Consider the following 57,671-nt stretch of genomic DNA (forward strand, 5'->3'; position numbering starts at 1 on the left):
TTGAAAGTTTTAAGTATTAAAGAATCCGTAGTAAAGTCGTATAGGTATAAGTCGGAAGTACTGCCAGAATATATGACAAGCTGATCCTTAACTTTTTGAATGGATATGAAATCTCCATAAGTAGTGCTTGAATTTTCACTTCTGAAGGTCACTTGGAAATTTTTCGTGATTTCCAAAGCAGGAAGTGGGATGAGCTCACCTGTTTTTTGTTCCAAATTCATTTTGGCAATAAAAGCGCTAAAAAGCTCTGAAGGCTTGTTGGGTGTAGAAAAAGCCAGTTTCTTATCCGGGCTGATAGTGAGATTAAAATAAAGTGCATTCAAATCCTCGTCCAAGCCCTTGAATTCATCAGGCTGTATCTCCATAGCCTGAATTTTTTCTGCTTGCTCATTGTAGATTCCCTGAATTCCGTAGTGTGCCAACATGAATTCATTCTTTGGAAGGACGTCGAAGTAATTGATAAAATTGGGAGCCCGATTAGGCCCGTCTTTTTCAAAGTATATTCTGCGGACCAATTGGAGATTTTGAAGGTTTATTTCATGTACCTCAGGCTCTTGGTTTAAGGCAAAGTAGACCGATTGACCATCTTCACTTAGCCCAAACTGATAATACATCCCAGGATTAAAAATTTCCTCTCCTACATCGACTCTGACGGTGTCAATGGTTATACTAAGATTCTCGAGAAGATTTCCTTCTGTAGATGATTCTTGCTTGGCATTTTTACCACAAGAAATAAGAAGGAATAAGAACGCAGTAATGGTTAATCTATTCATGCATTAGAAGTTAAATTGAAATCTGACAAATCCGGCCTCATCTCCCATGGGCCAATAGCTGTAAAACTCTCCTTTGTAGAAATAGCCATTATAAGGAATTCTAGTTAGTTCGGGTAAAAATGCCTCACCGATTAAGTTTAAGTCCTGATCATAGGCAAATAGGTAACAGTCGGCTTTTCGCTCCCTTCCATCCGGAGAGACATAGTAATTTTTGGTAGCAAATCGGAAATAAAGTTTGCGGCTTTCATCCCAATAGAAATTTTCGAATGAGATTTGTTGGCGCATTTTATTGGCAATCTCCATCTGTTTTTCTCTGGAATCTACTTCATTGGGAAATGAACCGCTTTTTTGGTTTTCTACCAGTTGATGCTCAAAGGAGATCAATTCCATAGAACCCTTCTTGTAGTCATATTTATAGACTTGAGCAGTTGAGTTACAAGTAACCAGTAGTTGATGATTTATCAATTGTAATCCTACCCTATCGCCATAAAATGAGGCTCCGTTTCCCTGGCGGAAAATCACTTGAAAACCTGTGACTAAATCAAAGGCAGGTAGTTTCAAAACCTTTCCATTCTCATTAACCATATCAAATACCGCAAGGCCGAGAATGGGCTTTCCAAACTCTGCTGGTAAAGAGAAAAAGAAATTTTGCTCTGGGCTGGATTTCAAATAATTAGTAACCATAAAGGGATTTTCAGACTGAAAATCAATCATATTTTGAAAATCCTGTTCAAATGATTTTAATTTTTTGCCTTCCAGATCATAAATACTTGGAATCACCCCGTCATAAATCATCAGTTGATCCTCAGGAAGAGCCTGAAATGAGCTAACCCATCCTTTGATTCCTTCTGGGCCTTCCCGTTGGAAGGGATATCTATTGAGCAGCTTCATTTCCTTCAGGGATATTTCAAAGACCTCGAAGTCTGGCTCATAAAAAGCAAAGACCCGCTCGCCATCCATGCTTAGATCTTCGGAATAGATTCCATCGGGAGCAAACACCTCATCTCCTGAGTCTACGACCAAACTGTCAAATTGAAGGCTCAGGTTTTCAAGGACATTCTTGGATTCCTGCGTTGTTTTATCTTGGTCACAGGAAAAAAGGACCAGTGCCAAAATCAGGGGTAAAAAGCTTTTCATAACAAAAGTTTATACAGTAAAACTAAATTGATTTTTCTAAAAAGCTAGTGAAACGACTGTTAATTCGTTTCAATGAACAATAAAATTTGGCTTCAATTCAGGCACCAGATAGAAAAATTGAGAAGAGCAGCGAAGCAAACCCAGAGGAAATAGGGAATCATCAAACCTGATGCCCATGGCGATATTTTCTTAAACTGAAGAATGCAAATAAAGACCAATGCTCCCAAGGGTATGATGACCAACAAGCCTAAAGCCGGAGATTCCGCTCCAAAAAATGCTGGGGACCAAATCGCGTTTAAAGCAAGCTGAATAAAATAAAGGCTCAATAAAAATCTCTTTTGAGGGTGATTGCTTTTCCAGATCAAATAGCAAACCCAACCCATCATCAAATACAATGTCGTCCAGACGGGACCAAACAACCAAGGTGGAGGATTGAAGAAGGGCTTTTCAAGAGCTGCATACCAGCTATCCGCGCTACTGATGGTAAAATAGGCCCCAGTCAGTCCCGCGGCCTGTGGCAAAATGATGCTGATGATGAGTTTGAGCCAGTTGGGCATCCTTAAATGATTTCCAAAAGGGTTCGGAAGGCCAAAGCTTTCTCCTGATAACGTTCTTGTGTTTTGGCTCTCAAGGCAGGGGCATGCTTGGTTTCGTACTCCTGCATTTTGGCAAGGCTCTCAGTGAAGTATTGCACTGCATAGTTGGTACTGCCATCATCCGACTGCTGGATTAACCTTAATAATTTATGCTCAGTAAAAATACCAGTAGCCATAACTTCCGGAATATGGGTGTCTTTTAGCCATTGAATAAAGTCTTCTTCTATCTCTGGAGCAACATTGATGGTGACGTTGTATAGTATCATTTCGTAGTTTTGTAGGGATTTTCCTTTTTTTAATAACAAATTTGGAACATCAAAGTTAGGAATCCCAAACTTAAAACCTCAATTCTGCTCACCCAAGCGTCGCTCATGCATAAAGTAGTCACTGAAAACAGCTCCGGGACCAATATAAAAGTAATCATTGCCATAGCAGTAATCATCATTCTCCATGGGGTTGGCTTGGTGGGCCTCAGCTTGCCAGAATATAGAGATTGGTTTTTGAGTATGACACCGGCTCAGCTACTGACTTCTTTGGTGATCATTCTTCTATTTCACAGAGGTTGGTCTGATTCTTTTCCGATTTTTGCCGCCGCAGCATTTTGGATAGGATTCGGGGCAGAACTGATAGGAATTCACACGGGCTATTTATTTGGAGACTATGTATATGGTCCGACCTTGGGACCTAAGCTTTGGGAGGTTCCTATTATAATAGGTGTCAATTGGTTTATTTTAGCCTATCTCACCGGACTTGCCTTTCAAAAAATTCCCAATGATTATTATGCGGCATTTTTAGGAGCTACAGCGATGACTGCGATAGATTATATTCTGGAGCCGGTAGCAGTTGCTTTGGATTTTTGGTATTGGAAATTTGACATCATTCCTGTAGGCAATTATCTGGGATGGTTTTTTATAGCCTACATCATCCACCTGATCTTTAGAAAAGCAAAGTTCGAAAAGCAGAATCCTATTGCACTGGCTTTGCTTTTGACATTAATTTTATTCTTTACAGTGCTCAATTTCACCGTTGTGGAATGATTTATGACAGGAATCATAAAATATTATTGATGAAAGCTGAAACAAAAGGTCAAATTGCAGCTTATAACAAAACTGTCACTTAATAAGTTGTTTTCGTGATGATTAAAGCTATAGGATTTATCTTTCTGGGATTTATCGTAATGGAATTTTCCGGCTGGTTGATTCACAAGTATCTGATGCATGGTCCTCTATGGATGATTCACAAGACACATCATCGGCCATCCAAGTCTTTCTTTGAGTTGAATGATTTGTTTTCGTTACTCTTCGGAAGTATTGCAGTAGTATTGATTTTCCTGGGATTGGAAAATCTTGATTATCGGTTTTGGATGGGAATCGGAATCAGTTTGTACGGAGTACTCTATTTCTTTTTGCATGATGTTTTGGTTCATCGCAGGTTGAAATGGTTTGACCGACCCAAAAATGCTTTCCTAAAAGGAATCTTCAAGGCGCATCAAGCGCATCATAAAACCAATCAAAAGGAAGATGCTGTTTCCTTTGGATTGTTCGTAGTACCCAGAGAATATTTTAAACAGGAAGAAAAGTGAGCACTTATTCGATCAAAGATCTAGAGCAACTTTCAGGTATCAAAGCCCATACATTACGTATTTGGGAGCAGCGTTACAATTTGCTAAGCCCCAAAAGGACTGATACCAATATCCGTTATTATGATGATGCGGACCTGAAACTGATTTTGAATGTCGCTTTGTTGAATGACAATGGCTTCAAGATCAGTAAGATTGCATCTATGGAAGAGGGAGAGATTCGTACCGAAGTGATGAAACTGACGGAAAGATCTCTAACCCATGACGATCAAATTCATGCATTGACTATCTGTATGATAGAAATGGATGAGGAACGTTTCGATAAAATTCTTTCTTCCAATATCCTTAAACTGGGCTTTGAGCAAACCATGCTCAACATCATCTATCCATTCATGTCTAAGATTGGAGTGCTTTGGCAAACCGGAGCGATCAATCCGGCTCAGGAGCATTTCATTTCTAACCTGGTCAGACAGAAACTCATTGTAGCTATAGATGGTCAAGTGGTAAATGGTGGAGGAAAGAAATTTTTACTATTCCTACCAGAAGGCGAACTTCATGAAATTTCCTTGCTTTTCGCAGCTTATCTGATCAAAAGCATGGGACATAAGGTAATATACTTAGGACAAAGCACCCCTAATGATGATCTCCTTTCCGTTTATAAATTGCATAGACCTGATTACCTTTTAACTGTGATTACTACCTCACCGAGTTCGGAATATGCACAAGACTATGTGGATGCTTTGTCAGAGCGTTTTCTGGAAGCAAAAATCTTGATCACAGGGTATCAAGTGATCGGTCAGGATTTAAAATTCCCGGCCAATGTGCAGCAACTCAATTACATCAGGGACATCAAAGTTATGCTGGAAGAGCTCGCAGAAGTGACTCAAGAGAAATAGTCTAAAGAATTTAGCAATAAATTAAACAAAAGGCATTCTACCAAGAATGCCTTTTTTTGTCCATTTATATCCAAATTCGGCCATAAATCCCAATAAAGAGCGGTCAGGAAATAATTTGTTTAATCTAATTGAAAAAAAATTAAACAAAAGCTTTGTATTTTGTTTAAGTATTCCTAAGTTTGATTAAACAAAAACACAAAGCTACCATGACAACTCTAGAATTCAGTTACTCACTACACAAGCTTTCCAGCACACTGAAACCATTTGCACTGAAGTTAACCAGAGACATGGATGATGCAAATGATTTGTTACAAGACACCATGGTAAAGGCATTTACCAACAGAGATAAGTTTACAGAAGGTACCAACCTGAAAGCATGGTTGTATACCATTATGAAAAACACCTTCATCACCAACTATCAGCGAATGGTCAGAAGGGGCACATTCGTAGACACCACAGACAATCTTCATTACATCAATTCCAGCGATTCTCAAATTGAGAATGGCGTGTATGGAAACTTTGCGATGGAAGATATTTACACCGCAATTGACAAACTGGACGATGTATACAAGACTCCTTTTATGATGCACTACAGAGGATTCAAGTATCATGAAATTGCGGATAAGTTGCAGATTCCAATTGGAACTGTAAAGAATAGAATACATATTGCCAGAAAGCTGTTGAAAGATGATCTAGCAGTTTATAAGAATAAAAATTGATCCTATGAGTAAAAAGCATGTGGTGGTAATCGGTTCTGGCTTTGCAGGACTTTCAGTAGCCACCCATCTGGCAGGAGAGAGTTGTTCAGTTACCCTTTTAGAAAAAAACGAAACCCCAGGAGGTCGAGCGAGAAAGTTTGAGCACCAGGGGTTTGTTTTTGATATGGGTCCCAGTTGGTACTGGATGCCGGATGTATTTGAGGATTATTTTGCCCGATTTGGGAAAAAGCCATCCGACTATTATGATCTGATTCGTCTGGATCCTTCTTATGCTGTCATTTATGGAGAGCAAGAAGTTCTGGATATTCCTGCCAATATGGATGAATTCAAAGCCATGTTGGATAGAATCGAACCAGGTGCAGGCAAGCAGCTGGATTTATTTTTAGAGCAGGCAAAATACAAGTACGAGGTAGGCATTCACGATTTGGTCAAAAGGCCAAGCAGATCTCTATTGGAATTTGCCTCTCCGGGATTGCTCGTGGATATGGTGAAAATGGATATTTTCCAATCCATGTCTAAGCATGTTCGCAAGTTTTTCAAATCTGAGCAGATTATTCGTTTGATGGAATTTCCTGTTCTCTTTTTAGGAGAAACAGCTGAAAATATTCCTGCCCTTTATTCTCTAATGAACTATGCGGATATCGCTTTGGGTACTTGGTATCCTAAAAAGGGAATGCACGAGATTATCCGAGGGATGGTTTCCTTGGCTGAAGAAAAAGGAGTTGAAATCCGCTATGCATCCGAAGTAGAAGAAATTGAGGTGGAAAAAGGCTTGGCTAAACGAGTTCGTCTAATTTCTGGAGAAAAAATTGAAGCGGATATTGTGATTGCCGGTGCAGATTATCATCACGTGGATAAGCATTTGCTCAATCCTAATTACAGCAATTATTCTGAGGAATACTGGGACAAGCGGGTTATGGCTCCCTCCAGTTTGTTGTTTTACTTGGGAATTGATAAAAAACTGAAGAATCTGCGTCATCACAACCTGTTTTTTGATGAGCCACTGGGTCCTCACGCCGACGCGATTTACAAAAATCCAAGATGGCCAGAGAAGCCGCTTTTCTATGCTTCCGTCCCATCAATTACAGATTCCACAGTAGCTCCTGAGGGAAAAGAAAATATGTTTTTATTAATTCCTTTGGCTCCTGACCTCGAGGATTCTGAGGGAATGAGAGAAAAATATTACCACATCATCATGGACCGTCTAGAGAAAATCACGGGTCAGGATGTACGTTCGCATGTGATTTATAAAAGATCTTATGCCCATTCGGATTTCAAGTCGGACTATCATGCCTTCAAAGGGAATGCCTATGGCTTAGCTAATACGCTTTTGCAAACGGCTATTTTGAAACCTTCTTTGAAAAACAAAAAGGTTAAAAACCTGTATTATACGGGTCAGCTTACTGTACCTGGACCGGGTGTTCCACCATCCCTGATTTCGGGGCAGGTAGTGGCAAAAGAAGTGATCAAAGAAAACAATCTGTAAATAAATAGGTATATTATAGCAATGGATGCTAAAGCACTTTTTGACCAAACCACACTGGAATGTAGCCGACTGATCACTCAGCGATACAGTACAAGCTTCACGCTAGGGATCAAAACTTTGGACAAAAAGTTTCATCTTCCTATTTATGCCATCTATGGTTTTGTTCGGTATGCCGATGAAATTGTGGATACTTTTCATGATCAGGATAAGGCGGCTTTATTGGAGAGGTTTAAAAAAGACACCTATGAGGCCATTGATGCAAAAATCTCCCTCAATCCGGTTTTGCATGCATTTCAACTCATAGTTAATCAATATAAAATTGACCTGGACTTAATTGAGGCCTTCCTTCATAGCATGGAAATGGACCTGGATTTCAAAAAATATAATGATTCCAAATACAATGAATACATCTATGGCTCGGCAGAAGTTGTAGGCCTGATGTGTTTGAAAGTTTTCTGTGAGGGTAATCAGGAAATATATGACCGACTGAAAGAGCCAGCATGTAAGCTAGGAGCCGCTTTCCAAAAGGTCAATTTCCTTCGGGATATCAAAAGTGATTTTGAAGAAAGAGGCAGGGTTTATTTTCCGGGTGTAGATTACAAGCTTTTCAATCGAGATATAAAAACTCAGATAGAGGAAGATATTCAGAAAGATTTTAATGACTCTCTGATTGGAATCGAACAGTTACCGGATGGTGCAAAATTAGGGGTGAAAGTGGCGTATCTCTATTACCAAAAGTTATTCGATAAAATCAAAGGTTTGCCTGCCGAAACTATCACGCAGCAGAGAATCCGTATTCCTAATTCCAAGAAGATTTCTTTATTGGTTGGGACCTATTTTGGCACCAAACTGGGCATTAGTTAATGGAGCATTATTTGTATCTGGCGATCAATCTTTTTACCATTTCCTTTCCTTTGGTAAGATCTTTTGAGCCTAAAATCAGGTACGCTACTAAATGGTACGCCCTTTTCCCAGCGATATTCTTCACTGGAGCGTTCTTTCTGATTTGGGATCACTGGTTTACGGTAATGGGAGTATGGGAATTTAACCCCGATTATTTGGTAGGGATTTACTTCTTTCAATTGCCTTTGGAAGAGTGGCTGTTTTTCTTGACAGTTCCTTTTGCCTGTATATTTATCTATGAGGTACTGATTTATTTTTTCCCGAAGGATATTTTCCTTCCTTTTGGAAAGCCTTTTGTCTATATCATGGTCCCATTTTTATTAGGTTTTGCAGTTTGGCACTTGGACAAATGGTACACGTCGGTCAATTTTTTCGTAGGAGCAATCGCTTTATTGGTGCACTTTCTAGTATTTAATGATAAATATTTAGGTCGCTTCTTATTTGCCTATTTGGTTCATCTAATACCGTTTTTCCTGTGTAATGGAGTTCTGACAGGTGGGTTGACAGAAGAGCCGGTGGTGATTTATAACAATGCCGAAAATTTAGGTATCCGAATTTGGACAGTTCCAATTGAGGATAGTATTTACTCGATGACGCTCTTGTTGATGAATGTGAGTATATTCGAAAGTATCAGAAGCCGAAAAACAATTCATTCCCTGAAAAGTTTATAGGCTATGAATTCAGGCAGGTCAAAAATCTTAAGTCTTAAGACGGTAAATTTTCTGAAAAAAACAGCTTGAGGACTAGTAAAACATAATCCAATTCAGATGAAAAATCTCCATGTAGAAATTGACAATCATTCTGGCTTTTGCTTCGGAGTGGTCTATGCTATCGAAATGGCAGAGGAGATTTTGGACGAGCAAGGCTATCTTTACTGCTTGGGAGATATTGTCCATAATGACGAAGAGGTCAATAGGCTCACCAGAAAAGGGCTAAAAATCATAGATCATTCGGAACTACATCAATTAAAGGATGAAAAAGTCCTGATTCGTGCGCATGGTGAGCCGCCGTCCACTTACGAATTGTCCATCAAAAATAATTTGACGCTTATAGATGCATCCTGTCCGGTTGTATTGAAGTTGCAAAACAGGATTAAAAATTCTTTCGACAAAGAAGAGACTATTTATATCTATGGAAAGCATGGTCATGCTGAAGTGATTGGATTGCTAGGTCAGACCAATAATAAGGCGGTAGTCTTTCAGGATATTTCTGAATTGGATATTCCTAGCCTTCCGAAAAGCCTAACCCTTTATAGCCAGACTACCAAAAGCACGGATAAATTCTATGAGATCAATGAAATCTTAAGGCAAAATGGAATCACTGTCAATACCAATGACACTATTTGCCGTCAGGTTTCCAATAGGGATAAAGAGCTTCGTGACTTTGCTGATAAGTTCAACAAAATAGTTTTCGTCAGTGGCACCAAGTCTTCCAATGGTAAGGTGCTATATAACGTTTGTAAAGAGAAAAACCCCAATACATTTTTTGTATCTAATCCAGATCAAATTGAGGAGAGCTGGTTTGAGCCCAATGAAACGGTAGGAATTTGTGGAGCCACATCAACTCCAATGTGGCTGATGGAGCAAGTAAGAGAAAGAATTCTTACCTTTTGAGTAGAAAATAGGTCTAAAGTTTCATGCAATTAAATCAGTACTCAATCACCCAAAAGGTAGATCCCAAAGGTCTATTGATCGCTTGGAGCATTATTTTGCTTTGGGCAGTCTCTTTGGGATTTTGGATACAGCTTGATATATCCTGGACTAGTCCACTCACCTATTTGGGTGTATTGATCCAAATGCATCTTTACACCGGGCTATTTATCACCGCTCATGATGCCATGCATGGTGTGGTCTCTTCTCATAAGAAAATCAATCACGCCACAGGATGGATAGCGGCGATTCTCTTTTCCTACAATTTCTATTGGAAGCTTTTTCCCAAACACCATCAGCATCATCGCCATGTTGCAACAGACGAAGATCCTGATTACCATGCTTCCGGTAATTTCCTGATTTGGTATCTCTCATTCATCCGTCAATACGTAAGCATTTGGCAGATATTATTGATGGCCGTCAGTTTTAATATTCTTAAGCTATGGCTTCCTACCGAAAACCTGATCGTATTTTGGATGCTTCCTGCGATTTTGTCCACTTTGCAACTATTTTATTTCGGCACATACCTGCCTCATAGAGGGAATAGTGATAATCCTCATCACTCACGATCTCAGTCCAAAAATCATGTTTGGGCTTTTTTGAGCTGTTACTTCTTTGGCTATCATTATGAGCATCATGACTCTCCCGGGACTCCATGGTGGAGGCTTTGGAGAGAAAAAGAAAAACAAACAGCTTGAAAGTCTTGATTTAGGTCAAATTTTCGGGTATATCCGAAACTTTGTCTTCAGGAATTGATTTTTAAAGTATTCCCACCTGATTATGAAAAAGTATCTCTCGGCACTGATTTGTTTGCTGTTAACCCTGCCTGTTTTTTCTCAAGGAGTTTTAAAAGGTAAAATCATTAATCCCGTCAATAATCAGCCTGTGGCTTTTGCCAATGTTTTGATATTGAATACAGAATTGGGAGCCATCAGTGATGAGAATGGAAACTACCAAATCGGTAATATTCCTCCGGGTTTATATAATGTGAGAGCCAGTTTTGTAGGCTTTAAAACTGCCACCAAATATGAGGTTCAAATTACGCAGGCTAAACCGGTACAGCTGGATTTTGAATTGCTGGAAGATGCTTCCGAGCTGAATGAAGTAGTAGTAAGCTCGGAGTTTTCAAGGTCTGAAGAAACTCCGCTATCAGTTCGCAAGCTCAATTCCAATGAAATAGAGAGGTATCCTGGGGGCAACAGAGATATCAGCCGGGTTATCCAAGCTTTGCCGGGAGTGGCCAGTACACCAAGCTTTAGAAATGATATTTTGATTCGGGGTGGCGCACCCAACGAGAATAGGTTTTTCATTGACGAAATCGAAGTTCCCGTAATCAATCACTTTTCAACTCAGGGCTCTTCAGGAGGTCCGGTTGGAATTCTCAACGTCAACCTGATCAAGAATGTGGATTTGATAGCAGGAGGATTTCCTGCTAATAGAATGAATGCTTTAAGCTCTTTCTTTGAAGTTCAATTGAAAGAAGGAAGAAGAGACCAGATGTTTACTCAGGTGACTGTGGGAGCCTCCGAACTGACACTCTCCAATGAAGGACCTTTGGGAGAAAAAACCACCTATTTGCTATCGGCGAGAAGATCTTATTTGCAAGGTTTGTTTAGACTATTAGGCCTGCCATTTTTACCCACTTTTAATGACTTCCAAGTTAAGACTACCACCAAACTGAACGAGAAAACAGAGTTAACCTTTCTGGGTGTAGGAGCGATTGATAAATTCGTTCTCAATGAAGATATCCCTGAAAATGAAACGCAGGAGGAAAGAGAAAATCGATTGTATTTACTGGGCGTACTGCCGATTCAGGAGCAGTGGAACTATGCCACCGGATTGAAGTTAAAGCGTTTTCGGGAAAACGGATTCTGGACTTTTGTGTTGAGCAGGAATATGCTGAACAACCGTTCCTTTAAGTACGGCAATAATGATGCGAGCTCAGAGGCCAATCTTTTATTTGATTATTTAAGCCAGGAATCCGAAAATAAATTTCGGGCTGAAAACAGCATCTTTGGAACAGGGTATACCCTGAAGTATGGAGTGAATTATGAATACGCCCGTTATTTCATTGACAATTTTGATAGGGCAACTCTGGCAGGATCAGGGCAGGTGATAGACATTAATTCCACCTCCAATTTCAGTTCCTATGGTGCTTTTATTTCCGGAAGCAAGTATTTCAATGGGGAGCGTTTGCTGCTTACCGGTGGGCTAAGAATGGATGGTTCTGATTTTGGAAGTACTGCTATGAACCCTCTCAACCAAATCAGTCCACGCGTTTCTGTTTCTTACCAATTAAAGCCAAATTTATTTGCCACAGCAAATGCAGGCATTTATTATCAAAAACCTCCTTACACTGTTTTAGGCTTTCGAAACAATGAAGGCGTCTTGGTTAATCAAGAAAATGATGTGCAGTTCATTAGGAGCAGTCAATTGATTGTTGGGATTGAATTTTTAGTTCCTGACAAAAACAGACGCTTTACGGCTGAGGCATTTTATAAAAAGTATGATAATTATCCCTCCTCTATTCGAAATGGTATAGCCTTAGCCAATTTGGGAGCTGACTTTGGAGTAATCGGAAATGAACCTGTCAATTCAAATGCTGAAGGGAGAGCTTTTGGAATTGAGTTTTTGGCGCAGCAGCGGCTTTTCAAGGATTTTTATGGTATAGCTGCTTTGACATTAGTCAGAAGTGAATTTACCAATCCAAATACAGAAGGCTTTGTTCCATCCTCTTGGGATAATAGGTTTATTGTGAGCTTAACGGCAGGAAAGCGATTCAAGAATAATTGGGAGTTAGGCGCAAGATGGAGATTCTTGGGAGGCACTCCTTACACTCCTTTTGATGTACAGGAATCGGCCTTGATTTCCAATTGGGATGTGAGAAACTCAGGGATCTTGGACTATAGCCGAATTAATGGAGAACGATTGCCTGCATTTCATCAACTGGATTTGAGGCTGGATAAGAAGTACTTTTTCAAAAACTGGAATCTCAATTGGTACGTGGATATCCAAAATGCCTATAATTTTCAGGCTTTACAGGCTCCTATTTTGGTACCTGAGCGAGAGGGTTCAGGACAAATAGTGGTCAATCCCAATGACCCTAGCCGCTATCAACTTCGCTTAATAGAGAACACAGCAGGAAATGTATTACCCACTATTGGTATAATTGTGGAGTTTTAATTTAGTGCCTCCAACAATTTGACAATCCTCGTGGCTTTTTCTTCTTCTGAGTTTGCGCTATAGATAAAGCTGACCCACTTTTCCTTTTCTTCTGTAGGTATTAAATCGAAAAGTCTGAGTTTTCCAGGGTCATCACGCAGGCAATCCAAGAGTTCAGGGGGTGCACTGTCGGGTAAAGCTTGTCTGTAGAGTTTTAAATGAACAGAGTCGCCAGCTTCTTTTTTGATTTTTTTCCGAACTTGCTTGGCTAAGGGTAAAAAAAGTCTGCCATCTCCTATGGGCATCAGGTGTTTGTCTTTGAACTGATATTCATCTATGCTTCCGGAGACTTTTAGCATACCAAAGGGGTTTTTGGCAGAAATATTTTCCTTTGAGAAAGGGATATAGGTCCATCCTGCTTTTCCTGAGAAACGCTCCAAGTAGAAATCACCTTCCAGAATCAGTTCCATCTTCGTATCTGTTTAAACAGAAAAAAGGCAATAATCTCAGTCACTCGGCATAAAAAAAGCCAGGCGATGACCCAGCTTTAAGTTACGTAATAATTGGATTAATTTAATCTCCAACGAATATTTAATCCAAAGCCACCGGCATCAAATGTGGTGTTTTCTATCAAAATAAAATAGGGTCTCCAATCCAGGCCTACAATTAGAGGAAAATCGGGGAATTCATATTCTGCACCAATTTCACCTGCCGCTCCCAGTTTGAATGGATCGCCCAAAAATAAGGAGGGGCCAAATCCCAAATAGTAATTAAACTCTGAATCAGAGATAGGGCGATAGATTGGGTTCCAAAGCAAATCAATCCCTGCTCCTCCGCCTCCAAAGCTTAAGTCACCATGGACTCTACTAAACTCGCCCAAAGCAAAAACCGCATCTAATGCTACGTTATTCCCATTTACATTACCGAAACGCAGACCGACTTCCTGAGCTTGGCTTTCAAGAGCCGCAAAAAAGCCCAGAAAAAGAACGAGTGAACTGATTTTTAAAAACTTCATCATGATAGTATTTGGTTTAATTTTAGAATAGGCCAAAGCCAGCCCATGCAAGCACCAAAATTAGGCCAATATTTCCTGCTTTTGTCCTAAAATTAGGGACTGCTCTTAGTTTTTTTGCACTAATAAGGGTGCTAATTGAGTTTTGAAAGCAGGATCGGATATGTCTTGGAATTCTTTTGTCTCCCAATTCATGAGAATCAGTTTATATCCTTTGGAGGAACTGTCTGGCTCGGACTGCTCAAAAGTCAAGAGTTTCCCATCAGGACTCCAGGAGTGATAAACTTCCCGGTTTTGGGAGGTAAAAAGCTTCCAGCTCTCTCCCCCTTCCGGCCTAATCCCGAAAATTGAAGTGGTATTTCCTCTTGAACTGGCATAACTGATGAAATTTTCAGTGGGATGCCACTTTAGTGCTCCAGCTTTATAACCATATTTTTCAGCTGCAGGGTCGTTTGCGGGAAATTTGGTTAGTTGTTTTTCCCCACTACCATCTCTATTTATTAGAAAAACCTCAGGAAAAACTCCATTTTCTTGGACTTTTGGACTTTTTACATAAGCCACCTGTTTACCGTCGGGAGAAAAGACCGGGTCTTGGAATTTGAAGGTAGTATCATGCATGAATGGTGTATAATTTCCGGTTTTGAGATCAATCAGGTAGAGTTGATAGCGGTTTTCAGTTCTCCCTGATACGATCATGGTTTGGGTTACCGGGTCCAAATCCATCCAACTGTCCTCTAACCTGAGATTTGACAATTTTTGAATATTTTTTCCTTCACTATCCATTTGATAGAGAAAAAAGTGTCGATAAGCAGTGTCTCTATCACTGATAAAATAGATAGTAGGTCCATGGGCAAAATAGGTCCATGCTACATCAGGATGATTGATAATATTGGTGGAATGATGGGTAGAATCTTCGGGATCCATGATCCGTATTTCCCAATTATCTTCTACGACTGAGTCAGGTTCATAGGTATTAAAGGCGATTAGGTAGCCAGGTTCTGGGGTGGTGATCTCAGGGCCATTTTTGCAGGAAAACAGAAATAAGCCTAAAAAGGCAAGGTAAGGTGCTGATTTCATGATGCGTAGGGTTTATGGAATTTACCTAAAATTTCTACGCAATCACAATTTGATTCCCGATTCTAAGCACTTCCCGAACCAATAAGTCCATGTCTTCTATTCGAGTTCTCTGGTTTACATTGGCAACCCGCAAGGTGTATTTTCCATTGAGAATGGTACTGCTTGGCGAGGCAATGCCTTCCTCCTGAAGCCTCAGTAATATTTCCCGGTTTAGATCTTTCAATTGTTCTTCGGAAAGCTCTGGCTTAATCATTCGGAAACAGGTAATGCTCATGGAAACGGGTGCCATTAGCTGTAATTGAGGATTTTGATTGACCAAATCTGCTAAGTATTCTGCCTGACGATTATTTTGAGCTATCATGGCAGCATACTTTTCTTTGCCATGTTCTTTGAGAGACATCCAAATCTTCAGTGCTTTAAAGCCTCTAGAAAGTTCAAAACCATAATTATTGATTGAATCCAGGCCACCTGAAAGTCCTCTGGATTCTTGTAATAAATAATTGGGAGTAATAGCAAAAGCCTCTCGATGCTTCTTTGCATCCCGAATCAAAGTACAGCCTACTTCATAAGGCACATAGAGCCATTTATGCAAATCGAAAGCGACTGAGTCTGCCTTTTCGATAGCTTTAAGTCGGGGAGCATACACCGGGTCTAATTTTGCCAATGCCCCATACGCTCCATCCACGTGAAACCAGAGTCCATATTTTCTGGAAGTTTCCAAGAGTTCGTCTAAAGGGTCAATTGCTCCGGTATTGACAGTGCCTGAGGTAGCTACGATGGCAAAAGGTAAAAGCCCCGCTTTTTTATCTGAAATGATCTGCTGTTCTAATTCCGCAACATTCATCTCATACCGCTCATTTACAGATATTTTTCGAACTGAATCTGTTCCCAAACCAATAATTTCTGCTGCCTTTTGAATACATGAGTGTGTTTCTACCGAGCAATAAATGATTAATTGAGCTGAGGCTGCCTTGAGCCCTTTTTGTCTGATGTATTCAGAACCGAAGGAATTTCTTGCCACCGTGAGCGCGGTGATATTGGCCATCGATCCACCGCTTACAAGAATACCAGATGCCTCTTGTGGATAGTTCATCAATTCTTTACACCAGTTGACCACTTGCCTGTCCACATACATGGCAGAATGCTCTCCAATAGTAGTATTAGGATTCATTCCTGAGGCCAACAAATCAGCTAAAACTCCCATGGGTGTTCCTGTTCCCTGAATCCATGCAAAAAACCTAGGATGCACATTTCCTTTATTATAGGGAAATATAAACTCTTTGAATTCCTGATAAACTTCTTCCGGACTTTGGCCTTTTTCAGGAATTGGCTTTTCAAATTGGTCCTTGACCTCTTGGGGAATGGGCTTCCATATTTTTTGATCCCGAATTGATTCCCAATAATCAAATAGATCATCGATCATTTGATGGCCAAGCTGTCTCATTTCATCCCAGTTTTCCGGGTCTAAGGTCAGGTTTATATTTTCAGGCATTTGAGGGAAATATAAAAGGGGTAATTTTCATTTATTCTCAGAAATCGTAAAACTATATCAAGATTTCTGGAGGGCAAAGAACAAGGATTTCTCTTTCAGGAGTTGAATATCATGTTTGTTTGAAATTGCTTTTTCAGCTCCTTCGAATGCTATTTTAGAATAGTGAATTGTAAGATCCTTGGCTTCTTGATTTCCAATATTCCAAAGAGTAGAAAAAGACTTTTGAAGCCAGATCATCACTTCAATGGTTCCTGCTCCATCTCTGGCAATTGGACGAAAGGCATCCTCAAACATATCAGATAAGGAAAGAGGGGGAACTTCCACCCTTTCATAAATGACAGATGAGTCCTTCTCCTCTTCTTTTTCAGATAACCATTCGCAGAATAAGCGGGTGTGGCTTTTTATAATGGCGATTGCTGTGCCAGGATCATTGATACCTGGAGAAAGAGCCCGGCTTCCAATCTCGCTGAGTGCGATTAATCCAAAGCGCGGATCATCCAAGAAGGATCTGTCAGGGTTGATTTCAAAACATTTAATCAATTTTTCTGATTCAATCTCCTCTGTGTGCTTTTGGTGAAAATATGCCAGAGGTTGATCTGGAGTGCAGAAGGACCCAGGAAGGCAATTGATGATTACATCCACATCAAACTCCTTGGTAAACTCATCTACCTGATCCATGTGGATATGGGTAATATTCCCGATTATTTTGGGATAAACAGGCTTTCCGATAATCTTTCCATTAAAAGGGTTAGCACCCAAATAAGGCAGATGTTTTCTTTCTACTATAGATTCTTTGGTGGCTTTTTCTACCTTTTGAATGGTTTGTCCCATACGCCCTAATTTGGAAATACTATCCACCCATCTTAAAAATGTCAAAATTACAATAGCAAACACTATAAGAGTAAGCACAAATAATGTGAAGTGACCAGCCTTTCCGAAATAGTCATTTTTAAAAGCTACAGTGGCCACGATGCTGTAAATAAATGAACCGATATAGATGGAAAGCGCATTTTGTGAAACGTCATCAGAAACAATCAGAGGAAAAGATCTGGGTGTCGCACTACTACTTGCAGCTGAAAAAGCGGAAAGCATAGAACCTACTGCGAAAATCGCAATAACCAGCATGCTTGCAGACATGGTGTTCAGAAGGGTTTCTATTGACTCTTTCTCGATATCTGGAACGAGACCATCTAAAAAGCTATTGTCTGCAATATGAGCCAAAAAGGCAGACCCTATCGAAATGAAGCAAAAAAGTAAAGGCTTAAACCATAGTTTTTCCTTAAGTAAGCTGTAGTAATAACGAAGATTTTTTTTCATGAAGGGGATTAGATGAAAAGGCAAATTATTTAAAAGATATAATTTAAAGATTTTCAATCAGGTCTGGAGTAGGTTGCTAAAAAATTTGGTTATCAGCATCCAAATCAGTTGCCATATTTATTTACCCGACTGGCGAAAAGACCAGTACTTCGGCTATGCTTAAAAGAGGTGACCGAAGCCTCCGGATTCTGATCCTTAAAATAATCCTAAACAGTGTTTTGTACTTATTGGCGGAAAAGCAGATATTCTTATTTTTTAATCTGATTATCCGCAATCATGCCAGTTGCCTTATTTTCCTTGCTTGACTGTTGGATACTTCGACTTCGCTCAGCACGGGCGACCGATGACCGAAGACCCAGCCACGGCAGGCGAAGCTTCCGGATTCTGATCCTTTCAGCAGACAATAAACCATATTTTTGTCATTACTGGTAGGGAAGCGGATATCCATATTTTTTAATAAAATTGGCTAAGATTCAAGTTGAGAAATCAAAAAATAGAGGAATTGTTAAGAAAAATATCGGGAGGCTGTCTCACCTCCATCATATCATTATATGGAATCAACATCTTTAAATGACCAAAATTTAAGCTTACCAAATCAATTTTGATCTTTCCCTGCCTCCCAGAAACTACCTATCCGGAATAAAGATCAGAAAGACTAAATGAGACAGCCTTAAATATTTCAATAGGTCTGCTTAATAAATTGTAAACGTTTTCATTAGGTTCTTTTCAGACGCCTTTGGAACCTCGGATATGAGTACATAATTTCCGGGAGTCAGTTCGACTGTAAAATAACCTATGGTTAAGGGAGACATATCATTTACTCCTCCTAGAAAAACTACACCTTCTGGAGCAGGTTCAATTAGCCCTTTTGGATCCATCCAGTTCATCCATTTTTCCAAACTATCCAAGTTGGCATTTTCAGTCAGTTTCACAAGGTTAACATCATGACCAAGCACATTTTCATAAACATGTTGATCTTGAAAATAGACCCCGAAAGTTTGAGTGCCTGCAGTGACGGAATCATTTAAAACAATACCGCTTTTGCTTGAAATGTTGATAGGTATAAAACTTTCCGGAGGCATTATTCCTGAAGAATCCTGAGATACAACTAGAGGCTCTAACATTCCCATTGTTGTATGAAACTCGCCATTTTCCATTTTCACATAACATTCTATTAAATAATAGCCTGGATCTAATTTTAAGGTTGTTTGAGCTGTATTACCCGGCGAAACCAAACCTGATCCTCCTACAAATTCCACTGCTCCATACCATTCGGGCAGTTTTCCGAATTCTGTCAAAGCCTCATCCATTTTTCCTTCATTTAATAGGCTCATGCCATTTGCAAAGGGCGGTAGTACTTCACGTTTTGCATCTTCAATGTTCTTACCTTCAGGATACTTTTCTACTAAAAAGAAATGTGTTTGATTTGATTTATTGATGTAATGAAACTTGTTCCAGCCTTGAGGAATGGTGTCTGGAAGCTGAAAATCCATGTTTTCAGTAACTATTTCTACTACAGGATCCTCTTTAATTAATTCTGATTTTTCTTCTTTTCGATTATTACAAGAAAGCAGACTGATTAACAAAATAAGTGTAACTCCTATAGACAAGATTTTATCTGAATCATTGAATTGATTTTGCATGGTTATATTGGTTTGGTTAGGGATTTCAAAGTATAAAATGAAAGAATTACGTTTCATAAAAAGGACACTTTGTACCTGTAAACAAGCTGTTTATAATACAAAAAAATGAAGTGGGATACAAATGTAAACAGTCCCTTGGCTATCTCAGGCAGCTGATTAGATTTACTTTTAATTCTTTAGGTAGGCCCAAGAGGAACGTAGTTTTTACCCAGTTGTTAAAGGCAATTATGAAAATTATTGAAGCTTTTTTGTCCTTAAAAATTCCCAATAAGGATCAATTAAAATGTTGGTATAATTATGCTGGAGACTCTCAATCAATAGAAACTCCAAAGTATTTTCCTTGTTAACATTGCTTGAATTGAAATGAAATCTGCCGATTTTCTTTCCAAAATAGGGTCTCTCTGTGTAGGTGTAATTGGAGTTTAAGCCAGAAATAGAAAGAAAGGGATTTATAAGCGATTTTAATCCGGGTATATTGATAACATCAGGATTTATTGCAATTGGTTGATTGAAGCCAATCTTCTTCAAAAAAAGCGGATCGGAAGCTCCTACGGAAACTATGATTGACATGGGTTTTGGCGAAAGTGTTGGAGGAATAAACTCTGACAAATTACCTGCATGAATAGTGATAGCAGCGAATATATCAGAGCGTTCCGCAGCTAAGCGTGAAGCCATTTGAGCACCGTTTGAAAAACCTGTTGCATAAATACGTTTTTCATCCACTAGATACTCTGATTTCAAGGTTTCGATTAGCCCGTCAAAAAATAGCATATCATCTCTTAAGGTTTCCCCAACGCAAAGTGGTAATCCCCCTTTCTGTAGATCACTTTCTCCTAAGTCTCCAGCTGCCCATTTGGTGGTAGTTCTTTGAGTGCCCTCGTCAAAATGACAATAAGTTAAGGCAGTTGGATAAACAACTATAAACCCTTCTTGATCTGCTTTCGAGTTCCACAATCCATTATCATAGAATACCTGACCACTTTGGTTGGTTCCATGAATTACCAAAAGTAGAGCGAGCTTTTCTCTAGAGTTTATAGATGAAGGCACGTAGACGATATAATTCCTCTCCTGACCATCTTTTGTGATTAAGGACTTGTAATAAGTACCGGCAATATTTTCCTGAATAGTTGGAGCATTAGAACTCTCTCCTTGGCAAGCCACCAAAAAATAATAATGGCAAAATATAACCAAGAATATGAATAATTTCCTCATTGATGCTAATTCCGATTGAAGATAATTAGGGGCTTTAATTCATGTTAAAAAATCAGCGAATACATTTCTTCCAACTTACTTACCTGCAATACCTGAATTTTAAATTTTTTAAGATCTAGCCCTTTGACTGCATATTTTGAAACTACAATTTTCTTGAAGCCCAGCTTTTCAGCTTCTGCAATTCTGTTTTCTATTCTGGAAACTGCCCGGATTTCACCACCCAAACCCACTTCACCTGCAAAACAAATCTGCTCGGAAACGGGAGTGTCCTCATAACTTGAAATCAAACTGGCACAAACTGCTAAGTCCAATGCCGGATCATCCACTCTTAGGCCGCCTGCCACATTCAAAAAGACATCTTGCTGTCCAAGTCTCATTCCTCCCCGCTTTTCTAATACAGCCAGAAGCATATTCAGACGCTTGGCATCATGTCCTGTGCTGCTTCTTTGGGGTGTTCCGTATGTAGCTGGGCTAACCAAGGACTGGATTTCGATCAACAAAGGACGATTCCCCTCCATCATGGCGCCAATGGCTACTCCATTTAATACTTCCTCCCTTTGAGTAAGCAAAATCTCCGATGGATTAGCTACTGATCGAAGCCCCTCGGCTCGCATTTCATAGATGCCCAATTCATGTGTGGACCCAAATCGGTTTTTGGAAGTTCGGAGGATTCTATATGTGAGGTGTCTATCACCTTCAAATTGTAGGACTGTGTCGACCATATGCTCTAATACTTTGGGGCCGGCGATGGAACCATCCTTGGTGATATGTCCAATCAAAAAAACGGGCGTTCCGGTTTCTTTGGCAAATTTCATCAGCTCAGCTGTGCACTCCCTGACTTGGGAGACAGAGCCAGCAGCAGACTCTACGTACTGACTGTTGAGTGTCTGGATCGAATCTATCACCAAGAAGTCAGGCTTTAGAATCTCTACTTGTTGAAATATCTGTTGGGTATTCGTCTCGGATAGCACATAGCAGTCAGGGTTTTTTGCATCCATTCGGTCTGCCCGCATTTTGATTTGAGCCTCACTTTCCTCCCCGGATACGTAAAGAATGGTTTTATTCTTTAAGATTAATGCTATCTGCAGCATCAAGGTTGACTTTCCTATACCAGGCTCGCCCCCAATCAGTACCAAAGATCCAGGAACTATTCCTCCTCCTAAAACTCTATCCAATTCATTATCTCCGGTGATCCACCTAGGTTGCTCCTCGTATTTGACTTCGGTGATTTTTTTAGGGCTGCTAGCCTTTTTTGTTCCGTTGGAGGGAGTTTTCCAGGTTCCCTTTCCGCTTTCCTCCTTTTGAATAATTTCTTCTACATAGGTATTCCATTGCCCGCATGCAGGACATTTACCTAGCCATTTTGGGCTTTGCGCGCCACAATTCTGACAAAAAAAGGAAGTTTTTACTTTAGCCAATTTGGTTTGGGGTTTTGTACATCAGATCAAGCAATTCCAGCCACTTTTCTAATCTCTCGTCTCTATTTTCTCGCCTATCGCTTCTAATCTCTCATCAATGTGCTTCAAGCCAGTCTTTTCCTAATCCCACTTCCACTTCTACCGGGACGGCCAGTTTGATAGCGTTTGACATCAAGCCAGGAATATTTTCTTTCAATATATCAACTTCATCCTTATGAGCGTCAAAAACCAATTCATCGTGAACTTGCAGGATCATTTTGGACTTCAGGTTTTCTTTTTTCATCCAGTTATGCACATCGATCATAGCCACCTTAATCAAGTCGGCCGCTGAACCCTGAATAGGAGCATTGATGGCGTTTCGTTCAGCGAAACCTCGCATAGTTTGGTTTCGACTATTGATATCTCTCAAGTATCTTCTTCTACCTAAGATGGTCTCTACGTATTCGTCCTTTCGGGCTTTTTCTATGGCTCCATCCATGTATTCTTTCACTGCCGGGAACTCTTTGAAATAAGCGTCGATAATTTCTTTGGCCTCTCCTCTTGGTATCGAAAGGCGCTGCGAAAGACCAAATGCTGAAATTCCATAGATGATACCAAAGTTGGCCGTTTTGGCCTTTCTTCTCATGTCTGAAGTCACTTCTTCCAGTGGAACCTGGAATATTTTTGCGGCTGTGGTGGCATGAATATCCCTGCCATTTTTGAAGGCCTCTATCATAGACTCATCTCCGGAGAAAGCAGCCATGATTCTTAGCTCTATTTGAGAGTAATCCGCAGCAAGAATTACATGGTTTTCATCTCTGGCTACAAAGGCTTTTCTGATCTCTCTGCCTCTTTCGGTCCGAATTGGAATATTCTGCAAATTGGGATTGATGGACGACAAACGGCCTGTAGCTGCCACAAACTGATTATAGGTCGTGTGAATGCGTCCTGTCTTGGAGTTAATCATAGTGGGCAAAGCGTCCACGTACGTTGATTTTAGCTTAACCATTTGTCTATAATCCAAAATGGCCTGAGCAATCTCGTGCTCATCTGCCAATTTGCTCAATATCTCCTCTCCTGTGGCGTATTGACCTGTTTTGGTCTTTTTAGCCTTGGGGTCCAGTTTCAATTTTTCAAAAAGTACATCGCCTAATTGCTTTGGAGAAGCTAAATTGAACCTTACTCCCGCTAATTCATAGACTCTTTTTTCTATAGCAATACTTTCTTCCTCTAGGGCTTGAGAAAGTTCGGCTAGGCTGTCAGTGTCTATTTTGACCCCTTCAAACTCCATGTCTGTCAGCACATTGATCAGCGGGTTTTCCACTTCGTAGAAAAGTTTTTCTAATTCATTTTCTTTCAAAAGGGGATCAAACTTCTCTTTCAATCGAAGAGTAATATCAGCATCTTCTGCAGCATAGGAGGTGACTTCATCTTCGTCCACATCCCGCATATTGCCCTGATTTTTACCTTTTTTTCCGATCAGTTCAGTAATGGAAACAGGCTTATAGTTAAGGTATTGCTCAGCAAGCCAATCCATGCTGTGCTTTCCTTCCGGCTCAATGAGATAATGGGCTAGCATAGTGTCATAAAGCGCACCTTTCACTTCTATTCCATAGCTTTTCAAAACCAACAGATCATACTTGATATTCTGACCAACTTTAAGGATATCTTCATTTTCAAAGAACGGTTTTATCAGCTCCAAAATAGCCTGAGTTTCTTTTTGGTCAGCAGGGCACGGAATATAATAGGCCTCACCACTGAGGTAGGCAAAGGAAATTCCAACCAACTCTGCTTCCATTGCATTGAGTGCAGTAGTTTCCGTATCAAAGCACACAACTTTTTGCACCATCAAATACTCCATCAATTCTTCGATGGAATCTTTTCCTTTGATTTTGTGATAATGGTGAAGATTGCTGTGGATAGTATCTGGAACAACCGGGGCGGAGGTATTTACAGATTCTTCTTCAAACTCAATCTCCGAAGCTGGAGATGAACTTGGAGCTTCCCCAAAAAGACCAAGTTGTTCATTTTTCTGAATAACTGCTTTTTTTCCTTCGTCTTTAAAAATTCTATTGGAAAGTGTGCGGAATTCCAATTCAGTGAAAATGGCTCTAAGCTTTTCTTCATCAAAGCCATCGTAACGTAGATCCTCCTCATTAAATGCGATAGGCACATCTATTTTGATGGTGGCAAGCTCTTTGGAAAGTATACCTTGCTGCGCAAAGTTTTCCACATTTTCCTTTTGCTTTCCTTTCAGCTTTTCCGTGTTTTTGATCAGTTCTTCCACTGTTCCAAACTCCTTCAATAGCTTTGTTGCAGTCTTAGCGCCAATGCCTGGAATACCCGGAATATTATCCACAGCATCCCCCATCAGTCCCAGGATATCTCTAACCTGATCCACATGTTCAATATCCCATTTGGCACAAACTTCCTTAGGACCCATCACATCCACACCATTGCCCATGAAGGCGGGCTTGTATAAATATATATGGTCATCCACGATCTGTCCATAATCCTTATCTGGCGTCATCATGTAGACCGTAAATGATTCCCTTTCTGCTTTTTTGGCTAAGGTCCCGATGATATCATCAGCTTCAAATCCATCCATTTCCAAAACTGGAATCCTGAATGCTTTGACAATTTCTTTAACCCATGGAATAGATACAGTAATGTCTTCTGGTTGTTCTTGTCTATTTGCTTTGTAAGGCTCAAACTGCTTATGTCTAAAAGTAGGTGCAGAGGTATCAAAAGCTACTGCAATATGACTGGGCTTTTCCTTGGTCAATACTTCCATCAGCGTATTTGTAAAACCCAGCATGACACCGGTATTGAGGCCTTTGGAGTTGATTCTAGGATTTTTACTAAATGCAAAATGTGCCCGATAGATCAGAGCCATTGCATCCAGAAGAAATAATTTATGGGGTTGATTTTGAGACATGGTCTATTTTTTCGTAGAAAAAAGCTAAATTAATAAGCCAACCAAGGTACAAAAAATACCGCTGGGAGGAGTCAATCCATAGATGTAAACTTTCCTCTCTTGGATTGGTTTTCTGTCATTTTGTTTCACTTTAATTTCTAAGTAAGGTTTGCCTAAAAGAAAATTTGCTTCACTGTAGAAAAATAGCCTTTGACATTTTATATATCCTTTTCATTTAAATTACTAATCCTATGAAAAAAGCACTACTGATTCTCATGATGTTAGGCTTCTTCGGCTTCAATGCCGCCCATGCAAACCCTGGCGAAAAAACCAAAAAAGAAAAAACTGAGCTTAGCGCTGAAGACTCAGAAAAGATCGAACAATTACAAAATCGATTTAATGAAATCAAAGCGATGGATTTCTCTACACTTAGTAAGGATGAGGCCAAAGCTCTTAAAATTGAGCTGCAAGAAATCAAAGCAGAGGGAAGAAATAACGGCCTTTGGCTTTCTACCGGCGCGGTCATATTAATCCTGATCATTATCATTTTGGTGGATTAATATCCTAAAATCACCAATTATCCGTTTTATGATTGGTTCTAAAAATATTCTAAATCAGTTTAATTTATCTTTTACCAAAACTACAGTCAAATGAAAAAACTACTAATGATTTTTGCCCTGTTTCTTTCTGTATCCATGGTTTATGCTGAACCAGTAAATAAAGAGAAAGAAGTTACGGAGTTGAGTGAGGAGGAAAAAGCCAAATTGGAAGCCATGAAAACTAGATTTGAAGAAATCAAGGCCATGGATTTTTCTGATATGACTAAAGAAGAGAAAAAGGAAATTAGAGCAGAGTTAAAAGAAATGAAGGAGATAAGCAGAAGAGGAAATGGAGGGATATTCATTTCCACCGGTGCAATCATCATCATTTTATTGTTGATCATTATTCTATAATAAAAGGGGGGGTGAAAGCCCCTTTTTTACTTTTCTTCTTCTGTATTTAAATAAGCCCTTACTTGAAGGCCTCTAAGGAAAATAACAATCAAAGGAATTAACCAAAGGAGCTCATTGAAAATCAGGTGAAAACCACTTCGCTTATTCCAGCCTATATCCGGCAAAAACCCCAAAGAGAACCAGATTGCCAAAATAATTTTTCCAGCTATCCCCCCTATAATCAGGTAGACCCAACTTACCGGATAGAAGGCAGAAACAAAAATCACCAAGCCCACTATTAATCCAATACTTCCATACCAATTAGCGGGTAATGTGGAAGCCAAGTCCCCATTGATCGCCAGCCAGTTGATCAATTCTGGCCCAAACCATTTAAAAAATGCCGACCAGGCAATGGTATACATTCCTGCGAGCAATAATAGCCCTCTGAAATACATGGGAAATATGGGAAATGCTGGTTTTTGATCCATGAATGGTTTGATTTTAAAGCACTAATTAAACACCTTGGGGCCTTGCATGTTCATGCATAATACAAAACTAAGCTATGGAAATAAAAAACAGATTAAAATCAGGCTTCTTTATATGCCTCGGAGCGGCATCTTGCCTAGCACTTGGTTTTACCTTTGGGAAACTTTCTGGTGAAATCAATCCGGCTTCCATCGAAGGGGCTTCCAACTTGATTGGTATTTCCTTCAGTCCAGCTGAGAAGGATAGTATGGTGAATACGCTTAAAAATCAGCTGAATAATCTTGAAAATTCCAGAAAGGTCAGCCTGGACAATTCAGTTGCTCCTTCTTTGGTTTTCAACCCACTTCCCAAAGGATTTAAACCTTCTCTGGAGCAAAAAACTCTGAATTGGGGGCTTGCTAATTCAGTGGATCTTCCCAAATCAGATGTGGATATTGCTTTCACGCCCGTTCATGAATTGGCGGTGTTAATCAAGTCCGGAAAGCTGACAAGTGAGAGATTGACAAAGATTTATCTAGATAGGATTAAAACATACTCTGATACGCTTCAGTGTCTGATCACTCTGATGGAAGATTCTGCTTTGGAAAAAGCCCGGGCTATGGATGCGGAGTTGAAAGCAGGTAAATATAGAGGACCTCTACACGGAATTCCTTATGGTGTCAAAGATTTGCTGGCAGTAAAGGGAACCAAGACTACTTGGGGAGCCATGCCCTACAAAGATCAGGAAATAGATGAAACAGCTACTATCGTGACCAAATTGGACGATGCAGGAGCGGTTTTAGTAGGGAAGTTTACGTTAGGTGCTTTGGCTATGGGCGATGTGTGGTATGGAGGAGTTACCAAAAACCCATGGAATTTGAAGCAAGGATCTAGTGGCTCATCAGCCGGTTCTGCTTCTGCAGTGAGTGCCGGACTAGTTCCTTTTGCGATAGGAACGGAGACCCTTGGATCCATTGTTTCCCCATCTACTCGAAACGGAGTTACTGGTTTGAGGCCTACTTATGGACGGGTTAGCAAGCATGGTGCGATGGCTTTGAGCTGGTCCATGGATAAAATAGGCCCAATCTCCAGGTCGGCATTGGATAATGGGATAGTCTTAGCAGTCATCAATGGACAGGATGATAATGATGCAAGTTCCATTCAGGCAGCTTTCAACTATGATGCGAAAAAAGACCCAAAAAGCTTAAAAGTAGGCTATTTCAAGCCTTTCTTCGAAGGAGAAAGAGCTTCTGCCAATGATCAAAAAGTGTTAGAAACGCTCAAAAATATTGGAATAGAATTACATCCGCTCGAGTTAAATGTTTCGATACCTGCCGGTCCGATTGTGATGATGCTTATGGCTGAAGGTTCAGCCGCTTTTGATGAATTGACTCGCCTTGGTTGGGATGATCAGTTGGTAGCTCAACATAGAAATGCCTGGCCAAACTTGTTTCGAGCAGCTCGATTTATACCGGCTACAGACTATGTGAATCTAAGTCGTCAAAGAACTCTTTTGATTCAGGAAATGCATGAATTAATGAAAGGATATGATGTGATCGTGACTCCATCTTTTGCCGGATCACAGCTACAGATCACTAACCTGACAGGACATCCTGCCTTATGCATGCCAAATGGATTTAATGAGAGCGGTTCACCTACTTCCATTACTTTATTGGCAAATCTGTTTGAGGAAGAAAAGTTGGTGATGCTAGGAAGTCTCATTCAGAAAAATACTGACTGGCAAACTCAAAGACCTCCCTTATTTAATCAATAAGAAAAGAAAGGCTCGGAAAAAATCCGAGCCTTATTTTATCTAACTGCACCTTGAATTTTCATATTATTTGGACTGAGGAACCAAATTTTTTGTGTGCTTTCCAATTCGTAATGATCAATTTTATCAGTAAAAGCATTCATGTAAATGCCCCCATTGATATAAGAGGTGTAAAATATACTTTCTTTTGCACCTCTAAATCTTAACCAAACAGGTTTATCATCTACAATCCGAACCTGAATTTCTTTGATGGTTGTTTTTGCCTCAGGTTTAGCTTGATGGATTAAAATATCACCTTTGATCTCAGTGGTAAAGGCTGTGACTAAGGAAGGTTTGTTGATATCTGCCTCCAAGAAAGCGTCTAGCTCTTCTTTCCAATCTTCTTTTGAGAAAGTCAAATCAGACTTTTTTTCTTCCCCATTTATCCGGGTGATTTTAGAAACTTGGCTGCTGCTGTCCAGCTTTTCGATTTCCTGAAGTACAAAGCCTTTCAAATCATAATAAGGTAAAACCTCCATTTCTCCCACAGGTGCGATCCCAGGAGTATTTTCACAGGAAGTAAGCGAGGAAATCAGGAATGCAAGTACTACGAGTGTTCTAAATTTCATTCGTTTATCAAGATATCTCCGGTCATTTCTTTAGGAATATCCAGGCCGATTAGTTTCAAGATGGTTGGAGCTAGATCTCCCAATTTCCCATTTTTTACCTGGAAACTGTCTTGCTTGTCGATCAAAATAAAAGGGACAAGGTTGGTGGTATGAGCCGTATTTGGACTTCCGTCCTCGTTGATCATCATATCACTGTTTCCATGATCTGCGATCACCATGATGGAATAGTTATTTTCCAAAGCTGCATTGACTACACGCTCAGTGCATTGATCCACCGCTTCACAAGCCTTCATTGCTGCTTCAAAATCACCTGTGTGCCCTACCATATCTGCATTGGCAAAATTAAGGCAGATAAAGTCCGTACTTTTCTTCTTAAGTTCAGGGATTATTTTGGAAGCGATTTCAAAAGCGCTCATTTCAGGCTTGAGATCGTAAGTCGCAACTTTTGGAGAAGGACAGAGAATCCTGCTTTCTCCTGTAAATTCTTTTTCTCTGCCTCCTGAGAAGAAGAAGGTCACGTGAGGATATTTCTCAGTTTCAGCAATTCTGATTTGAGTTTTTCCTGCTGCTTCAAGGACTTGTCCAAGTGTGTTATTTAGGTTGTCCTTTTCAAAAAGTACTTTGACTCCCTGGAAGGTTTCATCGTAGTTTGTAAAAGTGATGTAATTGAGGCTCAATTTTTTCATATTGTAATCCTCAAAATCCTTTTGCGTCAGCACCTGCGTGATTTCCCTTCCCCTGTCGGTTCTAAAATTGAAACAGATCACCAGGTCTCCCTCAGTTATGGTCGCCAATGGTTTATTATCTGCGCCTACGTGGATAATTGGACGGATAAATTCATCCGTTACATTATTGTCATAGGATTTTTTGATGGCAGCTTGGATATCCTTGGACTTTTCTCCTTCGCCATGAACTAAGGCATCGTAAGCCAACTTAACGCGCTCCCAACGATTATCACGATCCATGGCATAGTATCTTCCTACCACAGAGGCGATTTTACCGGATGAATTTTTCAGGTGATCTTGAAGATCGGATAGATAATGAACACCTCCCTTTGGGTCGGTATCTCTACCGTCTGTGAATGCATGAATGAAAACATCCTCCATTCCATTTGCCTTAGCAGCATCGCAAAGACCCTTCAGGTGATCAATATGAGCATGCACTCCACCGTCAGAAACCAAACCGATAAAATGCGCTTTCTTCTTTTCAGCTTTTGCTTTGGCAAAGGCTTCTTTCAACACAGGGTGCTCCTTCAGCTCTTCGTTTTTCACGGCCTGGTTGATTTTCACCAAGTCTTGATAAACGATTCTACCAGCACCGATATTCATATGCCCTACTTCTGAATTTCCCATTTGTCCTTCCGGAAGACCTACAGCTAATCCTGAGGCCTCAAGGGTAGAATGTGGGTATTTGGTATATAAACTATCTACAAAAGGTGTTTTGGCTTTGTCGATGGCGGATACAGCGGGTTTAGTCGCAATTCCCCAGCCGTCCAAGATCATTAAAAGTACTTTCTTATCCATGTGGCAAATATAAAATATTCTAGGCATTCTTGACCCAAAGAATGATGGATTGACTTTTTTCCTGCTGAAAGAAATAATCTCAAAAATGCATTTTGAAAGAATGAATTTGGCGTAGTATTTGCCAAATCAGCAATGATGATGCTTAACCAACTCATACTATCACTTTTACTGTGGATAGCTGTACCAGATACTACCTATCCACCTGAGCACTCTATTGACCCGATTATAGTGGCGATCGATAGTGGGTCCAGTAGTGATTTGGCTAGATATTTTGACGCAAGTATTTCACTCAATATCAACGGTCAACAAGGTGATTTTTCGAAAAGTCAGGCCGAAATAGTGTTAAAAGATTTTTTCAAGAAAAACCCACCCTTAAAATTTTCCCTAGTTTTTAGATCAGAAAATAATCCCAGTTTGAGTTCTTATATAGGGGATTATCAAAGCGGAAAAGGCATTTATAAGGTTTTTATCAAAGTCAATCAGCAGGATACCCAAATCAAAGTGTATAGTCTGGGCTTTGTAAAAGTGTAAGCATTTTAAGAAAATTACCCGTACTGCTACTCATTATCCCTATTTTTGCAGCTGGAAATAGTTTATAGCTACTCCAAACATTTCATCCCAATAAATGCTTCAATCTCTGCCAGATTTTTGAAATCTGATCAGCTGATTTAAAATCTTGATACATGAGACCCGCTTACCTTACCGATCAGGCTATCCAATCATTTATCCAATCTGCTTTTGCAGAAGATATTGGACCGGGAGATTATTCATCTTTAGCTGCCATTCCTTCAGATAAAAAGGGTCAGGCAAAGCTTTTAATCAAGGGTGACGGAGTACTTGCTGGAATAGAAATGGCTGAGAAAATTTTTAAAAGCTACGATCCCAGTTTGGAAGTAACTCTTCTGAAAAAGGATGGGGATGAAGTGAATTATGGAGATATAGGATTGACAGTTTCAGGTCCTGCAGCATCTATTTTATCTTCGGAAAGACTGGTTCTCAACTGTATGCAGAGAATGAGCGGTATCGCTACATTGACTCATAGGTTGACTCAGAAGATTATCCATACCAAAGCTCGTCTGATGGATACCAGGAAAACCACACCTAATTTCCGATTGATGGAAAAATGGGCTGTTCATATCGGAGGAGGAGTAAATCATAGATTTGCGCTGTATGATATGGTGATGTTGAAAGACAACCATGTGGATTTTGCCGGAGGAATTCAGCAAGCCATTGAGCGAACCAAGGCCTATTTAGCCTCTCATAATCTGAATTTAAAAATTGAAGTTGAAACCCGAAACTTGCAAGAGGTGGAGGAAGTAGTGAGAGTTGGAGGAGTGGATTACATCATGCTGGACAATATGGATTATGCAACCATGAGAAAGGCAGTTGCAATTATTGACGGGAAATTTGAAACTGAAGCCTCTGGTGGAATTACAGAGGAGACCCTTGCAGAGGTGGCCGAGTGCGGTGTGGATTTTATTTCTATGGGGGCTTTAACGCACTCCGTGAAAAGTCTAGATATCAGTCTTAAAGCTTTTTAAGATTAGATATTTAAACAATTTAATTGTTTACAATAGAAAAAGAGTGCTTAAATTGCTTTTAAAGCCATTTTTTGAATCGAAAATAAAAGAGCATTCCAATCACCGCTATACCCATTCCACTCAAAACGTAAAAATACCCATAGCGCCATTGTAACTCGGGCATATACTCGAAGTTCATTCCATAAACTCCAGCCACAAAGCTCAAAGGGATAAAAATGGTGGATATAATGGTAAGCACCTTCATTACATTATTCATGCGGTTAGAAAGACTATTCATATAGAGGTCTAAAACGCCGGAAGACATATCCCGAAACACTTCCATGGTTTCAATTACCTGAATAGTATTTTCATATAAGTCGCGGATAAAAGGCCGTACTTCCGGAGAGATTTTATCCTCTGCATACTTATCGAAAGCTCCGATTACCTCTCTCAGCGGATATACTGACCTTCTTAGGTCCATCATCTCCCTGCGTTGAAGATACAAGGCATTCAAAGTTTCGGTCCCGGGTTCTATGATGGCCTGCGATTCTAAGCTTTCTATCCTTTCGCCTATATGTTCAAGGACAGTAAAATAATTGTCAACAACCGCATCTAATAAAGCATACAGTAGATAATCGGTTCCTCTTTGTCGGATGGTCCTTTTGGAGTCTTGGAGTCTCTCTCTTACAAACTGGAAGACGTCTCCCTCTTTTTCCTGAAAAGTGATCAGAATATTTTTAGCCATTAGAAAACTCACCTGTTCTTCAACTATGGGCTCCTCAGGGGAATTGCATTGAATCATTTTCAGCGTAGCAAAAATGTACTCCTCAAAAGCCTCCATTTTTGGCCTTTGGAAGGTGCTGAGAATATCCTCCAAAGTCAATTTGTGAATGCCAAAAATCTGTCCGATTTCTTCTAGAATTCCCACATCGTGAAGTCCAATGACATCTATCCAAAAAACTTTTTTTTGAAGCTTCAGATGATCCTTAAGCTGGGAGAGTTTGATTTTTTCTTCATAAATCTCCTGTTCATCGTAGGTAATTAAGTTGATGAAAACTTCCTCTTGTTTCTTATCACCTGTAAAAACCAGGGCCGCAGGAGGCAAACCAACTCTATGGGCAGGTCTTTTCCTTTTTTTACTCTTGAAGAGTTTTTGGAATTGCTTCATGGGAGACTTCTGCGCCATAAGTCTAGGAGGGCTTTGATTGAATAAATTCGAGATTTCTTTTCAGTCCGGCAAATTTTGTACGCTTTAAAGGAGATTTTTTAAAAACTTTTTGAAAAGTCTCTTCTGTCATCTCAATCCAATCTTTCTTTGAATAGTCTTTTATATCCGAATGGGGATCAAATTTTGGTTCTTGATGAGGCTTGGAAAAGCGATTCCAAGGGCATACATCCTGACAGATATCGCAGCCAAAAGCCCAATTTTCCATCTTTCCTTTGAATTCTGAAGGAATTGCCTCTTTCAATTCTATGGTCAAGTAGGAAATACAGCGGGAACCATCGACTACTCCCGGTTGCACGATGGCATCTGTTGGACATGCATCTATACAGGCCGTACAAGTTCCACAATAATCTTTTGCTAAAGGAAGATCAGGATCCACCTCTAAATCGATGATCAACTCTGCCAAAAAGAAAAAGCTCCCCATCTTCCGGTTAAGCAAAAGGCTGTTTTTTCCAATCCATCCCAATCCAGCTTTTTGAGCCCATTGTCGCTCCATGATCGGTGCTGAGTCAACAAAAACCCGCCCTTCAATTTCACCGATTTCCCGCCTAAGAATTTCCAAAAATGTTTTAAGCTTATCCTTAATCACAAAGTGATAATCCTCTCCATAAGCATATTTGGCCAGCTTGATGTCTTCTGGTTTTTCAGGAAGTTTATGCTCTGGATAGTAATTGTAAATCAAAGAAATGACCGTTTTTGCACCGGGAACCAATTTGGTTGGATCTAAACGCTTATCAAAATGATTGGCCAGATAGGCCATCTGTCCTTGATAGTTTCGATTCAGCCACTCTTCAAGTCTCGGGGCCTCCTCTTCTAAAAATTCCGCCTTAGCAATTCCACAGAATTCAAAGCCCAGATGTTTGGCGGTGGACTTGATGAATTGGGCGTATTTAAGTGAAGGGCTCATAGGAATTCGAAAGTACTTCAAATCAAATTAAAGACGAAATCGAGCATGTCGGGGCCGACACACACTTGCATGCCCCGAAGTATAGGGGAACCTGTGCGACCTGCCTGCCGCAGGCAGGGATTCCATATGGCCTTTAAAAAACAAATTATAAACCGATGAAATCGAGCACGACCCAATGTGACACCCAGAGAGACGCCCCGATGTATCGGGGAATCAATGCGAAGATTCCATCTGACCTTTAAAAAGAAAATTATAAACCGATGAAATTGAACACAATTTGAGAATTACACGTATATTGTATTTAAGCACGTGTATTTATGAAAACCAAACTCACTCTCACTGTAGAAAAAGAAATAATAGAAAAGGCCAAGCAAAAAGCTGCTGACAGAGGAATGTCATTGTCTCAAATGTTTGAGGAGATTTTTTCTAAAGAAGATCCGGAAATAGAACAAACGGAAGCACAAAAAGCGGCAAAATCACTTTTAAAAAAATTGGAGTCTATGAAACCTAGACCCAGCCCTGATAAATTTGACAAAGAGCTTCGAAGTCATTACTTGTTAAAAAAACATGGTTAAAATCTTTTTAGATACTAATGTAGTGATTGACTTGCTGGCAAAAAGGGAACCCTTTTATGAAGATTCTAAGCTTTTTCTAATGCTAGCACAAGGGTCATTGGCTCAGCTTTTTATCGCTGAGAGCAGTTTAGGAAACTTATATTACCTTGTTTTTGAGGTTTACAAAATTCCTCAAGCAAATGAACTTTTAGAACAATTTTTTTTAGTTTGTGAGGTAATTTCAGGAGGTAAGGGTGTGATTATTCAATCTTTGAATTCCGACTTTAAAGACAAGGAAGATGGGCTACAATATTATACTGCCTTAGCTCATCGTGTAGATTTTTTAATTACTAGAAATAAAAGGGATTTTATTGGCAACAGTCAAATACCTATCCTTACTCCACAGGAATTTTTTGCACCTTGACTAATCTCTTTTTCTTCTTAATTCCGGCTTGTCCTGATACCATTGTTCATCAAAGGTTTCTTCTATTGTAATTGGAGCCGTTAAAACAGACCAAACCATCCAAAGGACTAAAAAAGGCCCCGCCAAGAAAATTAGCCAGATTAATGGTAAAGCGATATTGAGTTGAATCAGCGTGACAAAAACAATCAAAATTCCGGTCACAACCCCGACTACAGTTTGATAATTTTTCATCTTTTTGGTGTTTTTATCTACTTATTCAAACTCCTATGCCTTTCACTTTGTTATCGAGACATGTATCTTAAGGTTGGCTCAATTCGAATTGGCAGCAAGTTTTGTTCTGCTTCTTGAGTCTAATCTTTAAAAACCTGATTATGAAAGGCTTCCGCTTTACTCAATATATACCTCCCCAAGATCCTGAGAAAAATACCTTTGAGAACCTTCTTAATATATTTCTTCAGTTGGTTACCATGACTGGCGGAGATGTGGCAGAGGCTCTTAGCTGGCTGACAAACTTGGATAAGCGTTACAACATGACTAATCCCAATTACGGAATTGGGGATTTTATTGAGGACCTTAAATCCAAAGGATATCTGACTGAAGAAAATCAAAAAGGGGAGTTTAAAATTACAGGGAAAGCAGAGCAAACGATTAGAAAGTCTGCCCTGGAGGAAATTTTTGGGAAGCTCAAAAGAGGTAAATCAGGACAACATAAAACCACTCATTCCGGTCAGGGAGAAGAGCGAGGCACCGACAGAAGAGCTTATGAGTTTGGAGATAACTTAGATCAAATTGCGCTTACCGACTCGCTACGTAATGCCCAGGCCAATCATGGATTTTCAGGTGACTACCTTTTGACCGAAGATGATTTGGAAGTTGTGGAGAATGAGTATAGATCTCAGACCTCTACAGTTTTGATGATCGATATTTCCCACTCCATGATTTTGTATGGGGAAGATCGGATCACGCCGGCTAAGAAAGTGGCAATGGCTTTGGCAGAATTGATAAAAACCCGCTACCCAAAAGACACGCTAGATATCATCGTCTTTGGAAACGATGCCTGGCAAATTGAAATTAAGGATCTGCCTTATCTTCAAGTGGGTCCTTATCATACTAATACAGTTGCGGGATTGGAGCTGGCTATGGATTTACTTCGCAGGAGAAAAAATCCCAACAAACAAATATTCATGATTACTGACGGTAAGCCAACCTGCTTGAAAGTTGGAATCAAATATTACAAAAACTCTTTTGGGATTGACAGTAAAATCTTGAGTGAAACGCTCAAACTAGCTGCTCAATGCAGAAAATTAAAAATCCCAGTAACCACCTTTATGATCGCATCAGACCCTTATCTGAAGGAGTTTGTTAAAGAATTTACTAAGGTTAACAATGGAAATGCTTACTACTCTTCTTTGAAGGGCTTGGGAGATTTGATTTTTGAGGATTATAGAAGAAACCGAACCAAACGCTTTTAAACAAACGCATGGACTACCATACACTTACAGGAAAAGAACTGAAACAAATTCGAACGCTTGGTCAGTTGAAGGCCGCAGGCTACCAGGCTAAATCAATCAAAGAGGAGTTAAGAGATAATCTTATTGCTAAGATCAAAGCCAGAGAAAATGTCTTTGAAGGTATTTGGGGCTATGAGGACACGGTGATCCCAGATATCGAACGAGCGATTTTATCCCGTCACAACATCAATCTGCTAGGCCTTCGAGGTCAGGCTAAGACCCGAATTGCGAGAATGATGACCTTGCTCTTGGACGAATATGTACCGGTGGTCTATGGTTCGGAATTGAATGATGATCCATTAGCACCTTTGACTTCCTATGCGAGAAATCTGATCGAAGAAAGGGGTGATGATACCCCGATCACCTGGTGGCATAGAAATGAGCGTTACACAGAAAAATTAGCGACTCCTGATGTATCTGTAGCTGATTTGATCGGAGATGTGGACCCTATCAAAGCGGCCACCATGAAGCTCAGTTACAATGATGAGCGGGTGATTCACTATGGTCTGGTGCCAAGATCTCACCGGTCTATTTTTGTAATTAATGAATTACCGGATTTGCAAGCCCGAATTCAGGTAGCTTTATTCAATATTCTTCAAGAAGGAGATATTCAAATTCGGGGCTTTAAGCTGCGATTGCCCCTGGACATACAATTTGTTTTCACGGCTAATCCAGAGGACTATACCAACCGAGGCAGTATAGTTACTCCTCTAAAAGATAGAATTGAAAGTCAGATTATCACCCACTATCCAAAGTCTATTGAAATTGGTAAAAAAATCACCGCACAGGAGGCAAACCTGAAAGGAAAGCCTGTTGAAAATATTCATGTGCCCGAACTCATGAAGGACTTGATCGAACAGATTGCGATTGAGGCAAGAGCTTCCGAGTACGTGGATGAAAAGTCAGGTGTCTCGGCTCGTTTAACCATTTCAGCCTATGAAAATATGATTTCAGCAGCTGAGAGAAGGCTTTATATGAATGTTGAAAACAAAACGGTGGTAAGAATTGCCGATTTGATCGGAGTAATTCCGGCGATTACCGGTAAAGTAGAATTAGTGTATGAAGGAGAGCAAGAAGGTGCGGGATTGGTTGCGTACAACTTAATTGGAAAAGCTATAAGATCTCAGTTTGTAAATTATTTTCCATCTCCGGAAGAAAAGAAAAAGTCCAAGGAAGGAAACCCCTATGTGATTCCACTTGCCTGGTTTGGGGAAGGAAATGTCCTGGATATTTTAGCTTCTCAATCCGATAAAGAGTATAAGCAAGCTTTAATGGAAGTTCCAGGCTTGGAAAATGTGGTAACACAATTGGTCAAAAATCTACCTGAAAGAGAGAAAGAATTTTTTATGGAATTTGCATTGCATGGATTGGCTGAATATTCTCAGCTGAGCAAACGCATGTTGGACACTGGTTTACAGTTCAAGGATTTATTCAGTTCCATGTTTGATATGGGACCTGGAGAAGAAGATGATTTTGATGAGGATGATTTATAAAAAGGGGCGAAAGCCTCTTTTTTTTTGCTTTCAGACTTTTCCCCCATACCTTTGCACATAGATCATAAGGGGTGCCTTAATAAAACGGGCTGAGATCATACCCATAATACCTGATCCGGGTAGTGCCGGCGAAGGGAAATGAGCAAGCAGAGTAAATTTTGAACAGACAGTTTGGTACCGCTGCCGTTCTTTGATTTTTACTTTTGCAAAACGGGTAAACAAATACGGCTGACTTCCCCTAAGTCATCCCATGTTTCACTCAATGACCCGAGAGGGATTTAAACAAATGAAAAAATTATTGATGGGCTGGATGGCATTTATGCTGACCATTTCGGCTTGGGCTCAAAATAGTTTGAGCGGAAAAGTATTGGACGCAAAAAGTGGAGAGCCTCTGGTAGGAGCATCTGTATGGACAGAAAAAACAGGTAGAGGAGCTATTACTGATGGAGCAGGAAATTTCACCATTTCTAAACTTCCTGCTGGTGAGGTAGACCTCAGAGTATCTTATTTAGGTTATGAGACTTTTCGTCAGAATGTAAGCTTACCCTATTCCGGAAATTTGGAGATTAGACTTTCTAATAAGGATTTTCTGAGTGAAGAATTTATAGTATCTGCCACTCGGGCATCGGAAAACACCCCAACCACATTCAAAACGATTGATAAGGAGGAGCTTGCCAAAAGAAACTTGGGTCAGGATATTCCCATTCTTTTGAACTTCACCCCTTCTGTAGTTACCCATTCAGATGCCGGTGCTGGCATAGGATATACTGGTCTCCGAATTCGGGGTACAGACCAAACAAGAATCAACGTTACTGTGAATGGAATCCCTCTCAATGATGCTGAGTCACATGGAGTATTCTGGGTCAATATGCCGGATTTTGCCAGTTCGGTGGATAATGTGCAGATTCAGCGGGGAGTCGGAACTTCGACCAATGGAGCTGCTACTTTCGGAGCAAGTTTGAATTTCCAAACAGATACCAGGCAGGAAGAAGCCTACGCCCAGGTGGATAATGGTTTTGGCAGCTTCAACACTTGGAGACATACAGTTAAAGCTGGAACAGGTTTATTGAATAATCGATTTGCCGTAGATGCGAGATTATCCAAAATCACGACCGATGGCTATGTGGATAGAGCTTTTTCTGATTTGGGATCTTACTTCCTTTCCGGAGGCTACTATGGAGAAAATCATGTAGTCAAATTGAATGTTTTCTCCGGAAAAGAGCAGACTTATCAGTCTTGGTATGGTTTACCGGAGGCTCTATTGGAGACTGACCGCACCAATAATTTCTACACCTATGATAATGAAACAGATAATTACCAGCAGGATCATTATCAGTTGATTTATACGGGAAAAATTGGGTCCAATTGGAAAACCAATCTGGCTTTACATTATACCTATGGCCGCGGCTATTATGAGCAATTTCGCGAGAATGACCGATTTTCCAGATATGCCTTGCCCAACGTCATTATTGGTGGAGATACCATTACTAGAACAGATATCATTAGAAGAAGATGGTTGGACAATGATTTCTTTGGATTCGTAGGATCTGTTAATTATGTGTCCGATGATGGAAAATGGGATGTGATTTTAGGAGGTGGGGCCAATCGCTACGATGGCGACCATTTTGGAGAAATCATTTGGGCCAGGATTGCCGGAGACACCGATATCCGAGATCGATATTACGATAATAACGCTGTTAAAGACGATAGAAATATCTACGCCAAAGCCAATTATGAGTTAAAGCCAGGCTTAAATCTATTTGGAGATCTTCAAGTTCGGGGGATTAATTATACCTTCTTCGGAGTCAATGATGATTTGAGAATTGTGGATGGTCAGGAAAATTATACCTTCTTCAATCCAAAGTTTGGTTTCTCGTACGAAAAAGGAAATCAGACTTGGTATGCCAGCTACGCTGTAGCCAACCGCGAACCAACAAGAGCTGATTTTACGGACAATCCGATTACGGAAGTGCCAAGACCGGAAAGACTCAATAATATCGAGGCAGGTGTGCGGTCAAGAGCAGGCAACTTTACCTATAATGCCAACTTCTATTATATGGACTACAAGGATCAATTGATTCTCACAGGTCAAATTAATAATGTGGGCGCTTATATCAGAGAAAATGTTGCCTCATCCTACAGAGCCGGGATTGAGCTAGATGGTGCGTATCAGGTATCTAAAAAATGGACTTTGGGAGGAAACATTGCCTTCAGTCAAAATAAGATTGCTGAATTCACGGAGTACATAGATGACTATAGCGTAGAGGAATTTCAGCAAATAGAAAATACCTACACGAATACAGATATAGCCTTTTCTCCCAATGTAGTGGGTTCTGCTATTGTCGAATATCATCCAACCAAGAACCTTTCTCTGAACTGGTTGAGTAAATATGTAGGACAGCAATATCTGGATAATACATCCAATGAGAACCGGACATTGGATGCATTTTTCACCAATGATCTTCGAATCAGCTATACCGCACAGCCCCGATTCTTCAAGGGGTTAGAGGTAAACTTATTGATCAATAATATTTTCAATGAGTTATACGAGCCGAATGGTTACACCTTTAGCTATTTTGTGCCTGGGAATAGTGGCAGAGAATTAATTACAGAAAACTTCTATTATCCTCAGGCAGGCACGAATTTCTTGCTTGGAGTGAGTATGAAGTTCTAAGCTGACATATAGAAAAACTTGATCAAGTCCTGCTTCAGTTTGAGGCAGGACTTTTTTATTTAAATTTTTAAAAGATAACCTTAAAAGTAGTCCCGACCCCTTCTTCACTTTCCACTTCTATGCTTCCGCCAGCATTTTGAAGATGGCTGTTTACTAAATAAAGCCCAATGCCTTTGGCCTCTGAGTGCCCGTGAAAAGTTTGATTCATTTTGAATATCTTATCCTTTACTCTTTCCATATTCATCCCTTGCCCATTGTCTTTGATATAGAGAAATACTCTGTCAGCAACTAATTCTGTCCATAAGCAAACCTGTGGTGCCACATCTGTTTTTCTATATTTAATGGAGTTTCCTATCAAATTCAGGAATATACTTTCTAAATGAAGCCTGTTGAAATAAACTTCACCTGCATTGGAAAAATCATGTTTGATTTGGGCATTGACTGATTTCAGGGTAGGATTCAGTGTAATCAGTGTTTCCTGAAGAATTTCTGATAAGTTGACCAGCTCCTTTTTATCATTGTTACTGTCCTTTTCAGAAAGTTTATTCAAATATTTATTGAGGTTTTCTTTTAGTCCCAAGGTTGATCTCTGAATAAGCTTGATCAACTCTACGCTTTCTTCGTCTTTTATTTTCTCCAAATTAAGTAACTGGAAAACTGACAATATACTCGAAACTGGAGACCTCAAATCATGAGCTGTAATGTATGTTAGACTTTTGAGTTCTTCGTTTTTGTGAGAAAGGTCGGACAGTAATTCGTCCTTGCTTTCTTCCAGTCTTTTCTTTTCAGTAATTTCTTTAGCTATCGCAAAAACCAGTTTTTTTTCGGTATTGGGCCAAGCAGTCCAATAAAGCCAAATGATTTTACCACTCTTGGTAATGTATCGGTTTTCGAAGTTTAGCAAGGGCTGCGATTCAAAAAGTTGAGATCTCCTTTGATTGGTCATTGACACATCTTCAGGATGTATAAAATCATTAATAGGTCGAGAGTAGAGTTCCTCTTGACTATATTCTAATACTTTGGAAACCGCCGGGTTTATTCTTTTGAAATAGCCATCAAAACCTGCAATGCACAGTAGGTCAGGAACTAAATCGAAAAATAATTCAAAGGGATAATCTTCTGTAGTCATGGGCTGAGTTTTGCCTCTTTTTGAAAATATATATGAAAAATAACTAAAGACTAAAAGGAATTTTATTAAGTGAATAGGAAGAATTTAAAGCCCTCAATTTGTCGGATAAGAAAATAGCTCGGAGATTATTCTGAGCTATTTTCTTCACTGTTCCATATGACTACTTGATCTTCCAAGTAATGTGGATAAATTTTCAGATGTTGTTTTTTGACTTCGGATACTAACCTTTCTCTGAACTCTTCAATATTTTTTCCACTTCCGGCTGCCATAAAAACAGGTTGGATTCCAGTCTTTTTTTCATAGGCTTCTGAAAGCGCATCAAAATCCTTAAAGTCGGATTCCTGAAGCTCGATTTCAGTCATTTCCATGATTTTCTCTTCAGAAGGCATGGTTTCCACCAGATCAATTTTATTGAAGACCAATAGGACAGGCTTATCTCCGGCATTGATTTCTCTGAGTGTCTGAGTCACCACTGCAATATGATCTTCAAAGCTTGGATGCGAAATATCCACCACATGGACCAGGAGGTCTGCTTCTCGAATTTCATCCAGTGTAGATTTGAATGACTCTATCAAGTGTGTAGGTAGCTTTCGAATAAATCCTACTGTGTCGGAAAGCAGGAATGGGAGGTTTTCCAACACGACCTTTCTCACCGTAGAGTCTACCGTCGCAAATAATTTATTTTCAGCTAAAATATCGGTTTTGGTCACCAAATTCATCAAAGTGGATTTGCCTACATTGGTATAACCTACCAGTGCAACTCTGACAATTCCCTTTCGTCCCTTGCGTTGGGTGACCCCTTGCTTCTCAATTTCTTTTAGCTTTTGTCTCAGCAAGGTGATTTTATTTCGGATATCCCGCTTATCTGTTTCGATTTCCTTTTCACCAGCACCACCCCTTGTAGATGTACCACCTCTCTGACGCTCTAAGTGAGTCCACATTCGGGTTAATCTCGGAAGTAGATATTGAAATCTGGCCAGTTCTACTTGGGTTTTTGCCTGTGCGGTTTGGGCTCTTTGTAAGAAAATATCTAAAATCAGCAGAGATCGATCATACACTTTCACTTTCAGCTCATTTTCCAGATTTTTCATCTGAGACGGAGAAAGATCGTCATCGAAAATGACCATGTCTACTGCAAAGTGCTCCACATAGGATTGAATTTCCTCCAGTTTTCCTTTCCCCACAAAAGTTTTGATGTCTGGCTTTTCCATTTTCTGGGTAAAGCGATAAACAGCCTTTACACCCAGTGTTTCGGTCAAAAAAGCCAATTCATCTAAATGCTCATCAATCAGTTGATCAGATTCATTTTGTCTCACAACGGTCACCAAAACTGCGGTTTCCTGCTTGGGAGCAGTATCGTATAATTTTTGAAGTTTTCGGGAAAATTTACTCATAAAGGATTTTTGATTCTCAATACAAAAGGAGAGATCGAGTGGATAAGTTTCAATTATTTGGAAATATCCCTCTGAAAATCACCTTCCAAGGCACAAAGTTCGTCATATTTCCTCAATAATGATTAGGATAGTCTTGGGGGGACTACTTATTTTGCTTTCAAATAAAATTAAACTCCCATGGCTCAGATAACGGAAACCTTCATTTCCGGTGTTTTTGAAATACAACCTAAATTGTTTCAAGATTCTAGGGGCTATTTTTTTGAATCATTCCGAAAGGATTGGTTCTCTGCCAATGGTTTGGAAGAAAATTGGGTTCAGGATAATCAGTCTTTTTCCCAAAAAGGAACTGTCCGTGGACTACATTTTCAAAAAGATCCATTTGCTCAGGCAAAGCTCGTGCGTGTGGTGAAGGGGAAGGTTTTGGATGTGGTAGTGGACCTTCGGAAAGATTCAGCTACCTTTGGGCGATCATTATCTGTGGTTTTGGATGCATCCAAGCAGAATTTACTGTATATTCCGAAAGGATTTGCACACGGATTTTCGGTCTTGGAAGATGCACTTTTCCTGTATAAATGTTCCAATTATTATCACCAAGCCAGCGAAGGAGGAATTTTATGGAATGATTCGGAGCTAGGCATTGATTGGAAAGTGACAGACCCCATAATCTCAGAAAAAGATCAGAAGTGGCCAACATTGGCTGAATTTATAAAATCAAGTGGAGGAGGATTCTAAATGGGCATTTTAGACCTGTTTAAACGTAAACCTGAAGTCATAGAAAACTTGGACCTTAGCTGGTTGCAGGCAGACATGCACTCTCATCTCATACCTGGAATAGATGATGGATCTAAATCTATAGAGGAATCCCTGGATTTGGTACGCAGGTTATCCCAATATGGGCTTAGAAAGATTATCACCACCCCTCATATCATGTCTGAGTATTACCGAAATACTCCTGAAATTATCCAGATGGGGCTGGAAGATCTACGAAAGGCGGTAAAAAACGAGGGCATTGAGATAGAAATTGATGCGGCTGCAGAGTACTATATGGATGAGATTTTCTTGGAAAAAGTGAAAGCTGGGGAAGAGCTTTTAACTTTTGGAGATAACTATATCCTAGTCGAAACAGGCTTTATCAATCGACCTCAGATGTTGCTGGAGATTTTTTTCCACTTGGAAATGGCTGGATATAAGCCGGTTTTTGCACATCCTGAGCGCTATCAGTACTTAGTTGCGGATAAAGATTTATTACAGGATCTCATTGACAGAAATATTATCTTCCAGATTAACCTGCTTTCATTGACAGGGTTTTACTCCAAGCAAGTCAAGGATTTTGCAGAGACACTTTTAGAAAAGGCAAATGTTCGATTTTTTGGAACAGACTGTCATAATTCTCGTTATCTGGATATGTTGGAAACACTGCCTAAATCCAAAACTTTTGAAAAAATCCGTCATTCGGAATGGTTAAACACCAGTCTTTGATCTTAAATAAAGCATGAAAATTCTTATAACCGGAATTACAGGTTTGCTAGGCAGCTATTTAGCTAAAGAACTTCGTGCTTTGGGTGAAATTCACGGGCTCAGAAGAAAGCAATCTTCAGATAAATTGATCCAAGGCTTAGATTTTCCAATTCATTGGCATGAAGGAAGTTTGGCAGATATGGATGCGCTGGAATCAGCCTTACAGGAAATCGACCTTGTGGTCCATTGTGCCGGCTTGGTTTCCTTTAACCCTGCGGATACTGATCGCTTATACCATGTCAATGTGGAGGGTACAGCAAACTTGATTAACGCCCTGCTGAATACAGGGGTGAAAAAGTTGGTTCATGTATCCTCAGTAGCTGCGATCGGCAGGAGTATTGAAGCAAAAATAATTGACGAAAATTTCAAGTGGACAGAGTCACCACTGAATACAGAATACGCAGTTTCTAAATATTGGGGTGAACTGGAAGCTTGGAGAGGAGCTCAGGAAGGACTGGATGTGATGGTGGTAAACCCATCTGTTCTTTTGCCCAAGGTGGAGGATGAGCGATCCAGCGCATCTGTTTATCAATTTATTTTGAAGGGAAATTCTTTTTATCCTACTGGAAACATCAATTACCTGGACATTCGGGATGCTGCAGAGATGATCCGGAAATTGATTCAAAAGGAAGCTTGGGGAGAGCGCTTTATCCTCAATGCAGCAAGCATTCCTTTCCGGGACTTTTTTGAAACAATGGCTACGGTATTTCAAAAAACAGCCCCAACCAAGCCAGCCAAAGGCCTAATCTTAAATCTAGCCGTATTTTTTACAGGAATAGGAAGAAAATTGGGACTTACTGACAATCTATTAAATAAGAAAACTGCGAAAATTGCTTCCCAAAAAATTACATTTGATGGCAGTAAAGCAGTGCAACTTTTAGACTTTGAATTCAAATCTTTGGAAGATACCTTTTCCTGGGCAAAGTAAACTAATTTCGGAAAGGCTTCGTTATCCCTTTCTTGCGCTGGGAAGGCCTTTATATCACTTGAAAAAAATTAACATTTCAGCGTTTTGAGAGACCATTTTATTTGGTATCTTAAGTAAACCTTAACACATTCGAATGACCGGAGATCACGATCACGATTGGGAAGAAGACAAAAAGCTCGTGGAGCGCTTTGAAAATTCCCTGAAATCCAACCTCGATATGTTTTTCGATGAAGAAGAACTGGAGGATATTATCCGCTTCTATTTTGATCAGCAAAAATTTCTGAAAGCATTAAGGGCTTCCGAGTTTGCCTTGGAAAAATTCCCTTTTTCTGTGGAAATCAAATTGCTCAAAGCTCAATGCCTGATCTTCAATGATGAGTTGGAAGAGGGTCTGAGTATCCTGGAAAATATCAATAATATTTCACCAAATAATGAGGAAATTGTCCTTGCTTTGGCCAATGCACATATTTTGGCCGGGAATCCTCAAGAGGGCGTAGACTTATTGGAGAAATATTTACCCATGGCAGAGGATAAAGCCGAAGTATATTATTCTCTGGGAAATCTATTTCGGGCCAAAGGTGATAATAAGCAGGCCAGTCATTATTTTAAAGAGGCTGTAAAAATCCGTATCAACCACGAAGATGCTCTTTTTCAGCTAGCTATGATTACGGAAGAGGAAGGTTCATTCGATGAAATCCTTCAGTTTTACCAAGAATTCATAGACCAGGATCCCTACAGTGCAGGGGCTTGGTACAATTTGGGCGTAGTTTATAATCGCCTGGGAAGGTTTGAAGATGCCATCAAAGCCTATGATTATGCCATTTTGATAGACGATAGTTTCGCTTCAGCTTATTTCAATTTGGGAAATGCGCTGATGAATACCAATCAGTACGAACTGGCACTGGAAGCATATCAAAATACCATCAATTGTGAAGGGGCGAATGCAGAGAACTGTTGCTATATGGGCGCCGCCTACGAGAAGCTGGGCAAAATCGATGAGGCTTTTAAATATTTCAAAAAGTCAGCAAAGCTGGATGAGGAATATGATGATGCTTGGTTTGGATTGGGAATGTGCATGCTAAAGAAGGAGAAGTTCTTTGAGGCCATTCACTATTTCAAAAAAGCCCTCAACCTCAGTAAGGAAAATGCGAATTATTGGGTTGGTCTGGCCGATGCTGAATTTAACCTGGGAAATCTTCAGGCCAGTTCGGAGGCTTATGAGGAAGCCATCAACCTCGAGCCGGGAATTATGGAGACGTATGTAAACCTATCTGTAATTTATTATGACCAAAATAGATTTGAGGAGGCAATAGATGTAATCAGCGAAGGAATTGAGGAGCTGCCAGAGGAAGCAGAGCTCTATTATCGCATGGTAGTTTATCAGATCAAATTAGGCAATTACAAAGAAGCGTTTTCATATTTGGAAAATGCTTTAACTTTGGACTTTGATCGGCATACGGTTTTGTATGATTTGATGCCTGAATTGAAAAAGCAAAAAGCCATTTATAAGCTAATTGCTCAATATCGGGACGATAAACTCTTGCCTTAAACCTTAAAATCAAGTAAATGAATTATGTGCTAAAGAATATTCCTGTACGTACTGAAAAGCCACGTACCACGGGATTTACTATGGCTATGGACAAAGGACTCAGCCTAAGGGAAACAGAAGACTTTGTAGATAGCTGTTCTGATTTTGTTGACATTGTAAAGCTTGGTTGGGCCACATCTTATGTGACCAAGAAATTGAGCGAAAAACTGGCCGTTTATAAAGAAGCTGGAATTCCTGTTTATTTTGGAGGAACTTTATTCGAAGCTTTTATCGTAAGAGGGCAGTTTGAAGATTACAGAAAAGTATTAGATAAATATAATTTAGAGTTTGCCGAAGTTTCCGACGGCTCCATTTCTCTAAATCATGATAAAAAGTGTGAGTACATCTCCACATTAGCGAAGCAAGTGACTGTACTTTCAGAAGTTGGGTCTAAAGATGCTGCTAAAATCATCCCTCCTTATAAGTGGATTGAACAGATGCAAACTGAACTCGATGCTGGTGCATGGAAGGTAATCGGGGAAGCAAGAGAAGGTGGAAATGTGGGATTGTTCCGTGACTCCGGAGAAGTAAGACAAGGTTTGGTCGAAGAAATTTTGACAAAAATCCCGGAAGAAAAAATCCTTTGGGAAGCACCTATTAAATCTCAGCAGGTTTGGTTTATCAAATTGCTAGGAGCCAATGTCAATTTGGGAAATATTTCCCCTTCTGAGGTGATTCCCTTGGAAACAATACGACTGGGATTAAGAGGTGATACATTCGATCACTTTTTAGGAGAAATCAAACTTTAAAAATCCAATAGGCTGATCGAGTGAATCTTTCAGCCTTTATTTTTATCAAATGAAAAAGCTTAAAATTTACCTGCTGACTTATTTGAAAGGGATGGCCATGGGCGCTGCGGATATTGTTCCTGGTGTTTCTGGTGGTTCCATAGCTTTGATCACAGGTATCTATCAGCGTTTGCTAGACAGTATCAACGCCTTTACAGGGGATAACCTGAAACTTCTGCTCAAATTTGAGTTGAAAGGATTTTACAAGTCTGTGAATGGCAGCTTCTTACTCAGTCTTTTGCTGGGTATCATGACCTCAATTTTCACACTTTCCAAATTGATAACCTGGCTGATGGATGAACATCCTATTCCGCTATGGTCGTTTTTCTGTGGATTGATTTTGATCAGCGCATTTATCATTTTGAAGGAAATCAAACGATGGCATTTGGGTGTAGTTATTTCTCTCCTTATTGGAACAGCCATGGCCTGGTGGGTCACGGGCCTGCCTCCAACCACCTCTCCGGATGCGCTTTGGTTTACTTTTGTGGCCGGAGCCATTGCTATTTGTGCCATGATCCTTCCGGGGATCAGTGGGAGTTTTATCTTGCTGATTTTGGGTAAATATGAGACAGTTCTCGCAGCTGTATCTGAAAAAGACATCCTAACCTTGGGGCTTTTTGCCTCAGGATGTGCTGTGGGACTTCTTGCATTTAGTAGGGTAGTATCTTGGCTCCTTCGAAAATTCTATTCCACTACCATAGGCTTACTTTCAGGGTTTATGTTGGGTTCCATCAATAAATTATGGCCTTGGAAAGTGGTTACTCAATACAGAACCTCCTCTTCCGGAGAAGAAAAGCCCTTTTTGACTGAAAATATCCTGCCTTCTGAATACATGGCTCAAGTAGGTGCTGAACCCAATTTGGCATGGGCAATTATTGGATTTGCAGGAGGAATAGTATTGGTTTTGGGGATTGATTTGTTGGCTGCTTATCTCAAGAAGTAATGAGAAAATTCGGTTTGATCGGTTATCCGTTGGGACATTCATTTTCAAAGAAATACTTCACAGAAAAATTTGAAAAAGAGCAAATTCCTGATTGTAGCTTTGACCTTTTTGAGATTCCTCAGATTGCTGACTTTACAAAAGTTTTGGATGCAAATCCTGAATTGGAAGGAATGTCTGTCACTATTCCATACAAACAGGAAGTGATCCCATGGATGGATGCACTTGACCCTGCTTGCGAAAAAATCGGCGCAGTCAATTGTATTAAAATTGAACCAGGAAAACTGACTGGATACAATACGGATTATTTTGGCTTTAAAGGTTCCTTGGAAAATTGGTTGGGCCCAAAAAGACTCAAAGCTTTGGTTTTGGGAACTGGTGGAGCTTCCAAGGCAATCAAGCAAGCTCTCAAAGATTTGGAAATTGAATTCCTATCTGTGTCCAGAAATCCGGCTGATCAGCAAATTAGCTATCAGGATTTAGAGGATAGCCCATCTTACATGGCTGATCATCATTTGTTGATCAATTGTACTCCTTTAGGAACTTTTCCTAAAACGGAGGGCTTTCCTCCGATTCCTTTGTCTCACCTGACTTCTGAGCATTGGGTTTTTGATTTGGTTTACAATCCCTCAGAAACTACCCTCATGAAAGCTTGCCTTTCCAAAGGTGGAAAGGCTAAAAATGGATTGGAAATGTTAGAGCTTCAAGCAGAGGCAGCCTGGAAAATCTGGAATACTCAATCTTAAGTAAATATTGAGAGCCAAAAGCCTGAAGAAGACCTATTTTAGGGAATAATTTTTCTCGGAATATCTTTGGGAAGTCTTGTTAGCAATTCATAATTCACCTGCTGGGTAGACTCCGAAAAGGAAGCAACAGTGATTTCTTTTTTCCCTTGCTTTCCAATCATTACCACTTCATCCCCTGTTTGAACTCCCGATACCTTAGTAATATCCACTGCTATGGCATTCATGGTAACCGTTCCCACCACTTGACAAAATTGCCCGCCTATTAGGACTTGTCCTGAGTTGGAAAGTAACCTGCTGTATCCATGGCCATACCCGACAGGCACAATGGCCAATTGCATGTCATGAAGAGCCATAAAACTATTGCCATACCCTACAAACTCACCCATTTCCACCTTTTTCAGGCTCATAACAGAACTTTTCCAGGTAATCAGTCTTTTTAATGGGTTTTTATTATTGCTTGGAAGATCTTTCAACTTGGCAAAATAGGTCTCTTTGGTTGGCCAAAAACCATAACCGGCAATGCCGATTCTCACCATGTCCATGATGGTTTCTGGAAAAATCAATGTGGCTGCAGAGCAGGCTGTATGGTACCTGTTGAAAAAGAGATAGTTTTCTGAGAGATAGTTTTTAAACTCGTAATAGACTGAAATCTGATTTTTCACTCTCACAAAATTGCTCACACTTTCAGCTCCTGCATAATGAGTGCAAAGTCCTTCTAAAATCACATGTTCTTTGGCTTCTTTCAACACTTGAACCAACTTTTCTCTATCCTCCCAGTCAAACCCTGTTCTATGAAATCCTGTCTCAACTTCAATATGGATTTTTGCAGGAATTTTAATCCTTTTTGAAATAGCTATAGCCTTTTCTAACCTATAAAAATCAAAAACATAAAAATTGATCCCTGCTCGGATCAAGTCTTCCATTTCTTCTTCATAGAGCATCCCCAAAATCATAATTTCAGAGTTTTTGGTAGAATGCTTTTTGACTAGCCAAGCCTCATCGGAACTGAAGGTGCTAAAATGCCTGATTCCGGCTTTTTCTGCTATTCCTACCATTTGCTCAATTCCATGCCCATAGGCATTTCCTTTCACCACTGCAGAAATAGTGGGTTTTTCCCCTATCTCTGAGCGAATATATTTGATGTTTTGTCTATAGGCTTTTGCGCTGATTTCCAAAAAGGAGGTAGCAATCATAATTCTTGGTTTTTTTGAACCGGGCCAAAAATTAAGTCAGCTTGATTCCAATTCCCAATTTTCCCTACATTTATTCCCAAAGCTTTTACAAATGGACACTCAATCGAAAATTCGCTGCCCTTGGTGTTTGGGATTTGATCAATATGTTAATTACCATGACGAAGAATGGGGAGTTCCTGTTTATGATGATAAGATTCATTTTGAATTCCTAGTTTTGGAGTCTGCCCAAGCAGGATTGAGCTGGGCAACGATCCTGAAAAAGCGGGAAGGATATAAAAATGCTTTTGCCGATTTTGATTACAAAGTGGTCGCTGATTTTCCCGATTCTTATGTAGAAGAATTGCTACAGGACCCGGGTATCATTCGAAACAGACTCAAGATCAAAGCGGCTATCAACAATGCCCAGCGATTTATGGAAGTACAGCAAGAGTTCGGTTCTTTTTCAGATTATATCTGGTCTTTTGTTGGAGGAAAACCTATTCAAAACAAGCTTCAAAGCATGAAAGATGCTCCTGCTACCTCAGCTGAATCCGACCGCTTAGCTAAGGATCTAAAGAAAAGAGGCTTTAAATTTTTGGGTTCCACAACAATCTACGCCCACATGCAAGCTACTGGCTTAGTAAACGACCATTTGGTCGATTGTTTTCGGCATAGTGAAGTGCAAAACCTTCAAGGGTCTTAAGCTTAGACTTTTACCTTACAATAAGATTAATTTCATCAAAATATATTTTACCCAAAGTCAAGTCCGGTACAAATAAACCAACCTGAATTTTTTCTGCATCTTTTGGAAAATTTTCCAAGGTGGCTTTCAATAAAAACCAATCAAAATCACCTTGAAAAAGCTCTTCATTTGTAGCGGAAGCACTTTTGCTTTGATCAAATGCTATTCTGGGAAAAATCTGTATTCCAATATGTACTCTTCCTCCTAATGTTAAATCCCTTACATTTTCTCCCTTTACAAAAGCTAAAAGTTCAACCGTGCTCCCCGGAGCAGGCATGGGTCCGGTATAAGTCTGAATCCAAGTAGCAGCATCGGCAGTCGATCTTTCTTTATTCTCGATAAAAAGAGATCGGTTACCAGTCAAGAAAACTTCCCGGCTCACTCCATACTGGACTGTATTGGAGGTCAATGGTGTCCAAGGTGAAACATTATCTGGATATAGGGATAAATTGGGATTCAATAGAAGTTGGCTTCCTTTGGGCAGGAAGTCTTCCTCGGTACTGCAGGAAACCAACAGGAAAAGAAAAAGAATCAGGGAAAAATTTCTTCCAGCTTTCATAACTCAAGCGATTTATTAGTTTTCAGATGAATTTAATTTACTAGTTTTTCTGAAAGAGTTAAGGTTACTTAAAAAAACAATAGAGATTTTATCTAACAAATAAATTGATTTCATCAAAGTAGGCTTTTCCTAAAACTCGACTATTTAAGCCAACGCTAGCTCCTATGCTGTTTGCATAGGCAGGAAAATTATCTAAACTAACCTTAAGCAAATACCAGTCAAAATCACCTTCAAGTTGATTAATTACACTATTGGATTTGATTCTTTCACCTTTGTCAGAATGAACGATTAAGGAAATAAATATATTATTATCCGCTCTAAGGCTTTTGATGTTTTCACCTTTTATAAAAGCCAATAGTTCTATCGTACTTCCCTCCTTAGGCATAGGACCGGTGTACGTTTGACTCCAACTTGCAGATCCAAACTCAGTACTATCCATGTTTTCAATAAAGAGAGATCTGTTTCCTGAATAAAAAACTTCACTATCTATTCCAATTTCAAATTGTTCTCGAGTTTTAGAAGAATTCCACGGAAGAACTGAACCTTGGTAAAGCGATAAATTGGGATTCAATAGAAGTTGGCTTCCTTTGGGCAGGAAGTCTTCCTCGGTATTGCAGGAAACCAACAGGAAAAGAAAAAGAATCAGGGAAAAATTTCTTCCAGCTTTCATAACTATCGCAATTCATTCATTTTCAGATGAATCGAAGTTACTAGGTTTTAGTTTAGAGACAAGGATTTTCTCTATCTAAACTAAGAAATTTTTTCAAAATTACGATTCAAACTTCGGCTAGAGAACCTCCTTCATAAGTGAAAAAGGAATCCCTCTTAATCCCATGATATTTTGGAAAATGGATCTGCTTTTAGGCAAAAGCAAAGAATACCAACCATACCAAAAACAGGATAGGTAATAAGATAGGCAGGGAGAAACGGATGATGTAGCCAAAGAAGGAAGGCATTTTGATGCCACTTTGTTCGGCGATTGACTTCACCATAAAGTTAGGACCATTGCCAATGTATGTCATAGCTCCGAAAAATACGGAGGCAATGGCGATAGCCATTAACTGGAATGAGGAGTCAGGATAACCATCTGCTGCAAACTGCCTTACTTCCTGAATATTGTTGATCGATGCTCCCTCTGAAGCCATCGCAGCGGCCAAGAAGTTCAGGTAAGTTGGGGCATTATCCAAAAAGCCGGATAGAATCCCCGTTCCCCAATAAAGCGTATTGTGAGAAATCATCGCTGAGCCTTCCGGAGACTTGGCAAAGTCACCTACCAGTTCCAAAGCAGGCATCATGGTTCCGAAAATACCGATGAAAATAAACGCAACTTCCCGGATTGGTTCGAAGTTGAATTCATTCCCTTTTATCGCTCGTTGATCTGCAAATCGATAGGAAAGGAAGGCTACAGAAAGCATGATAATTTCTCTGAGAAAAGAGAATTTTTGTCCATCATAGTGGATAGCAGGAACCCAATCCAGTACGTTTGGGTCGAGGAAGACAGAACAAATCACAATGAATAACCATCCAAAATTCTTCAGTCCAATCATGGAGAATTTATTGGTATAGGTTACCTCTTCCATTTCACTGTCATCATTTGCCCTTCCGAATTTGCGATCAACAAAATAGAATGCGGCGGCCAAAATCAGTAGAGCAAAAATCCAATTGTCCCAGTTGTTCTCCAAAGTCCAGAAGAATGGAACACCTTTCAAAAAGCCTAGGAATAAAGGAGGATCCCCGATAGGAGTTAGAGAACCCCCGATATTGCTGACCATAAAAATAAAGAAGATGATATGGTAAGCTTGAATGTTGCCTTTATTCAATCGAATAAAAGGACGGATTAAAAGCATAGAAGCACCGGTCGTTCCAATCAAATTGGAAACCAATGCCCCGATCAGCAACAAAGATACGTTGGCAAGAGGCGTAGCTTTTTTATCAATTTCTATCAAAATACCCCCTGAGGCTATGTACAGAGAGGCCAAAAGGGCAATAAATTGAACATATTCGGCCAAGGCGTGAACCGGTCCGTGTACATTTTCTAACACAAACAAATAGTATAAAACAACTAGAACGGCCAAGCCAACCGCAATTTTTGGATAGTTTTTATGCCAGAAATGCTCATAGAACAATGGCCCCGTAGCAATCATCAGAAGAAGAGCTACAAAAGGAATGACTAACCATCCCGGAGGTGTATGGTGGACTTCGGTTTCGTGTGCTTCTTCTATGTGAACGCTAGCTGCCTCATGATCAGCATCTACCTGCTCAGCTTGTGCAATTAGCCTAGTTTCAATAGAGCTCTCCTTAGCCAGGCACTGGGATGCCTGCATTCCGGGAAAAAATAATATTCCGAAAAGTAAGGAGATGCCAAGGATAAAATTCTTCATGTGAATAACAGGGGTATGCTGGGTGTTCTTTTCGGTTAATTTAAGCAAATATTTTTTGCTTGACAGTCTGTAATAGGGATTTGCTAAACTACAGATTTTGCGTCAAACCGCACAACCATCAAAAAGCTGCCCAGCGGATTTAATCAAAAATTAACTCCAACTGGGCAAAGCTAAAGAATGGTTTTACACGAGTTGACCCAAAGCTATTTTAAAGGAGCTTTCAGCCAGTTTAGTTTTTCCCGGATTTTCCGCAAAAGTCTTTTTCAAGGCTTTTTCAATAGTCTTGCTTACATCTTTGAAAATTGCCTGATCGGTTACTTCTGCCTGGTCACTCATGAGGTAAGCAAATACTCTCGCCATACCACAATTCGCGATGAAATCCGGAATCACTGAAACTTGCTGATCTGTCCATGCACCAATAGGCCCGAAGAAAATCTCCGGGTCTGCAAAAGGCACATTCGCTCCGCAGGAAATCACTTCTAACCCTGCTTTTATCATTCGTTCTGACTGCTCTTTAGTAATCAGTCTTGATGCCGCGGCAGGGATGAAGATTTCACTTTCCAGATCCCAAATCTCTTCATTGATAATATCAAAAGGAATCAATTGGTCAGCGACTAACTGGTTGCCATTTCTGGTGATAAATAACTCTCTTACTTCATCAAGAGAGAATCCTTCTTTCTTGATCAAACCGCCATCACGGTCAATGATGCCGACTATTTTAACTCCCTCTACTGCCAGAAAACATGCTGCAGCGGCTCCTACATTGCCCCAGCCCTGGATGACTGCACGCTTTCCTTTGAGGTTTCCTCCCCAAATTTTATAATAATGACGCACCGCCTCTGCCACTCCGTACCCGGTAATCATATCGGCTACCGTGTACTTTTTAGGACCGTTTGGAGTGAAATGAGGATCTTCTAAAACCTTGGAAACACCTTGTCTTAACTGACCGATTTTTCTGATTTTTTCAGGCTCAGTAGCATGAAAATGTCCATTGACCACACCTTCCTGTGGATGCCAGATTCCAAAAGATTCAGTAATTGGAATTACTTCATGAATTTCATCCACATTCAAGTCCCCGCCGGTTCCGTAGTAGTTTTTCAGTAATGGAGTGACGGCCTTGTACCATCTTCTCAATACCTCATCTTTTCTTGGGTCCTTAGGGTCGAAATTAATTCCGGACTTTGCTCCTCCTATGGCTGGACCTGACACAGTAAATTTCACTTCCATAGTCTTGGCAAGTGATTCTACTTCTCTTTTATCCAAGCCTTTACGCATTCGGGTTCCTCCTCCGGCAGCTCCCCCTCTCAGGGAGTTGATGACTACCCAACCTTCGGCTTCAGACTCGGAGTCTGACCACTCGAAAATGATTTCGGGTTTTTTATTTTCAAACTTCTTTAATAATTCCTGCATGTCTATTTGGGTTTACTTCGCAGCGCAAAAATAGAAAAATATCCAGCGCCTCCTAGAGTAGATTGTATGGAGGGTTAGCTATAAATCACTCCTCCAGAGGAATTTCTCCTGGCTCCTGTGACAGAGCTGAGGCAATTTTCCTCTCCCAGCAATCTAAGTAGTCCAAGAAAACCAAAAATCAAGGCTTCTTTGAATTCAATCAATTCAGATGAAGCTTGAAAATGATTCCATTGTCCCTCTAAATGAGCGTCTAATCGCTGGATAAAATAGCTGTTATAGGCCCCTCCACCTGTAATCAAAACCTGTGGATTTTCTATCTGGGAATAATCTCTTATTACTTGGCTGATTTGCAGAGCATAGTGCTCAATCAAAGTGGCTAAGAGGTCCTTGGGGGCTAAGCCTGAATTTTTGATTAGCGGTTCAAAATCCTGCTCCATATCTTCCCTTCCCAAGGATTTTGCTCCTTTTTTGGAGTAAAAGGGCAAATTATTCAGCTTATCGAGAAGTGTATTTGATACCTTACCCTCAGATGCCCATTGACCACCCTTATCATAAGGTCCTCCCAAAATTTGGGCAATAGGATTTAATAAAATATTGAAAGGGCTCATGTCAAAAGCTACTCTTTGCTCATTTTGCTTCATACTGATATTGGAAATTCCACCAAGATTAATGCAGAAGTCCATCTGAGGGAAGAGTAATTCATCACCTATAGGTACCAATGGAGCTCCCTGACCTCCTAGTTGTATATCCAGCATTCTGAAATCATTGACCACTGTCAGTCCTGAAGCTTGGTGAAGAACCCAACCATTTCCTATTTGCTTACTAAGTCCTAGGCTTGGCTGATGGAATACCGTATGCCCGTGTGAGCATAAAGCAAAAGGAGTGATTTCTCGTTCTTCGCAAAAAGCAGCTACTTGTTCCCCCATCCATTTTCCGAATTCTACATCTAATATTGCCAGTTCATTGGCCGTAAGTAAATGTGATTTGGACAATTGATATCCTAAATTTTCCGGAAAAGGAATGGTCAAAGCTTCCAAAATTTCGAAAGTCCAGTTTTCACTCTTTTTATATTCGCAGTAGGCAAGATCTAATCCATCTCCGGAAGTACCGGACATCAAGCCTATCAGTTGGAAGCTCTTTGCGTTCATGGGTTAATGTTTGTTAAGTCAGGGACGATTCAAAGATAATTTTAGATACTGGAAAAAGTCCTCTTTTTTTAAATAGCTAATTTGCAGTCATAATTTATCATATGCCAAACCTCGTAGTCGACATAGGGAATACCCGGGTTAAATCAGCGCTTTTTGAAAAGGGTGAAATCACCTGGGAAAGGGCTTTTGAGAATCTGGACTTTGCCAAAAAAGCCTGGTCTGAACTGAGCTTCGATGAGAGTATTATTTCCTCAGTCAAATGGTCAGAGGAAGAATTGAAATCCGCTTTGGATTTTGATTTTCTTTTTTTGACAAGAGAAACCAGTCTTCCCATTTACAATGGATACGGTTCTCCTCAGACTTTGGGTTTGGATAGAATTGCTGCTGCGATTGGAGGCTGGAAAAAAGCCGGACAGAATTCAGCTTTGGTAATCGATTTGGGAAGCTGTATGACTTTCGAATTGATTGTGTCTGATACCTATAAAGGTGGAGCGATCAGTCCCGGCTTGGCTATGCGAGCCAAGGCCATGAATCAGTTTACGGCCCGCCTTCCTTTGGTAGAAGTGAGTAAAAAACCGGAGTCTCGGGTCGGAGATTCTACCCAAACTTGTATGCAAGTGGGGGTATGGTATGGTATTTATTACGAAATCATAG

The 57,671-nt window shown here is 40.1% G+C and carries 56 protein-coding genes and 1 riboswitch (2 of these 57 running past the window's edge); of the genes, 29 read left to right on the forward strand and 27 right to left on the reverse strand.

Annotated features, from left to right (window positions below; all coding sequences use genetic code 11):
- From FL972_RS13675 to FL972_RS13690, 4 genes are all read right to left on the reverse strand, one after another.
- Positions 1 to 773, reverse strand: partial view of a DUF4221 family protein gene (locus tag FL972_RS13675; RefSeq protein ID WP_144606055.1) — the 5' portion only. Its footprint begins 364 nt before the window's first position; 773 of the gene's 1,137 nt are visible here — the first part of the coding sequence; the start codon lies at positions 771 to 773; its stop codon lies off the left edge, out of view.
- A gap of 3 nt (positions 774 to 776) precedes the next feature.
- Entirely contained in the window at positions 777 to 1,910 is a 1,134-nt protein-coding gene (locus FL972_RS13680; RefSeq protein ID WP_144606058.1) for a DUF4221 family protein, read from the reverse strand.
- A gap of 92 nt (positions 1,911 to 2,002) precedes the next feature.
- Positions 2,003 to 2,467: a TspO/MBR family protein gene (locus tag FL972_RS13685; RefSeq protein ID WP_144606060.1), complete on the reverse strand. Its 465-nt coding sequence runs from the start codon at positions 2,465 to 2,467 to the stop codon at positions 2,003 to 2,005.
- Positions 2,468 to 2,469: 2 nt separating this feature from the next.
- On the reverse strand, positions 2,470 to 2,772 hold the full coding sequence (locus FL972_RS13690) for a DUF4286 family protein (RefSeq protein WP_144606062.1): 303 nt from the start codon (positions 2,770 to 2,772) through the stop codon (positions 2,470 to 2,472).
- 105 nt (positions 2,773 to 2,877) lie between these two features.
- On the opposite strand from FL972_RS13690, the gene FL972_RS13695 reads away from it, so the two are divergent.
- From FL972_RS13695 to FL972_RS13740, 10 genes are all read left to right on the forward strand, one after another.
- A complete protein-coding gene (locus FL972_RS13695) occupies positions 2,878 to 3,543 on the forward strand; it encodes a carotenoid biosynthesis protein (protein ID WP_144606064.1) in 666 nt (221 codons plus the stop codon).
- A gap of 98 nt (positions 3,544 to 3,641) precedes the next feature.
- A complete protein-coding gene (locus FL972_RS13700) occupies positions 3,642 to 4,088 on the forward strand; it encodes a sterol desaturase family protein (protein WP_144606066.1) in 447 nt (148 codons plus the stop codon).
- Complete coding sequence (locus tag FL972_RS13705) at positions 4,085 to 4,981, forward strand: MerR family transcriptional regulator (protein ID WP_144606068.1); 897 nt, start codon at positions 4,085 to 4,087, stop codon at positions 4,979 to 4,981. The genes FL972_RS13700 and FL972_RS13705 overlap by 4 nt, the downstream gene beginning before the upstream one ends.
- A 206-nt stretch (positions 4,982 to 5,187) precedes the next feature.
- Positions 5,188 to 5,700, forward strand: coding sequence for an RNA polymerase sigma factor (locus FL972_RS13710; protein WP_091653757.1), 513 nt, complete (start codon positions 5,188 to 5,190; stop codon positions 5,698 to 5,700).
- Positions 5,701 to 5,704: 4 nt separating this feature from the next.
- Positions 5,705 to 7,186, forward strand: a complete 1,482-nt coding sequence (locus FL972_RS13715) for a phytoene desaturase family protein (protein ID WP_144606070.1) — start codon at positions 5,705 to 5,707, stop codon at positions 7,184 to 7,186.
- Positions 7,187 to 7,207: 21 nt separating this feature from the next.
- On the forward strand, positions 7,208 to 8,050 hold the full coding sequence (locus FL972_RS13720; protein WP_144606072.1) for a phytoene/squalene synthase family protein: 843 nt from the start codon (positions 7,208 to 7,210) through the stop codon (positions 8,048 to 8,050).
- Positions 8,050 to 8,760: a lycopene cyclase domain-containing protein gene (locus FL972_RS13725; protein WP_091653467.1), complete on the forward strand. Its 711-nt coding sequence runs from the start codon at positions 8,050 to 8,052 to the stop codon at positions 8,758 to 8,760. The genes FL972_RS13720 and FL972_RS13725 overlap by 1 nt, the downstream gene beginning before the upstream one ends.
- A 96-nt stretch (positions 8,761 to 8,856) precedes the next feature.
- A complete protein-coding gene (locus FL972_RS13730) occupies positions 8,857 to 9,702 on the forward strand; it encodes a 4-hydroxy-3-methylbut-2-enyl diphosphate reductase (RefSeq protein ID WP_144606075.1) in 846 nt (281 codons plus the stop codon).
- 23 nt (positions 9,703 to 9,725) lie between these two features.
- The gene (locus tag FL972_RS13735; protein ID WP_144606077.1) at positions 9,726 to 10,436 is read left to right on the forward strand and encodes a fatty acid desaturase; all 711 of its coding nucleotides are present in this window, start codon (positions 9,726 to 9,728) and stop codon (positions 10,434 to 10,436) included.
- Positions 10,437 to 10,518: 82 nt separating this feature from the next.
- Positions 10,519 to 12,921 carry a TonB-dependent receptor gene (locus tag FL972_RS13740; protein WP_144606079.1) on the forward strand — a complete coding sequence of 801 codons (2,403 nt, stop codon included), beginning with the start codon at positions 10,519 to 10,521 and terminating at the stop codon, positions 12,919 to 12,921.
- On the opposite strand, the gene FL972_RS13745 is transcribed toward FL972_RS13740, so the two are convergent.
- The 9 genes from FL972_RS13745 to polA all read right to left on the reverse strand — a co-directional run bounded on the left by FL972_RS13745 (position 12,918) and on the right by polA (position 24,988).
- Entirely contained in the window at positions 12,918 to 13,370 is a 453-nt protein-coding gene (locus FL972_RS13745) for a DUF1905 domain-containing protein (protein WP_144606081.1), read from the reverse strand. The two genes, FL972_RS13740 and FL972_RS13745, sit on opposite strands and share 4 nt — an antisense overlap.
- A 98-nt stretch (positions 13,371 to 13,468) precedes the next feature.
- On the reverse strand, positions 13,469 to 13,918 hold the full coding sequence (locus FL972_RS13750; RefSeq protein WP_250161356.1) for an outer membrane insertion C- signal: 450 nt from the start codon (positions 13,916 to 13,918) through the stop codon (positions 13,469 to 13,471).
- Between the two features lie 102 nt (positions 13,919 to 14,020).
- The gene (locus tag FL972_RS13755) at positions 14,021 to 14,989 is read right to left on the reverse strand and encodes a TolB family protein (RefSeq protein WP_144606083.1); all 969 of its coding nucleotides are present in this window, start codon (positions 14,987 to 14,989) and stop codon (positions 14,021 to 14,023) included.
- A 34-nt stretch (positions 14,990 to 15,023) separates the two neighbouring features.
- Complete coding sequence (locus tag FL972_RS13760; protein ID WP_144606085.1) at positions 15,024 to 16,481, reverse strand: pyridoxal phosphate-dependent decarboxylase family protein; 1,458 nt, start codon at positions 16,479 to 16,481, stop codon at positions 15,024 to 15,026.
- A 57-nt stretch (positions 16,482 to 16,538) separates the two neighbouring features.
- On the reverse strand, positions 16,539 to 17,798 hold the full coding sequence (locus FL972_RS13765; RefSeq protein ID WP_144606087.1) for a DUF2254 domain-containing protein: 1,260 nt from the start codon (positions 17,796 to 17,798) through the stop codon (positions 16,539 to 16,541).
- A gap of 692 nt (positions 17,799 to 18,490) precedes the next feature.
- Positions 18,491 to 19,498, reverse strand: coding sequence for a hypothetical protein (locus FL972_RS13770; protein WP_222116040.1), 1,008 nt, complete (start codon positions 19,496 to 19,498; stop codon positions 18,491 to 18,493).
- 177 nt (positions 19,499 to 19,675) lie between these two features.
- Entirely contained in the window at positions 19,676 to 20,653 is a 978-nt protein-coding gene (locus FL972_RS13775; protein WP_144606089.1) for an alpha/beta hydrolase family esterase, read from the reverse strand.
- A 44-nt stretch (positions 20,654 to 20,697) separates the two neighbouring features.
- Entirely contained in the window at positions 20,698 to 22,071 is a 1,374-nt protein-coding gene (radA, locus tag FL972_RS13780) for a DNA repair protein RadA (protein WP_144606091.1), read from the reverse strand.
- A 94-nt stretch (positions 22,072 to 22,165) separates the two neighbouring features.
- Complete coding sequence (polA, locus tag FL972_RS13785; RefSeq protein WP_144606093.1) at positions 22,166 to 24,988, reverse strand: DNA polymerase I; 2,823 nt, start codon at positions 24,986 to 24,988, stop codon at positions 22,166 to 22,168.
- Between the two features lie 230 nt (positions 24,989 to 25,218).
- On the opposite strand from polA, the gene FL972_RS13790 reads away from it, so the two are divergent.
- Both FL972_RS13790 and FL972_RS13795 read left to right on the forward strand, forming a co-directional pair.
- On the forward strand, positions 25,219 to 25,527 hold the full coding sequence (locus FL972_RS13790; protein WP_144606095.1) for a hypothetical protein: 309 nt from the start codon (positions 25,219 to 25,221) through the stop codon (positions 25,525 to 25,527).
- Positions 25,528 to 25,617: 90 nt separating this feature from the next.
- On the forward strand, positions 25,618 to 25,920 hold the full coding sequence (locus FL972_RS13795; protein ID WP_144606097.1) for a hypothetical protein: 303 nt from the start codon (positions 25,618 to 25,620) through the stop codon (positions 25,918 to 25,920).
- 26 nt (positions 25,921 to 25,946) lie between these two features.
- Here the strand turns inward: FL972_RS13795 and FL972_RS13800 are convergent, their stop codons facing one another.
- Entirely contained in the window at positions 25,947 to 26,387 is a 441-nt protein-coding gene (locus FL972_RS13800) for a hypothetical protein (RefSeq protein ID WP_144606099.1), read from the reverse strand.
- A 74-nt stretch (positions 26,388 to 26,461) separates the two neighbouring features.
- Here FL972_RS13800 and FL972_RS13805 point away from each other — a divergent pair, with 74 nt between their 5' ends.
- Entirely contained in the window at positions 26,462 to 28,138 is a 1,677-nt protein-coding gene (locus FL972_RS13805) for an amidase (RefSeq protein WP_144606101.1), read from the forward strand.
- 35 nt (positions 28,139 to 28,173) lie between these two features.
- Here the strand turns inward: FL972_RS13805 and FL972_RS13810 are convergent, their stop codons facing one another.
- Together FL972_RS13810 and gpmI are read right to left on the reverse strand one after the other, a co-directional pair.
- Positions 28,174 to 28,743 (reverse strand): hypothetical protein, encoded by a 570-nt coding sequence (locus tag FL972_RS13810; RefSeq protein WP_144606103.1) that lies wholly within the window; start codon positions 28,741 to 28,743, stop codon positions 28,174 to 28,176.
- On the reverse strand, positions 28,740 to 30,266 hold the full coding sequence (gene gpmI, locus FL972_RS13815; RefSeq protein WP_144606105.1) for a 2,3-bisphosphoglycerate-independent phosphoglycerate mutase: 1,527 nt from the start codon (positions 30,264 to 30,266) through the stop codon (positions 28,740 to 28,742). The genes FL972_RS13810 and gpmI overlap by 4 nt, the downstream gene beginning before the upstream one ends.
- Before the next feature lie 138 nt (positions 30,267 to 30,404).
- Between gpmI and FL972_RS13820 the strand changes: the two genes are divergently transcribed.
- Both FL972_RS13820 and nadC read left to right on the forward strand, forming a co-directional pair.
- On the forward strand, positions 30,405 to 30,797 hold the full coding sequence (locus tag FL972_RS13820; protein ID WP_250161357.1) for a DUF4783 domain-containing protein: 393 nt from the start codon (positions 30,405 to 30,407) through the stop codon (positions 30,795 to 30,797).
- Positions 30,798 to 30,949: 152 nt separating this feature from the next.
- Complete coding sequence (gene nadC / locus FL972_RS13825) at positions 30,950 to 31,807, forward strand: carboxylating nicotinate-nucleotide diphosphorylase (protein WP_144606109.1); 858 nt, start codon at positions 30,950 to 30,952, stop codon at positions 31,805 to 31,807.
- A 58-nt stretch (positions 31,808 to 31,865) separates the two neighbouring features.
- Here the strand turns inward: nadC and corA are convergent, their stop codons facing one another.
- Positions 31,866 to 32,972: a magnesium/cobalt transporter CorA gene (gene corA, locus FL972_RS13830; RefSeq protein ID WP_144606111.1), complete on the reverse strand. Its 1,107-nt coding sequence runs from the start codon at positions 32,970 to 32,972 to the stop codon at positions 31,866 to 31,868.
- 4 nt (positions 32,973 to 32,976) lie between these two features.
- Entirely contained in the window at positions 32,977 to 33,918 is a 942-nt protein-coding gene (queG, locus tag FL972_RS13835) for a tRNA epoxyqueuosine(34) reductase QueG (protein ID WP_144606114.1), read from the reverse strand.
- Between the two features lie 317 nt (positions 33,919 to 34,235).
- On the opposite strand from queG, the gene FL972_RS13840 reads away from it, so the two are divergent.
- Both FL972_RS13840 and FL972_RS13845 read left to right on the forward strand, forming a co-directional pair.
- Entirely contained in the window at positions 34,236 to 34,493 is a 258-nt protein-coding gene (locus FL972_RS13840) for a DUF6364 family protein (protein WP_091653503.1), read from the forward strand.
- Positions 34,486 to 34,896 carry a PIN domain-containing protein gene (locus FL972_RS13845; RefSeq protein ID WP_144606116.1) on the forward strand — a complete coding sequence of 137 codons (411 nt, stop codon included), beginning with the start codon at positions 34,486 to 34,488 and terminating at the stop codon, positions 34,894 to 34,896. Before FL972_RS13840 ends, FL972_RS13845 begins: the two co-directional genes overlap by 8 nt.
- Here FL972_RS13845 and FL972_RS13850 read toward each other — a convergent pair whose 3' ends face one another.
- The gene (locus FL972_RS13850; protein ID WP_144606118.1) at positions 34,897 to 35,127 is read right to left on the reverse strand and encodes a hypothetical protein; all 231 of its coding nucleotides are present in this window, start codon (positions 35,125 to 35,127) and stop codon (positions 34,897 to 34,899) included.
- 140 nt (positions 35,128 to 35,267) lie between these two features.
- Between FL972_RS13850 and FL972_RS13855 the strand changes: the two genes are divergently transcribed.
- The 3 genes from FL972_RS13855 to FL972_RS13865 all read left to right on the forward strand — a co-directional run bounded on the left by FL972_RS13855 (position 35,268) and on the right by FL972_RS13865 (position 40,574).
- The gene (locus FL972_RS13855; RefSeq protein ID WP_144606120.1) at positions 35,268 to 36,368 is read left to right on the forward strand and encodes a vWA domain-containing protein; all 1,101 of its coding nucleotides are present in this window, start codon (positions 35,268 to 35,270) and stop codon (positions 36,366 to 36,368) included.
- 8 nt (positions 36,369 to 36,376) lie between these two features.
- On the forward strand, positions 36,377 to 37,900 hold the full coding sequence (locus tag FL972_RS13860; protein ID WP_144606122.1) for a P-loop NTPase family protein: 1,524 nt from the start codon (positions 36,377 to 36,379) through the stop codon (positions 37,898 to 37,900).
- Positions 37,901 to 37,957: 57 nt separating this feature from the next.
- Positions 37,958 to 38,054, forward strand: a riboswitch (TPP riboswitch).
- Between the two features lie 132 nt (positions 38,055 to 38,186).
- A complete protein-coding gene (locus FL972_RS13865; RefSeq protein ID WP_144606124.1) occupies positions 38,187 to 40,574 on the forward strand; it encodes a TonB-dependent receptor in 2,388 nt (795 codons plus the stop codon).
- 67 nt (positions 40,575 to 40,641) lie between these two features.
- On the opposite strand, the gene FL972_RS13870 is transcribed toward FL972_RS13865, so the two are convergent.
- Both FL972_RS13870 and hflX read right to left on the reverse strand, forming a co-directional pair.
- Positions 40,642 to 41,703 carry a PAS domain-containing sensor histidine kinase gene (locus FL972_RS13870; protein WP_144606126.1) on the reverse strand — a complete coding sequence of 354 codons (1,062 nt, stop codon included), beginning with the start codon at positions 41,701 to 41,703 and terminating at the stop codon, positions 40,642 to 40,644.
- A 125-nt stretch (positions 41,704 to 41,828) separates the two neighbouring features.
- Positions 41,829 to 43,097 (reverse strand): GTPase HflX, encoded by a 1,269-nt coding sequence (gene hflX / locus FL972_RS13875; RefSeq protein ID WP_144606128.1) that lies wholly within the window; start codon positions 43,095 to 43,097, stop codon positions 41,829 to 41,831.
- Positions 43,098 to 43,274: 177 nt separating this feature from the next.
- Between hflX and rfbC the strand changes: the two genes are divergently transcribed.
- The 7 genes from rfbC (at position 43,275) to FL972_RS13910 (ending at position 49,605) form a co-directional block, all read left to right on the forward strand.
- The gene (gene rfbC, locus FL972_RS13880; RefSeq protein WP_144606130.1) at positions 43,275 to 43,829 is read left to right on the forward strand and encodes a dTDP-4-dehydrorhamnose 3,5-epimerase; all 555 of its coding nucleotides are present in this window, start codon (positions 43,275 to 43,277) and stop codon (positions 43,827 to 43,829) included.
- Positions 43,830 to 44,576 (forward strand): tyrosine-protein phosphatase, encoded by a 747-nt coding sequence (locus FL972_RS13885; RefSeq protein ID WP_144606132.1) that lies wholly within the window; start codon positions 43,830 to 43,832, stop codon positions 44,574 to 44,576.
- Positions 44,577 to 44,589: 13 nt separating this feature from the next.
- Complete coding sequence (locus tag FL972_RS13890; protein ID WP_144606134.1) at positions 44,590 to 45,543, forward strand: NAD-dependent epimerase/dehydratase family protein; 954 nt, start codon at positions 44,590 to 44,592, stop codon at positions 45,541 to 45,543.
- 133 nt (positions 45,544 to 45,676) lie between these two features.
- Entirely contained in the window at positions 45,677 to 47,092 is a 1,416-nt protein-coding gene (locus FL972_RS13895; RefSeq protein WP_144606136.1) for a tetratricopeptide repeat protein, read from the forward strand.
- A 17-nt stretch (positions 47,093 to 47,109) separates the two neighbouring features.
- On the forward strand, positions 47,110 to 47,880 hold the full coding sequence (locus tag FL972_RS13900) for a phosphosulfolactate synthase (RefSeq protein WP_144606138.1): 771 nt from the start codon (positions 47,110 to 47,112) through the stop codon (positions 47,878 to 47,880).
- Positions 47,881 to 47,929: 49 nt separating this feature from the next.
- Positions 47,930 to 48,862, forward strand: a complete 933-nt coding sequence (locus FL972_RS13905) for a DUF368 domain-containing protein (RefSeq protein WP_144606140.1) — start codon at positions 47,930 to 47,932, stop codon at positions 48,860 to 48,862.
- Positions 48,862 to 49,605: a shikimate dehydrogenase family protein gene (locus tag FL972_RS13910; protein ID WP_144606143.1), complete on the forward strand. Its 744-nt coding sequence runs from the start codon at positions 48,862 to 48,864 to the stop codon at positions 49,603 to 49,605. Before FL972_RS13905 ends, FL972_RS13910 begins: the two co-directional genes overlap by 1 nt.
- A gap of 38 nt (positions 49,606 to 49,643) precedes the next feature.
- Here FL972_RS13910 and alr read toward each other — a convergent pair whose 3' ends face one another.
- Positions 49,644 to 50,798: an alanine racemase gene (gene alr, locus FL972_RS13915; RefSeq protein WP_144606145.1), complete on the reverse strand. Its 1,155-nt coding sequence runs from the start codon at positions 50,796 to 50,798 to the stop codon at positions 49,644 to 49,646.
- A gap of 91 nt (positions 50,799 to 50,889) precedes the next feature.
- On the opposite strand from alr, the gene FL972_RS13920 reads away from it, so the two are divergent.
- Positions 50,890 to 51,480 carry a DNA-3-methyladenine glycosylase I gene (locus FL972_RS13920; protein WP_144606147.1) on the forward strand — a complete coding sequence of 197 codons (591 nt, stop codon included), beginning with the start codon at positions 50,890 to 50,892 and terminating at the stop codon, positions 51,478 to 51,480.
- A gap of 10 nt (positions 51,481 to 51,490) precedes the next feature.
- Here the strand turns inward: FL972_RS13920 and FL972_RS13925 are convergent, their stop codons facing one another.
- The 5 genes from FL972_RS13925 to FL972_RS13945 form a co-directional block, all read right to left on the reverse strand.
- Positions 51,491 to 52,078, reverse strand: coding sequence for a hypothetical protein (locus FL972_RS13925; protein WP_144606149.1), 588 nt, complete (start codon positions 52,076 to 52,078; stop codon positions 51,491 to 51,493).
- Between the two features lie 88 nt (positions 52,079 to 52,166).
- Positions 52,167 to 52,748, reverse strand: a complete 582-nt coding sequence (locus FL972_RS13930) for a hypothetical protein (protein ID WP_144606151.1) — start codon at positions 52,746 to 52,748, stop codon at positions 52,167 to 52,169.
- Positions 52,749 to 52,938: 190 nt separating this feature from the next.
- Positions 52,939 to 54,459 carry a sodium:proton antiporter gene (locus FL972_RS13935; protein WP_144606153.1) on the reverse strand — a complete coding sequence of 507 codons (1,521 nt, stop codon included), beginning with the start codon at positions 54,457 to 54,459 and terminating at the stop codon, positions 52,939 to 52,941.
- Between the two features lie 183 nt (positions 54,460 to 54,642).
- Positions 54,643 to 55,869 (reverse strand): Glu/Leu/Phe/Val dehydrogenase dimerization domain-containing protein, encoded by a 1,227-nt coding sequence (locus FL972_RS13940; RefSeq protein WP_144606156.1) that lies wholly within the window; start codon positions 55,867 to 55,869, stop codon positions 54,643 to 54,645.
- A gap of 74 nt (positions 55,870 to 55,943) precedes the next feature.
- Entirely contained in the window at positions 55,944 to 57,017 is a 1,074-nt protein-coding gene (locus FL972_RS13945; protein WP_144606158.1) for an anhydro-N-acetylmuramic acid kinase, read from the reverse strand.
- 101 nt (positions 57,018 to 57,118) lie between these two features.
- Between FL972_RS13945 and FL972_RS13950 the strand changes: the two genes are divergently transcribed.
- On the forward strand, positions 57,119 to 57,671 hold the 5' portion of the coding sequence (locus FL972_RS13950) for a type III pantothenate kinase (RefSeq protein ID WP_144606160.1). The gene runs 161 nt beyond the window's last position; the window shows 553 of its 714 coding nt (coding positions 1-553); the start codon lies at positions 57,119 to 57,121; the stop codon falls past the right edge of the window.

This window comes from Algoriphagus algorifonticola (assembly GCF_007655305.1).
GTDB lineage: Bacteria > Bacteroidota > Bacteroidia > Cytophagales > Cyclobacteriaceae > Algoriphagus > Algoriphagus algorifonticola.

What these genes read in the sequence shown, in the direction of transcription:
- polA (WP_144606093.1), bottom strand. Translation starts at nt 24,988, where the DNA reads ATGTCTCAAAATCAACCCCATAAATTATTTCTTCTGGATGCAATGGCT.
- FL972_RS13770 (WP_222116040.1), bottom strand. Translation starts at nt 19,498, where the DNA reads ATGAAACGTAATTCTTTCATTTTATACTTTGAAATCCCTAACCAAACC.
- hflX (WP_144606128.1), bottom strand. Translation starts at nt 43,097, where the DNA reads ATGAGTAAATTTTCCCGAAAACTTCAAAAATTATACGATACTGCTCCC.
- FL972_RS13685 (WP_144606060.1), bottom strand. Translation starts at nt 2,467, where the DNA reads ATGCCCAACTGGCTCAAACTCATCATCAGCATCATTTTGCCACAGGCC.
- corA (WP_144606111.1), bottom strand. Translation starts at nt 32,972, where the DNA reads ATGGCGCAGAAGTCTCCCATGAAGCAATTCCAAAAACTCTTCAAGAGT.
- alr (WP_144606145.1), bottom strand. Translation starts at nt 50,798, where the DNA reads ATGATTGCTACCTCCTTTTTGGAAATCAGCGCAAAAGCCTATAGACAA.
- FL972_RS13855 (WP_144606120.1), top strand. Translation starts at nt 35,268, where the DNA reads ATGAAAGGCTTCCGCTTTACTCAATATATACCTCCCCAAGATCCTGAG.
- rfbC (WP_144606130.1), top strand. Translation starts at nt 43,275, where the DNA reads ATGGCTCAGATAACGGAAACCTTCATTTCCGGTGTTTTTGAAATACAA.
- FL972_RS13720 (WP_144606072.1), top strand. Translation starts at nt 7,208, where the DNA reads ATGGATGCTAAAGCACTTTTTGACCAAACCACACTGGAATGTAGCCGA.
- FL972_RS13800 (WP_144606099.1), bottom strand. Translation starts at nt 26,387, where the DNA reads ATGGATCAAAAACCAGCATTTCCCATATTTCCCATGTATTTCAGAGGG.
- FL972_RS13885 (WP_144606132.1), top strand. Translation starts at nt 43,830, where the DNA reads ATGGGCATTTTAGACCTGTTTAAACGTAAACCTGAAGTCATAGAAAAC.
- FL972_RS13765 (WP_144606087.1), bottom strand. Translation starts at nt 17,798, where the DNA reads ATGAAAAAAAATCTTCGTTATTACTACAGCTTACTTAAGGAAAAACTA.
- FL972_RS13860 (WP_144606122.1), top strand. Translation starts at nt 36,377, where the DNA reads ATGGACTACCATACACTTACAGGAAAAGAACTGAAACAAATTCGAACG.
- FL972_RS13925 (WP_144606149.1), bottom strand. Translation starts at nt 52,078, where the DNA reads ATGAAAGCTGGAAGAAATTTTTCCCTGATTCTTTTTCTTTTCCTGTTG.
- FL972_RS13695 (WP_144606064.1), top strand. Translation starts at nt 2,878, where the DNA reads ATGCATAAAGTAGTCACTGAAAACAGCTCCGGGACCAATATAAAAGTA.
- FL972_RS13820 (WP_250161357.1), top strand. Translation starts at nt 30,405, where the DNA reads ATGCTTAACCAACTCATACTATCACTTTTACTGTGGATAGCTGTACCA.
- FL972_RS13890 (WP_144606134.1), top strand. Translation starts at nt 44,590, where the DNA reads ATGAAAATTCTTATAACCGGAATTACAGGTTTGCTAGGCAGCTATTTA.
- FL972_RS13945 (WP_144606158.1), bottom strand. Translation starts at nt 57,017, where the DNA reads ATGAACGCAAAGAGCTTCCAACTGATAGGCTTGATGTCCGGTACTTCC.
- FL972_RS13750 (WP_250161356.1), bottom strand. Translation starts at nt 13,918, where the DNA reads ATGATGAAGTTTTTAAAAATCAGTTCACTCGTTCTTTTTCTGGGCTTT.
- FL972_RS13905 (WP_144606140.1), top strand. Translation starts at nt 47,930, where the DNA reads ATGAAAAAGCTTAAAATTTACCTGCTGACTTATTTGAAAGGGATGGCC.
- FL972_RS13910 (WP_144606143.1), top strand. Translation starts at nt 48,862, where the DNA reads ATGAGAAAATTCGGTTTGATCGGTTATCCGTTGGGACATTCATTTTCA.
- FL972_RS13870 (WP_144606126.1), bottom strand. Translation starts at nt 41,703, where the DNA reads ATGACTACAGAAGATTATCCCTTTGAATTATTTTTCGATTTAGTTCCT.
- FL972_RS13735 (WP_144606077.1), top strand. Translation starts at nt 9,726, where the DNA reads ATGCAATTAAATCAGTACTCAATCACCCAAAAGGTAGATCCCAAAGGT.
- FL972_RS13795 (WP_144606097.1), top strand. Translation starts at nt 25,618, where the DNA reads ATGAAAAAACTACTAATGATTTTTGCCCTGTTTCTTTCTGTATCCATG.
- queG (WP_144606114.1), bottom strand. Translation starts at nt 33,918, where the DNA reads ATGAGCCCTTCACTTAAATACGCCCAATTCATCAAGTCCACCGCCAAA.
- FL972_RS13700 (WP_144606066.1), top strand. Translation starts at nt 3,642, where the DNA reads ATGATTAAAGCTATAGGATTTATCTTTCTGGGATTTATCGTAATGGAA.
- FL972_RS13740 (WP_144606079.1), top strand. Translation starts at nt 10,519, where the DNA reads ATGAAAAAGTATCTCTCGGCACTGATTTGTTTGCTGTTAACCCTGCCT.
- FL972_RS13940 (WP_144606156.1), bottom strand. Translation starts at nt 55,869, where the DNA reads ATGCAGGAATTATTAAAGAAGTTTGAAAATAAAAAACCCGAAATCATT.
- FL972_RS13710 (WP_091653757.1), top strand. Translation starts at nt 5,188, where the DNA reads ATGACAACTCTAGAATTCAGTTACTCACTACACAAGCTTTCCAGCACA.
- FL972_RS13850 (WP_144606118.1), bottom strand. Translation starts at nt 35,127, where the DNA reads ATGAAAAATTATCAAACTGTAGTCGGGGTTGTGACCGGAATTTTGATT.
- FL972_RS13715 (WP_144606070.1), top strand. Translation starts at nt 5,705, where the DNA reads ATGAGTAAAAAGCATGTGGTGGTAATCGGTTCTGGCTTTGCAGGACTT.
- FL972_RS13805 (WP_144606101.1), top strand. Translation starts at nt 26,462, where the DNA reads ATGGAAATAAAAAACAGATTAAAATCAGGCTTCTTTATATGCCTCGGA.
- FL972_RS13730 (WP_144606075.1), top strand. Translation starts at nt 8,857, where the DNA reads ATGAAAAATCTCCATGTAGAAATTGACAATCATTCTGGCTTTTGCTTC.
- FL972_RS13930 (WP_144606151.1), bottom strand. Translation starts at nt 52,748, where the DNA reads ATGAAAGCTGGAAGAAATTTTTCCCTGATTCTTTTTCTTTTCCTGTTG.
- gpmI (WP_144606105.1), bottom strand. Translation starts at nt 30,266, where the DNA reads ATGGATAAGAAAGTACTTTTAATGATCTTGGACGGCTGGGGAATTGCG.
- FL972_RS13760 (WP_144606085.1), bottom strand. Translation starts at nt 16,481, where the DNA reads ATGCCTGAAAATATAAACCTGACCTTAGACCCGGAAAACTGGGATGAA.
- nadC (WP_144606109.1), top strand. Translation starts at nt 30,950, where the DNA reads ATGAGACCCGCTTACCTTACCGATCAGGCTATCCAATCATTTATCCAA.
- FL972_RS13865 (WP_144606124.1), top strand. Translation starts at nt 38,187, where the DNA reads ATGAAAAAATTATTGATGGGCTGGATGGCATTTATGCTGACCATTTCG.
- FL972_RS13755 (WP_144606083.1), bottom strand. Translation starts at nt 14,989, where the DNA reads ATGAAATCAGCACCTTACCTTGCCTTTTTAGGCTTATTTCTGTTTTCC.
- FL972_RS13810 (WP_144606103.1), bottom strand. Translation starts at nt 28,743, where the DNA reads ATGAAATTTAGAACACTCGTAGTACTTGCATTCCTGATTTCCTCGCTT.
- FL972_RS13845 (WP_144606116.1), top strand. Translation starts at nt 34,486, where the DNA reads ATGGTTAAAATCTTTTTAGATACTAATGTAGTGATTGACTTGCTGGCA.
- FL972_RS13900 (WP_144606138.1), top strand. Translation starts at nt 47,110, where the DNA reads ATGAATTATGTGCTAAAGAATATTCCTGTACGTACTGAAAAGCCACGT.
- FL972_RS13680 (WP_144606058.1), bottom strand. Translation starts at nt 1,910, where the DNA reads ATGAAAAGCTTTTTACCCCTGATTTTGGCACTGGTCCTTTTTTCCTGT.
- FL972_RS13895 (WP_144606136.1), top strand. Translation starts at nt 45,677, where the DNA reads ATGACCGGAGATCACGATCACGATTGGGAAGAAGACAAAAAGCTCGTG.
- FL972_RS13690 (WP_144606062.1), bottom strand. Translation starts at nt 2,772, where the DNA reads ATGATACTATACAACGTCACCATCAATGTTGCTCCAGAGATAGAAGAA.
- FL972_RS13920 (WP_144606147.1), top strand. Translation starts at nt 50,890, where the DNA reads ATGGACACTCAATCGAAAATTCGCTGCCCTTGGTGTTTGGGATTTGAT.
- FL972_RS13725 (WP_091653467.1), top strand. Translation starts at nt 8,050, where the DNA reads ATGGAGCATTATTTGTATCTGGCGATCAATCTTTTTACCATTTCCTTT.
- FL972_RS13775 (WP_144606089.1), bottom strand. Translation starts at nt 20,653, where the DNA reads ATGAGGAAATTATTCATATTCTTGGTTATATTTTGCCATTATTATTTT.
- FL972_RS13790 (WP_144606095.1), top strand. Translation starts at nt 25,219, where the DNA reads ATGAAAAAAGCACTACTGATTCTCATGATGTTAGGCTTCTTCGGCTTC.
- FL972_RS13745 (WP_144606081.1), bottom strand. Translation starts at nt 13,370, where the DNA reads ATGGAACTGATTCTGGAAGGTGATTTCTACTTGGAGCGTTTCTCAGGA.
- FL972_RS13935 (WP_144606153.1), bottom strand. Translation starts at nt 54,459, where the DNA reads ATGAAGAATTTTATCCTTGGCATCTCCTTACTTTTCGGAATATTATTT.
- FL972_RS13840 (WP_091653503.1), top strand. Translation starts at nt 34,236, where the DNA reads ATGAAAACCAAACTCACTCTCACTGTAGAAAAAGAAATAATAGAAAAG.